Genomic DNA, 55706 nt, shown 5'->3' on the forward strand with positions numbered 1-55706 from the left:
TTGATCGTGGTGCCGCCCAGTTCCTTCTGGATCAGACCCTCCTGCAGACCGACCAGCGCGGTCGCGTGCGTCAGGTTCGGGAAGTACCCGATCCGGACCTCGGAGGCCGACAGCTTCTTGCCGCCGGTCGCGGCCGCGTTCGTCTGCTTGTCCACGGCCTGGGACCCGTAGCCGCAGGAGGCGAGGACGCCGATCAGCAGCGGCAGGGCGGCAGCGGCGGCGACGCCGCGGCGCAGGGTCTTGCTGGTGTTGCGGATGGCAGGCACGGGAGGACTTCCTCTCGTGACGTGGTCAACTCATGACGCACGTCTTCGTTCATGGAGCAAAGGCGGGTACGGCTGGTGGGGGGTGAGGGCGCGCATGCGGTGCACGTACGTCATCGCGCACATCGCGCCACCCCTCCCTGGCCGCTGCCGAGGGCGCCGCTGCCTACGCGGCCGCCCTCCTTGGCGAAGGTGGAATACAGATCGGCGAGCATGATCTAGAAGTCCCAGCCTTCTTCGTCCGCCTCGGCGGCCTGGTCGCCGGCCTGGGCCTTGGAGGCGAAGGACTCGCCCGCCATGCCCGCCGCCAGAGTGGTGCCGTCGGCCGGGTCGATCAGCAGGAAGGACCCGGTGCGGCGCGAGTCGGCGTACGCGTCGAGCGCGAGCGGCTCGGCGGTGCGGACGACGACGCGGCCGATGTCGTTGGCCACCAGCTGCCCGGGGTTCGGGTGCTGGGACAGGTCGTCCAGGGTCAGCCGCGAGGGGATCTCCTTGACGATGGCCTTGACCGTACGGGTCGTGTGCTTGATCAGCACGCGCGCACCCACGGCCAGCGGCTGGTCCGCCACGTGGCAGACCGTCGCCTCGACGTCCTGCGTGGTGGCCGGGGCGCTCGCGGACGGCGCGATCAGGTCGCCGCGCGAGATGTCGATGTCGTCCGCCAGACGCAGCGTCACCGACTGCGGGGCCCAGGCGATGTCGACGCTCTCGCCGAGCGCGTCGATGCCCACGACGGTGCTCGTACGGCCCGAGGGCAGCACGGTCACGGCCTCGCCGACGCGCAGCACGCCGGAGGCGATCTGGCCCGCGTAGCCGCGGTAGTCGGGGTGCTCGGCGGACTGCGGACGGATCACGTACTGCACCGGGAAACGCGCCGGGCAGGCGGTGAGGTCATGGCTGACGGGCACGGTCTCCAGGTGCTCCAGCACCGTCGGGCCGCCGTACCAGTCCATGTTCGCGGACGGGTCCACCACGTTGTCACCGGCCAGGGCCGAGATCGGGATCGCGGTGATCTCCGGGACGCCCAGGTCCGAGGCGTACGCCGTGAACTCCTCGGCGATGGCCGCGAAGACCGACTCCTGGTAGCCGACGAGGTCCATCTTGTTGACGGCCAGGACCACGTGCGGGACGCGCAGCAGCGCCGCGACGGCGGCGTGCCGGCGGGTCTGCTCGATCACGCCGTTGCGGGCGTCGACCAGGACCACGGCCAGGTCGGCGGTGGAGGCGCCGGTGACCATGTTCCGGGTGTACTGCACGTGCCCCGGGGTGTCCGCGAGGATGAACCGGCGGCGCGCGGTGGCGAAGTAGCGGTACGCGACGTCGATGGTGATGCCCTGCTCACGCTCGGCCCGCAGGCCGTCGGTGAGCAGCGCCAGGTCGGGCGCTTCCTGGCCGCGGGCCTGGGAGACCGCCTCGACGGCCTCCATCTGGTCGGTCAGGACCGACTTGGAGTCGTGCAGCAGGCGGCCCACCAGGGTGGACTTGCCGTCGTCGACGGAACCGGCGGTCGCGAAGCGCAGCAGGGTGGTCGCCGAGACGTCGGCGAACTGCTCGGTGGTGCTGGTCATGTCTAGAAGTACCCTTCGCGCTTGCGGTCTTCCATCGCGGCCTCGGACATCTTGTCGTCGGCGCGGGTCGCGCCCCGCTCGGTGAGGCGGGAGACGGCGATTTCGGCGATCACGGCGTCCAGCGTGGCGGCGTCGGAGTCGACGGCGCCGGTGCAGGACATGTCACCGACGGTGCGGTAGCGGATGAGACGCGTCTCGGGCGTCTCGTCCTCCTTCGGGCCGCCCCACTCGCCGGCGGTCAGCCACATGCCGTTGCGCAGGAAGACCTCGCGCTCGTGGGCGAAGTAGATCTCGGGCAGTTCGATGCCCTCGCGGGCGATGTACTGCCAGACGTCCAGCTCGGTCCAGTTCGAGAGCGGGAAGACGCGCACGTGCTCGCCGGGAGCGTGGCGGCCGTTGTAGAGCTGCCACAGCTCGGGGCGCTGGCGGCGCGGGTCCCACTGGGAGAACTCGTCGCGCAGGGAGAAGACGCGCTCCTTGGCGCGGGCCTTCTCCTCGTCGCGGCGGCCGCCGCCGAAGACGGCGTCGAACTTCAGCTGCTGGATCGCCTCGGTCAGCGGGACGGTCTGCAGCGGGTTGCGGGTGCCGTCCGGACGCTCGCGCAGCTTGCCCGCGTCGATGTAGTCCTGGACGGACGCCACGTGCAGGCGCAGGCCGTGCTGGGCGACCGTGCGGTCGCGGTACTCGATGACCTCGGGGAAGTTGTGCCCGGTGTCGACGTGGAGCAGCGCGAAGGGCACCGGCGCGGGCGCGAACGCCTTGAGCGCCAGGTGCAGCATGACGATGGAGTCCTTGCCGCCGGAGAAAAGGATCACCGGCTTCTCGAACTCGCCCGCCACCTCGCGGAAGATGTGCACGGCCTCGGACTCGAGGGCGTCGAGGTGCGACAGCGCGTAGGGCGCGTCGGCGTCGGACTCGGCGTGCACGTGTGCGGCGGTGGTCATGCCAGACCCCTCTCGGTGAGCAGCGCGTGCAGGGCGGAAGCCGACTCCTGCACGGTCTGCGTGTGCGACTCGATACGGAGGTCCGGGGAAGCCGGAGCCTCGTACGGGTCGTCGACCCCGGTCAGACCGGAGATCTCGCCCGCCGCCTGCTTGGCGTACAGGCCCTTCACGTCACGCTCGGAGCACACCTCGACCGGGGTGGCCACGTGCACTTCGAGGTAGTTCGTCCCGGCACCCGCGTGGCGCCCCCGGACGGCCTCACGGCTGTCGGCGAACGGCGCGATCACCGGTACCAGCGCCTTGACGCCGTTGCTCGCGAGCAGCTCGGCGACGAAGCCGATCCGCTGCACGTTGGTGTGCCGGTCCTCGCGGCTGAAGCCCAGTCCGGCGGAGAGGAACTCGCGGATCTCGTCACCGTCGAGCACCTCCACGCGGTGGCCCTCGGCGCGCAGCCGCTCGGCCAGCGCGTAGGCGATGGTGGTCTTGCCCGCGCTCGGCAGCCCGGTCAGCCACACGGTGGCGCCCTGGTCGCTCACGCTCATCTGCTTTGTCTCCGTAAGTTCTTCGCTGGTCGTCATCAGCCGTGCAGTCCGCACTCGGTCTTGCCCCGCCCGGCCCAGCGGCCGGCGCGCGCGTCCTCGCCCTCCGCCACGCGGCGGGTGCAGGGAGCGCAGCCGACGGAGGCGTAACCGTCCATCAGCAGCGGGTTGGTGAGCACGCCGTGCTCGGCGACGTACGCGTCCACGTCGTCCTGGGTCCAGCGGGCGATCGGCGAGATCTTGACCTTCTGCCGCTTCTCGTCCCAGCCGACCACCGGGGTGTTCGCCCGGGTCGGGGACTCGTCGCGGCGCAGGCCCGTCGCCCACGCGGTGTACACGGTCAGGCCCTCTTCGAGCGGCTTGACCTTGCGCAGAGCGCAGCACAGGTCGGGGTCGCGGTCGTGCAGCTTCGGGCCGTACTCCGCGTCCTGCTCGGCGACCGTCTGGCGCGGGGTGAGGGTGATGACGTTGACGTCCATCACGGCCTCGACCGCGTCGCGGGTGCCGATGGTCTCCTCGAAGTGGTAGCCGGTGTCGAGGAAGACCACGTCCACGCCGGGCATCGCCCGGGAGGCCAGGTGGGCGACGACCGCGTCCTCCATGGAGGAGGTCACCGCGAACTTCTTGCCGAAGGTCTCGGCCGCCCAGGTGAGGATCTCCAGCGCGGAGGCGTCCTCCAGGTCCCGGCCCGCCTGCTCGGCCAGTGCCTTCAGATCGCCCGTCTTGAGATCGGCGTCTTGAGCCGTGGTCATATCTCGTCCCCTCCAGCGGTGTCGGACTGAACACCCCGGGCCAGCAGCCCGAGGTACTTCAGCTGGAAGGCTCGGTTGCAGGCCCTGCATTCCCAGGCGCCGTGGCCCGTCTCGTTCGGAAACAGGTCCTCGTCGCCGCAGTACGGGCAGTAGAACGGTGCGGCGCGCTCGCTCACGAGAGGTCCTCGTCCTTCGCGCGGGTCACCCAGGCGGCGAAGCGCTCGCCGTCCTCACGCTGCTCCTCGAAGCGCGTGACGACCCGCTCGACGTAGTCCGGCAGACCGGCCGAGGTGACCTTGAGGCCACGGACCTTGCGGCCGAAACCGGCCTCCAGGCCGAGGGCGCCGCCCAGGTGGACCTGGTAGCCCTCCACCTGGTTGCCGTCGTCGTCCAGGACCAGCTGGCCCTTGAGACCGATGTCCGCCACCTGGATACGGGCGCAGGCGTTCGGGCAGCCGTTGATGTTGATGGTGAGCGGCTCGGCGAAGTCCGGCAGGCGGCGCTCCAGCTCATCGATCAGCGAGGCGCCACGGCCCTTGGTCTCGACGATGGCCAGCTTGCAGAACTCGATGCCGGTGCAGGCCATCGTGCCGCGGCGGAACGGGGACGGCTTGACCCGCAGGTCCAGCGCCTCCAGCGCCTCGACGACCGAGTCGACCTTGTCGGCCTCGACGTCGAGGACGATCATCTTCTGCTCGGCGGTGGTGCGCAGGCGGCCGGAGCCGTGCTGCTCCGCGATGTCCGCGATCTTGGTCAGGGTGGCGCCGTCGACGCGGCCGACGCGGGGCGCGAAGCCGACGTAGAACTTGCCGTCGTTCTGCTGGTGCACGCCGACGTGGTCGCGCCACTGGCCGCTGGGCTGCTCGGGCGCGGGGCCGTCGGTCAGCTTGCGCTTGAGGTACTCGTCCTCCAGGACCTGGCGGAACTTGGCCGGGCCCCAGTCGGCGACGAGGAACTTCAGGCGGGCGCGGGTGCGCAGGCGCCGGTAGCCGTAGTCGCGGAAGATCGAGATGACGCCCTCGTACACGTCCGGGACCTCGTCGAGCGAGACCCAGGTGCCGAGGCGCACGCCCAGCTTGGGGTTGGTGGAGAGACCGCCGCCGACCCAGACGTCGAAGCCGGGGCCGTGCTCGGGGTGGTTCACGCCCACGAACGCGATGTCGTTGATCTCGTGCGCCACGTCGAGCAGCGGCGAGCCGGAGACCGCGGACTTGAACTTGCGGGGCAGGTTCGAGAAGTCCTTGTTGCCGACGATGCGGCGGTAGATCTCGTCGATGGCGGGGGTGCCGTCGATGATCTCGTCCTGGGCGATGCCGGCCACGGGCGAACCGAGGATGACGCGGGGCGTGTCACCGCAGGCCTCGGTGGTGGACAGGCCGACGGCCTCCAGGCGGCGCCAGATCTCCGGGACGTCCTCGATCCGGATCCAGTGGTACTGCACGTTCTGGCGGTCGGTGAGGTCGGCGGTACCGCGCGCGAACTCCTCCGAGATCTCGCCGATGACGCGGAGCTGCTCGGTGGTCAGCCGGCCGCCGTCGATGCGGACGCGCAGCATGAAGTACTTGTCGTCCAGCTCCTCCGGCTCCAGGATCGCGGTCTTGCCGCCGTCGATCCCGGGCTTGCGCTGGGTGTAGAGGCCCCACCAGCGCATACGGCCGCGCAGGTCGTTGGGGTCGATCGAGTCGAAGCCGGCCTTGGAGTAGATGTTCTCGATGCGCGTCCGCACATTGAGACCGTCGTCGTCCTTCTTGAACTGCTCGTTGCCGTTGAGGGGGGTGTGGTGTCCGACGGCCCACTGGCCCTCACCGCGGTGACGACCGGTCTTGCGGCGCGCGGCGGCTGCGGGAGCTGCGGCTGCGGGCGTTTCGGGGGTGGCGGCCATGGCGGTACGTCCTTCTTCGGCGGCTCAGGGCGGAGGGCAGTCAGAGCAGGGGGTAGTGGTGGAGAGGCCCGGCACAGACACTGACGACGCTGAGCGGGTGCGGCTGATCGCGGCGCCTTCGCCGGGGTTGCCGGCGGACAGGGCGGGGCGGTGTTCGGCCTTCAGGGGGCGGCGATGATCGACACTTCCACGGCGACGATGCCGGGATTGTGGCGATGTGCGGCGGTTGCTGGTTCCGTCAGCACGCCGGACAGATGGCGCTGGACATGCGGCCGAGGTCGACGTGCCGCCGACTCACCAAGGCAATTCCAGCTCCATTCATGACGGAAGCGTGTCATGGGGCGATTGGAGGAGTCCACTAGTGTCCATTATTCGGACGAACTCGTCCCGGATCGTGGGACGAGTGACGGGGGTCACTCCCCGAGGCGCTCCTGGTCGCGGAAAGGCGCCGGCCGGAAAAGCCGAACGAAAGGAATCCGCCCCAGGCTCCCTCATGGCTCAGGACACGGCAACGGCAGTGGTCGAGCTCACAAGGGAGACGCCGTGGCGCAGGAGGTGCGGATCCCCGTACCGCCGGCCCTCGGGACGGCGGTACTCCAGCTGATCGGCGAGGCGATACGGCTCGCCGCCGCCCGCAGGCCTTCCCGGCCCCGCCGATCTCAGCCGCGCCTTGCCGACCAAGGTCCGGCCGAGTCCCCGGGGGGGGTGCCGACAGTCCTAGACCCCCGCGCCCGGCCACGGGCCGGGGGTCTGGGTGGGCGCCTTCTCGGAGGTTTCCGTACGGAAGACCTTGAAGCCGCGGCGCTGGTAGTTGTCCATCGCCGTCGGGCCGTCCTCGCTGCAGGTGTGGAGCCAGACCCGGCGCGTCGGCTCGCGGTCCGGCCAGCGGGACGCGAGGTCCCACGCCCGGGCGACACCCACCGTCAGCAGGTGCCCGCCTATCCGGCGGCCCCGGAAGTCGGGGAGCAGCCCGAAGTACACGATCTCCACCACCCCGTCCTCCTGCGGGTCGAGCTCCACGTACCCGGCCGGTGTGCCGCGGTCGTACGCCACCCAGGTCTCCACCCCCGGCCGCCCGAGGTGCTCCACCCACTGCGCTCGGGTCAGGCCCAGCCGGTCCGTCCAGTGGATGTCGCCGCCCACGGAGGCGTAGAGGAAGCGGCTGAACTCCGGGGAGGGGACTTCCGACCGTGAGACGGTGATCTCGGAACCCGGGACGGAAGCCGCGACCAGATCGTCCGGCGAGTTCATTTCGAGGGACCAGGTGGTGAGGGTGACGGTGCTCATGCACCTCAGGGAATCACATCCCCCAACCGTCGACGGAGGGTCCTTCGGCCCCCTTCCGCCCCAACCGGGCGCGGATCACCGACGGCGCCGTCGAGTGAGGGAGCAGGGCGGCGGGGTCCTGCGGACGGATCAGCTCCACCTCCACGTCCTGGGCGAAGCGGTACGGCCGGTGGGTCAGCACGCCCGCGAGGTGGCGACGTACGCGCGACATCTCCGCCCGTACCGTCACCGTACGGGTCGGATCCCCGAACAGCTCCGCGGCGAGCTCCGCCGCCGAGCGCCCGCGCTCCTCCTCCGCCAGCAGGAACAGCAGCTCCGCGTGGCGCGGGCTCAGCTCCTGCGCCCAGCTCCCGGCGGCCCCGTACACCGTCGCCGAGCAGGCTCCCGCGCGGCTGAGGTCGAGGACGACCCGGGTGACGGCCGTGCCCGTACGGTCCTCGGCGATCCGCAGCAGCCAGCCGCCCGGCAGCGGCTCCACCGTGCAGTCGCCGAGCTGCGGCACCCACACCCGGCCCGGCCCGAAGCCCTTCGGCAGCGGGATCCGCTCCGCGGGCACGATGCCGGTGACGGCGGCCGTCCAGCCGTTCGGGTCGAGGGCCAGCGCCCGCCCCGGCAGCCGTGCCAGCAGCGGGGCGGCCACCGCCCGCAGCCGCTCCAGCGACTCCAGGTGGCGCACCCGAAGCTCCCGCTCCGCGAGCCGGGCCACCGAGCTCACCCACGCCAGGGTCGCCGGGTGCATGGTGGCCAGCGGCCCGCTGACGTCGACCACGCCCAGCAGCCGCCCGTCGCGCGGGTCCCGTACGGGCGCGCCCGCGCAGGTCCAGTCGTGGTGGCTGGAGACGAAGTGCTCCGCCGAGAACACCTGGACCGGCCGCCGGGCCACGAGCGCCGTGCCCACCCCGTTGGTGCCGACCACGGCCTCGTCCCAGTCGGCCCCCACCGCGAAGCCGAGCCGGTCGGCCTTGCGCAGGATGGAGGAGTGGCCCTCCCGCCACAGCAGCCGCCCGTCCGCGTCGGCGACGACCATGATGTGCAGGGCCTCGTCCAGGGCCGGCAGCAGGCCCTCCCGGAGCACCGGCAGGATCTCCCGCAGCGGCGAGCCGTGCCGCCGCTCCTCGGTCTCGGCCGCCGAGAGCATCCGCGAGCGCGCGTCCCGGTCCGGGTGCACCCCGCCGGCCATCATCCGGCGCCAGGACTCCGCGATCTCCGGTCTCGGCGGGGCCGGCGGCCGGGCCCCGGCCAGCGCGGCCTCCCGCACCCCCTTGAGCAGACGTGCGGCCTCCCGCGCGTCCATGGCCGAGATGCGCGCCGCGTCGACCGCGCCGCCCGTGGTGTGCACCACCGGAACCTCCCCGTCGAACAGGTCGAACCGAGCGAGCCGCCCGCGGTCCTCGGCCGCCGCTTCCCCCGGCACCCGAAGGGCGACTGTCGCACCAAGGGTTGCAACCCCATGCAACTCTCGCCAAGTCCCGTTCGACCGACCGAAACTGTCCGGACGCCGCCAGACGGCGTGACAGCTCCTCCTCGGGGCTCTCCCGGACCAGAGGCGGTGCCGAGTCGGCGCGGCGCCACCTCTGGTCCCGGTCAACGGGCCCGGATCCCGGCTCGGAACGGTTTGGGGACCGTACGCGGGAGCCCGGCGGCTCCCTCCTAGCCCGCGATCCGCGCCCGTTCCACCACCGCGCCGAGGTCGAGGCTGTGCGGCAGCGTGCCGAAGGCCGCGCCCCAGTCGCCGCCCAGCCGGGAGGCGCAGAAGGCGTCCGCCACCGCGGGCGGAGCCCACCTCACCAGCAGCGACCCCTGGAGCACGAGCGCCATGCGCTCCACGACCCGGCGGGCCCGGGCCTCGATGCCCTCCAGGTCGGCGAGCTCCGTGAGGAGGTCCTTGATGGCCGAATCCAGCCGGTGGTCGGCGCCCCGGGCCAGGCCGACCTCCTGGAGGAAGGCGCCGAGGGCCTGCGGCTCGCGCTGGAGGGCGCGGAGTACGTCGAGGGCCTGGACGTTGCCCGAGCCCTCCCAGATGGAGTTCAGCGGGGACTCCCGCAGCAGCCGCGGGAGCCCGGACTCCTCGACGTAGCCGTTGCCGCCCAGACACTCCAGGGCCTCCGCCACCATCGGCGTACAGCGCTTGGTCACCCAGTACTTCGCGACGGGCACCGCGAGGCGCAGGAAGGCCTTCTCCTGCTCGGTACCGGCGTCGTAGGCGGCCGCGAGGCGCAGGGTGAGGGTGGTCGCCGCCTCCGACTCCAGAGCCAGGTCCGCCAGTACGTTGCGCATCAGCGGCTGCTTGATGAGCGGTGCTCCGAAAGCAGAGCGGTGCTCCGAATGGTGAACGGCCTGTGTCAGTGCCTGCCGCATCAGCGAGGCCGAACCGATCACACAGTCCAGCCGGGTCGCCGCGACCATCTCGATGATGGTCCGCACCCCCCGGCCCTCCTCGCCCACGCGCCGCGCCCAGGTCCCGTCGAACTCCACCTCGCTCGACGCGTTCGACTTGTTGCCCAGCTTGTCCTTCAGCCGCTGGATCGCGAACACGTTGCGCGTGCCGTCCGGCAGCACCCGCGGCACCAGGAAGCAGGTCAGGCTGTCCTTTCCGGAGGGGGATGCCTGCGCCAGTACGAGGAAGCCGTCGCTCATCGGCGCCGAGCAGAACCACTTGTGCCCGGTCAGCAGGTACTCGCCCGACGCGTCCAGGGCCTTCGCCGTCGTCGTGTTCGCCCGTACGTCGCTGCCGCCCTGCTTCTCCGTCATCCCCATGCCGAAGAGCACCCCGCCCTTCTCCGCGGCCGGCCGCAGCCCCTCCTCGTACACGTGCGAGGTCAGCCGGGGCTCCCACTCGGCGGCGAGCTCCGGGTCGGTCCGCAGCGCCGGAACGGCGGCGTGCGTCATCGAGACCGGGCAGCCGTGCCCCGCCTCGGCCTGCGACCAGACGAAGAACCCGGCGGCGCGCCGCAGATGCCCGGCCGGGCGCCCCCAGGCGTCGGTGAGCCCGGAGGTCACGGCGTGCCCGAGCAGCCGGTGCCAGGCCGGGTGGAACTCCACCTCGTCGATCCGGTTGCCGTACCGGTCGTGCGTGCGCAGCTTCGGAGGGTTCTCGTTCGCCTGCGCACCCCACTCCTGGGCCTGCGCCGAGCCGGCGGCCCGCCCGAGCGTCGTGAGCTCCTCCCTTACCTCGCCGAGGAGTTCGGGCTCCGCGGAGGCGAGGTGGCGCTCGACGCCCTCGGTGAGCGCCCGGTCGCCCCCGTAGACGTCGTGGCCCACGAGGGGCGGGGCCTGGTTCGTGACTGTGTGGGTGGTGGCTGCCATGCGGATACCGTAAGGACGTGCAGCCAGCAAAAGAAAGCTTCGAGCGGATCCCGGGACGCCCGGGACGGCTCCACCGGGCCCGCGCCCTCTACCGCAACGTGTCGAAGCGGAAGATGGGCTGGCTGCTGCTGAAGGACACCGTCAATTCGTGCATCGAGTACCGGATCCTCGGGCTCGCGGCCGAGGCGGCCTTCTTCACCCTCCTCTCGCTGCCGCCGCTCTTCCTCGGCCTGCTGGGCCTGCTCGGCTACGTGGACGGCTGGACGAACACCCAGTCGGTGCAGAGCATCGAGGAGAACATCCTGAACGCGGTCGGCACCGTCCTCTCCGACCGGGGCGTCAACGAGATCGCGAGACCGATGCTGGACGACGTCACCAGGAGCGGCCGACCGGACCTCATCTCCCTCGGCTTCGCCATCGCCCTGTGGTCGGGCTCGCGCGCGGTGAACGTCTTCATCGACACCATCACCGTCATGTACGGCCTCGACGGGCAGCGCGGCATCGTCAAGACCAGGCTGCTGGCCTTCCTGCTGTACGTGGTCGCGCTGCTGATCGGGGCCATCGTGCTGCCCCTGATGGTGGTCGGGCCCGACGCGGTGGTGCGGCTGGTGCCCTGGGGCACGGACGTGATCGCGATCCTGTACTGGCCGACCGTCACCCTGCTGTCCATCGTCTTCCTGACGACCCTCTACCACGTGTCGGTGCCGGTGCGCTCGCCGTGGATCGAGGACGTGCCGGGCGCGCTGGTCGCCCTGGCGATGTGGGTGCTGGGCTCGTTCCTGCTGCGGATCTACCTCACGAACACGGTGGAGGGCCCCACGATCTACGGCTCCCTGGCCGCCCCCGTGGCGGTGCTGCTGTGGATCGGCATCTCGGCCTTCGCGGTGCTGGTGGGCGCCGCGGTGAACGCCGCCATCGACCGGGTCTGGCCCTCGGTGGCGACGGCGGCGGCGCGCGAGGCGAACGAGCGGGCCCGGGAAGCGGAAGCCGCCCAGCTGATCGCGCGGGCCGCCGCGTGGCGGGCCCTGGCCGAGGGCGAATCGGAGGACGACGAGGACGGCGGCGCCATGCCGTCGGAGTTCCCCGAGCGCTGGTCGAAGTTCCTGCCGCCGGAGGACTACTCCTCGCGCCTGCGCAAGCACTGAGCCGCCGGCCCGGAGGGATGCTGGAGGGGTGTACGAGGAAGCGCCGTCGCAGGCCGTTCCCGGCGCCGTGCTGTGGCGGGCCGCGGGAGGGGGCGGCGTCGTGCTGCCCGACGGGTGCATGGACCTGCTCTGGGTGGACGGGCGGCTGCTGGTCGCCGGGCCCGACACCGGGCCGCACCCCGCCGGGGAGGTCCCGGGGCGCGCCTTCGCCGGGATCCGGCTCGCGCCCGGCACCGCGCCCGCGCTGCTCGGCGTACCGGCGCACGTGCTGCGGGACCGGCGCGTGGAGCTCGCCGACCTGTGGCCGGGGCGGGAGGCGCGGCGCCTCACGGGCCTGGTGGCGGGGTACGGGGACCCGTGCGCGGGACTCGAAGCGGTGGCCGCCGGCCGCGCGGCCGGGGCCGGGGCGCCCGACGGCTTCGCCGCGGAGGTGACGGCCAGGCTCCGCGCGGGGGAGACGGTGGCCGGGATCGCGGCCGCGCTCGGCCTTGGGGAGCGGCGGCTGCACCGGCGCTCCCTCGACGCCTTCGGGTACGGGCCCCGCACCCTCGGCCGGATCCTGCGGCTGCGGCGCGCCCTGGCGCTGGCCCGCTCGGGAATGGCGTACGCCGAGGTCGCGTACGCCACCGGCTACGCCGACCAGGCGCACCTCGCCCGGGAGGTGCGCGCGCTGGCCGGGACCACGCTGAGCGCCTACGCGGGACCGGCCGGCGCGAAGAGGGAGACCCCGCAACCGTCCGGGTCGAGGACCACGGCGTAGCGCTGGCCCCAGAAGGCGTCCCAGGGCTTCAGGTGCCCGGTGTACCCGGCGCCGGTCAACTCGGCGTACACCGCGTCCACCTCGGCGGGGGAGTCGCACAGGAAAGCCAGTCCGACCCGCCCGTCGCCCTCCGGCCGGGTCCACGACGGGTCGAAGGAGCGGATGGTCGCCTCCGTGTCCCAGCCGATCCGCAGCCCGCCGGGACCCGCGGCCTCGACGTGCGGCTGCCCGTCGGCATCGGCGGGGATCTCCAGTCCGAGGCGGCGGTAGAAGGCGAGCGAGGCGGCCATGTCGGAGACGACGATGCCGATCATGTCGAGTCGAGGAGTCATGCGGCCAGGCTAGGCACGGCCCGGCGGGGGCGTCTTGAACGAATCGGACACCGCGTGCGGGCCGCGCGGGGCCCGGTCGTGCGGACCACCGCGACCGGACGGGATCCGGTGCCCGCACTCGCACGGGGATTGACGGACCGTCAGTTCGACCCGCAGGTTGTACCGGGAAGCCGATGCGAGTCCGGGAGGACCCGTGGGCGGCACGTCCGCCCGGACGGTCGGGTTCGCCGAAGACGACCCGGCACCCGCCCCCACGGCATCCCCGACGCGGTCGTCGCGGAGGCCCCCGGAGCCCTACCGAAGGGACGCACGGAATGATCCCCACCGGCGAAGTCGACCTGCTCGAGGACACCTGGTCGCGCGAGGTCCCGCACGAGCAGTTCACCCGGCTGCGCCGGGAGGACCCCGTGCACTGGCACGAGATCCCCGGCCGCCACGAGGGCTTCTACGCCGTCACCCGGCACGCCGACGTCAAGGCGGTCAGCCGCGACCCGGAGCTCTGGTCCACGGAACTGGGCTCCTTCATGGTCCGCGACCAGAGCCCCGAATCCCTGGAGTCCCTGCGCCTGGTCCTCCTCGGCATGGACGCCCCCCGCCACTCCCGCTACCGCGCGCTGGTCAGCGCGGGTTTCACACCCCGGGTCGTGCGCCGGCTCGCAGCCCGCATCGGCGAACGGGCGGCCGCGCTGGTGGAGACGGCCGTCACCCCCGGCCGGGACATGGACTTCGTGGACGAGGTGGCGGCGTGGCTGCCGATCCAGACGATCTGCGAGATGGTCGGCGTACCGCCCGGCGACGAACGCCTGATCTTCGACTGGAGCAACCGGATGGCCGGCGGCCAGGACCCGGAACTCTCGGCGGGCAAGCACGACAGCGACCTCGCCGCCGCCGAGATCTACGCCTACTGCGACGCCCTGACCGCGCAGCGGCGGGCGCACCCGCGCGAGGACATCCTCTCGACCCTGGTCCATGCCGAGGTGGACGGCGACCGGCTCACGCAGCACGAGATCAACATGTTCTTCGTGCTGCTCTGCGTCGCGGGCAACGAGACCACCCGCAACCTGCTGTCCCACACCGTGCTGGCCCTCGCCGGACACCCCTCCGCCCGCGCCGAGCTCGCAGCGTCCCCACAGGACGAGGCGCTGTGGAACTCGGCCACCGAGGAGTTCCTCCGGTGGGGCGGATCGATCCACAACTTCCGGCGCACCGCCACCCGCGACACCGTCCTGCGCGGCCGCCCCATCGCCGCCGGTCAGAAGGTGGTCACCTACTACACCTCCGCCAACCGGGACGAGGACGTCTTCGAGGCCCCCTTCACCTTCGACATCCGCCGCACCCCGAACGAGCACCTCGCCTTCGGCGGCGGAGGCCCCCACTTCTGCCTCGGCGCGGGCCTGGCCCGTACGCAGATCAAGGCGCTCATCCGCGAACTGCTGCGGCGCCACCCGGACTTCGGCCTGGCCGGTGAGGTGCGCCGACTGCGCTCGGACTTCATCAACGGCATCAAGTACCTGCCGGTGCGGTTCGGTTAGCCGCGGGGCGCCCGGCGCGCGGCCACCACGGCGCACGCCGCCGCCAGCGGGAGTTCCGCTCCCACCGCGAGCAGTAAGGCCATCCCCTGCTCGGCGGTCCCGGCCGAGGTCGTCACGTCGAACCAGGCGTCCATCACCAGCAGCGCGGCCGTCGCGGCGGCCACCGGCGACGCCCGGGGGTCGCGCCTGCGCAGCAGGGTCCCGGTGCCGGTCAGCCCGGCGGCCAGCATCAGGTCCAGGCCGATCCACGCCGTGGACCAGTTGGAGACCTCCGTGGTCTGCGGCAGGGTCTTCGCCAGGACGAGCATCCACGGCACCAGCGCCACCCCCGCCCCGGTGAGCACCGTGGCGAGCCGGGGGGCGCGCCGGAGGTCGGGGAACGGCCGGGTGTCGAGCTGCCGGGTGCGGAACTGCGGGGCGACGATCGCCATGGCTTCGGGGTCTCCTCACGGTGGCCCGGCGGTCCGTCCCCCGGGCATGCCACCAGCCTCGTCCGCCGGGCCGCCGAGAGCAGTAGCCCCACCGTCCGAACCGGGGGTGGTGCCAGGTACACCCCTGCCCTGGTGCCGGCGTGATGGCACCCCTCCGACCAGTGCGATTACCGTACGGGGCATGGCACTTCGCGGCGCGCTGAGGCGTACGTACACCTGGACCGCGGCGCACGCACCGTGGTCGGCGTGGGCCCGGCGCAACACCGCCTTCAGCGCGGCCGCGATCCCGGTGGCGCTGCCCGCCCTCCTCGCCATTGCCTACGCGGTCCTGCCGCCCGGCCACAGCCCCGTCGCGGTGCTCCTGCTGTTCGCCCTCAGTCCGCTGCTCACCACCCTCCAGCGCAGCCGCTTCTGGGCCCTGCTCGGCCTCGACGTGCCCGCGGTCGTACGAGAGGAGCGCTGGTGGACTCCGCGCGGACTCCTCGAACGGGTGCGCTCCGAGGCGACCTGGCGGCAGTACGGCTACCACCTCGTCGTCAGCCCGTTCATCGCCGCGGCCGGGGTGCTGGTGGTGCTCGCCTGGGGCGCCGGGGGTGCGGGCGCCACCGTGTACGCGTGGGAGTGGGTCCTGCCGAGCCCGGTCCTCGACCCCGACCTGGCCACCACGGCCGGAGTCCTCCTCCTGCTCTGCGCGCCCTGGCTCGCCGCGCTCTCGACCCGCGTCGACGCGTTCGCGGCTGCGGCCCTCCTCGGCCCCAACCGCTCCCGCGAGCTGGAGCGCCGCGTCGAGGACCTCGCCGAGAGCCGGGCGGGCGTCCTCGACGCGGCCGACCTCGAACGCCGCCGCATCGAACGGGACCTGCACGACGGGGCCCAGCAGCGCCTCGTCGCGCTCGCCATGAACCTCGGCATCGCCCGCGCCACCCTCACCGACCTGCCGCCCGAGGCCAGGGCCGTCATCGACGAGGCCCACCGCGAGGCGAAGGAGGCCATCGAGGAGCTGAGCAACCTGGTACGGGGCCTGCATCCGGCCGTACTGGAGGACCGCGGGCTCGACGCGGCGCTCTCCGGGATCGCGGCCCGGGCCCCGTTCCCCGTCGAGCTGACCGTGGACCTGGGCACCCGGCCGGGGCCCACCGTGGAGGCCGTCGCCTACTTCGTGGTGTCCGAAGCCCTGGCCAACGTCTCCAAACACGCCCGCGCCGGCCACTGTTCGGTACGCGTCGAGCGCGTCGGGGGCCGTACCGGCGAGCGACTGCGCGTCACCGTCACCGACGACGGGGTCGGCGGAGCCGATCCGGCGCGGGGCACCGGCCTGGTGGGTCTGCGCAAGCGCGTAGGGTCGGTCGACGGAACCATCAAGATCACCAGTCCCATCGGGGGACCGACCGACATCACCGTGGAGCTGCCGTGCGCGCCGTGATCGCCGAGGACTCCGTCCTGCTGCGCGTGGGACTCGTCAAAGTCCTCGACATGGCCGGATTCGAGGTGGCCGCCGAGACCGGCGACGCCGAGGCGCTGCTCGCCGCCGTCGAGGAGCACCGACCCGGGCTCGCCCTCCTCGACGTGCGGATGCCACCCGGCTTCACCGACGAGGGGGTGCGTGCGGCCCTGGTGATCCGCCGGCAGTACCCCGACACGGCGGTGCTGCTGCTCTCCCAGTTCGTGGAGGAACGCTACGCCGCCGATCTGCTGTCCAGCCCCAGCGGCGCCGGCATCGGCTACCTGCTCAAGCAACGCGTCGCCGACGTGGAAGAGTTCGTCGACGCACTGCGCCGCGTCGCCTCCGGCGGCACCGCACTCGACCCCCAGGTCGTCTCCCAGCTCCTGCTGCGCCGCGGCGGCGGCCCGGACCCCCTGGAGCGGCTCACCCCGCGCGAGCGGGAGGTGCTGGCCCTGATGGCCGAGGGTCGCTCCAACGCGGGCATCGCCGCCGAACTCGTCGTCAGCGAGAGCGCGGTGGCCAAACACATCAACAGCATCTTCACCAAGCTCGACCTGCCGCAGGCCGACGGCGACCACCGCCGGGTCCTCGCGGTCCTGCGCTTCCTGGACGGCACACCGTGACGGCCGCCGAAGCGCCGCAGGCCGCCGCGCCGCAGGCCGGCCGGCAGCAGCGCAGGCGCCACCGGACCTGGATCGCCGTGGCGCTCCTCGGGGCGCTCCTCGTCCTGCTGCCGGCCGCCTGGCAGGCCTTGCCGCACGGGGCCGTGCGGCACGGACTACTCGCGGGAGGCGATGACGGCCGCCCGGTGAGCGCGCTGGAGATCGTGGGCGGCGACGCGGACATCACCGTCACCCCGCGCGGGGACCAGCAGGTCGGCTACCGGGCCGAGGTCAGCTGGTCGCTCGCGGCGCCCTCCGTCGAGACCAGCCGGCTCGGCGACTCCCTGCGGCTGACCCCGCGCTGCCCCGGCGGCGACTCCTGGCGGCCCGCTGCGCCCGGCTGCTCGGTCAAGCTGGCGGTGACCGTGCCCGCCGGGATCCCCGTGAAGGTGACGGTCCGCTCGGGCCGGGTGTCCCTGGCCGGCCTCGGCGGCACCGTCGACGCGGAGGTCGACTCCGGCCGGGTGGAGATCAGCGGCCTGCGCGGAGCCCTGCGAGCGAAGGTCGACTCCGGCCGCCTGAACGCCACCGACCTCAGCTCCCCCCAGATCGACGTCCGGGTCGGCTCCGGCAACGCCGCGGTGTCCTTCATCGCCCCGCCGGAGCAGGTCGTCGGGAGGGTCGGCTCCGGCCGGCTGGCCCTCTTCGTACCCGTGGCCACCACGTTCCGCACCACCTGCGAGGCCGGGAGCGGCCGCTGCGAGGTCCCGGACGGCCTGCGCGACGAGACCGCGCCGCGGACGCTGGACATGGAGGCGGGCTCGGGCCGCGCGCAGGCCCTGTACGGGCCGTGACCGCTCACGGCGCCGGAGGCGCGGCGGGCGGCAGGTGCCGGTAGACCGTGGCCCGGGAGACGCCCAGGGCGGCGGCGATCAGGGTGGCGCTGCTCCCGGCGGCGTGCATGCGGCAGGCGGTTTCGATCATGGCCGTGCTCATGGCGGCGGGCCGTCCCCGACGACTCCGGGGCGGCGGGGGCTCGGCGGCCCGCTCGGCGGCCGGCTCGGCCGTACCGTCCAGGAGGCGGTGTACGCCGTCCAGCACGGCCGCCCGCAGCGCCTCGACCGGGGCGTCCGCGAACAGCACCACCGGGTCCGACAGCATCGCCACCGCCTGCGCGGCCCGCACCCGCTCGGCCAGACCGGGCTCGGCCCCGGCCACCAGGGCATTGGCCCGCAGCATGGCGTCGCGGAAGCGGGCGAAGGCGGGCCCGGGGGTGGCCAGGGCCATGTCCTGGAGGTTCAGCCGGATCAGGTAGCGGTGCTCCAGCCAGACGTCGAGCATCCCCTCGATGGCCGCCCAGCGCGCCCGGCCGGGCCCGGCGGCGGCGGCGTTCGCCATCGCCGCCGCGAGGTCGCACAGCATCGGCTCCACGAGCGCGCCCAGGATGTCGGCCTTGCCGGGGAAGTGGTAGAGCACCGCGGCCTTGGTGACACCCACCCGCTCCGCGATCTCCCGCAGCGAGGTCTCGTGGAAGCCGCGGGCGCCGAACAGCTCCATCGAGGCACTCAGGATCCGCTGACGCGTCCGCGACGTCTCATTGATCGGTGTCTCGTAATCCATCTCGAAATTGCCTCTCTCGGCGCGCATCACACTGAACAACCTATCTTCTTGCCGGACTTGCGGACAGATGTCTACAGTCGTGACTGACCGCCGGTAAGCATGGAGGATGTCGTGGACGACAGGACCGTACTGATCTCCGGAGCCGGGATCGCCGGCCCCACGCTCGCCTACTGGCTGGCCCGGCACGGCTTCCGGCCGACCGTGGTGGAACTGGCGACGGGCGTCCGCTCCAGCGGCAGCCCCGTGGACGTCCGCGGGCCGGCGGTGGAGGTCGCCGAACGGATGGGCATCGCCGAGCGCCTGCGCGAGGCGGGCACGGACGTGACGGACCTCTGGTTCGTGGACGGCGGGGGCCGGCGCACGGGCGGGCTCTCCCTGAGCGCGGTCCCCGGTGCGGCCGCGGGCGCCCGCGACATCGAGATCGGCCGCGGCGACCTCGCCACGGCCCTCCATCAACTGGCCTCGGAGGAGGCCGAGTTCATCTTCGGCGACTCCATCACCGGCATCGAGCAGGACGAGCACGGGGTCGACGTCACCTTCCGGCACGCACCACCGCGCCGTTTCGGCCTCGTCATCGGCGCGGACGGCCAACACTCCGCCGTCCGCAGGCGGGTCTTCGGCCCCGAGCGCCGCTTCGTCACCCACGCCGGCCTCTACGTCGCCACCCTGCCCCTCGGCGCGCCCGCCCCCCGGCCCCGTACGGTCGTCGCCCACAACACCCCCGGCCGGATGGCCGCCGTACACCCCCGCCGCGGCGACTCCCTCGCCTTCTTCGCCTACCGGGCCGTCCCCGTACCGGACTTCGACCACCGCGACACCGCCGCCCACAAGCGGCTGCTCCTGGACGCGTACGAAGGGGGCGGCTGGCGGATCCCCGAACTGCTGGACCGCGTACGGGCCACGGAGGAGCTGTACTTCGACGCCGTCAGCCGGGTGCGCATGGACCGCTGGTCGCACGGCCGCACCGCGCTGCTCGGGGACGCCGCGTCGTCGGTGTCCCTGTTCGGGGACGGCAGCACCCTGGCCATGGCCGGCGCGTACACCCTGGCCGCGGAGCTGGCGGCGAGCCCCGAGGACCACGCGTCCGCCTTCCGGCGCTACGAGCGGCGCCACCGCGGCCTGGTGGAACCCAAGCAGCGCGGGGTGGGGCGGGCCGCCGCGATGCTGGTGCCGGCGACGCGCGGAGGGATCGTCGCGCGGGACCTGGCGAGCCGCGCGTGGTCGGCCGGGGCCGCCCTGTGGAAGCGGCCCGGAAAGGAACGGGCGACGGCGTGAGGGACCTCGTCGTCATGACCGTGGACGCGGCCATGCCGGCCCGGGGTCGTCTCCCGGGCCCGCATGGCCGCACCGGTGGTGTCGCCGCTCAGCGGGCGAGCTCCCACGACCTGCGCGCGGTGCCCGCCGAATGCCGCTGCACGACGAGGTCCATCAGGGCGACCAGGACCTCCTGGACCGAGTCGCGGTTCCGGGCGTCCAGGGTGAGCACCGGCACCTCGTCGCCGAGGCCGAGGGCCTCGCGCACCTCTTCCAGGTCGAAGTGGACCGCGCCGTCGAAGTGGTTGACGGCCAGCACGAACGGCGTGCCGCGCTCCTCGAAGAAGTCGAGCGCGGGGAAGGAATCCTCGATACGGCGGGTGTCGGCGATGACGATCGTGCCCAGGGCACCCTCGACGAGGTCGTCCCAAAGGAAGGAGAAGCGGTCCTGCCCGGGTGTGCCGAAGAGGTACAGCACGATCGACGCGTCGAGGGTGATCCGCCCGAAGTCGAGGGCGACCGTCGTCGTGGTCTTGTTCTCCACCCCGACGAGGGAGTCGACACCCACGGACACCTGGGTGATCGCGGCTTCCGTGTCCAGCGGCTCGATCTCCGAGATCGCGCCGATGAACGTGGTCTTCCCGACGCCGAGTCCGCCGCTGACGACGATCTTCACGGCGAGGGGCACAACCTTGTCAGAGCGACCGAACATGGTTCCTGATCCTCTCCAGGACATGGAGCGGTAGCTCCTTGGGTTGTTGGCAGGACAGCAGCCCACCGACCACCAGGTCGGCGATGAGCACCTTCGCCACGCCCAGCGGTACGCCGATCCGGGTGGCCACCTCGGCCACCGTCGTCGGCTCGGTGCACAGCACCACGATCCGTCGGCGCTCGAACTCCAGGGTCTCCGTCCGCGCACCGGGCGCGGCGACGACGAGCGTCTCCAGCCGCAGCCCGTCGTGCATCGGCTCCACCCTGCCGCCGGTCATGATGAACGGCCGTACGAAGAGCGCGTCGTCGTCGGCTTCCTCGTTCATCGAGGCAGGCCCTGGCGCAGGTCGGCGATGAGGGCCGGGTTGAGCAGGTCGCCGGCGCGCTCGGCGAGCACGGCCATCTCGTAGCCGACGAGGCCGAGTTCACCGCTGCTGTCGGCGAGCACGCCGAGGCAGCTGCCGTCGCGGATCGCCGAGACGAGCAGGAAGCCCCGCCCCATCTCGATCATGATGAGCTTGAACCGGTCGAAGTCGTAGCGTCGGGAGGCGCTGCGCGCGAGGCTCGAAAGTCCCGAGACGACCGCCGAGAGATGGTCGGCGTCCGTGCGGCCCAGGCCGTCGGAGACGGCGATGAGGAGGCCGTCGGACGAGACCGCCACCGCGTCGCGGACCCCGTCCGTCTTGCGGACGAAGTTCGCCAGCAGCCAGTTGAAGGTCTGCGTGTCGTTGTGCAGGTCGACGGTCACTTCTGATCACCCTTCCCGGCGCGCTGCTGCGGCTTCCGCGCGGTCTGCTTCTCCTTCTCGACGCTGATCGCGCCCCGCATGTGGGCGCTGCGGAGCGTCGAGAGCATCCCGGACACCTGGTCGGGCGTGCGGTCCGGGGTCGGCTCGGACTCCTGCTGCCAGCGTGGCTGTGCCGTCTCGCTGACGGCGGACGGGATGGTGCTGCGTTTGGGCCGTTTGACGAGGCCGTTGCGGGTGCGCGCGGCGCACGCGCCGCCGGGGGCGCCCCCGGCGGCAGGAGCGGCCGGGACGTCCCGGACCGGGGCGGCGACGGACCCTCCCGGGGCCGGTGCCGCCGCGGCGTCGTCCGCGGAGCCGGCAACGCGCCGGTCGACCTCCGGTGCGGCGAGGGGGGCGGAGCGGGGCGCGGGCAGGGGTACGGCTCGGGCCGGCGCGTCCGACACGGGGGCACCGGCCTCCTTCCTGCCCTTCTCCTTCGGGTCCGGCTGCGGGGCGGCGGGCGACGCCGGTTCCGTCAACAGGCCGTGGGGCAGGAGCACGCGGGCCACGGTTCCGGCCGCGGGCGCCTCGCCGAGCCGGACCTCGATGCCGCACTTGCGGGCGAGAGCGCCCACGACGAAGTGACCGAGGAAGCGGGTCGGCTCGGCCATGAAGGTGGCGGACCCGGAGAGCCGGACGTTGGCCTCGGCGATGGCGCGGGGCTCCATGCCCGTGCCGTGGTCGACGATGGCCACCAGGTAGCCGGCGCTGGTGCGGCGGCCCTCGATCTCGACGTCGGTCACCGGCGGCGAGTAGCTGAGCGCGTTCTCCACGAGCTCGGCGAGCAGGTGGGCGACCTCGGCGACCACGCTGCCGCTGATGTGGGCGGCGTCCACCCGGCGCAGCGTCACCCGCCGGTACTCCTCGACCTCGGACAGCGCGGCACGGATGACGTCGGTGACCGACAGGGGCGTGGACCACGGACGCGGGCTGGCCTCGCCGGCGAGGATGAGCAGGCTCTCCGCGTTGCGGCGCATCCGGGTGGCGAGCTGGTCGAGTTCGAAGAGGTTGCCCAGGGTGGCCGGGTCGGCGTCCTCGTGCTCCAGCTTGTTGATGAAGCTGATCTGGCGTCGTACGAGGTTCTGGTTGCGGCGGCCGAGGTTGACCAGTGACTCCGTGGCGTTGTGGCGCAGCACGGCCTGCTCGGTCGCGAGGTCGTAGGCCGCCTGCTGCAATTGTTCGAAGGCCTCGGCGACCAAGGCGATCTCGGTGCCGGTGTCCGGCGGCAGATGCAGCGAGGCGAGCGGTTCCGGCCGACGCCCGGAGGAAGCCTGTACGCGTGCGACGGCGGCGGGCAAGCGGTTCTCGGCGATGTCGCGCGCCTGGCGGGTGAGGTCGGCGAGCGGCCGGGACACGGCGCGGGCGCAGCCGACGGCAAGGCCGCCGAGGAGGGCGATCGAGCCGAGGGCGAGCAGCGCGAAGAGCGCGAGGGAGTGGGTGGCGTCCCGCTCCGTGCTGTCGGCGCGGGCCTGGATGTCGGCGCTGAGCGCGTTCTGCACGCTGCGCATGCCGTCGATCGTGGCAGTCGAGGCGTCCCACCACGCCGCGGGCGTGATCTTTTCCGCCGGCAGCAGGCCGACGCCGTCGGCGACGGTCTTCTCCAGCGCGAGGAAGCGGAGTGCCTGAGGCGTGCGCAGCGCCTCGTCGAGGCGGCGCTTCTCCTCGGGGGTGGCCCACTGGGGGTAGACCAGCAGTTCGTCGAGGCGGGCGGCGCGGGCGGCCAGGAAGCCGGGGTAGGCGTCGCCGCGGAAGCGGCCCGCGGGCGCCGATCCGAGGACGATCGCCTGCTCCTCGCCGGTGTACTCCTTGGTGAGGCCGAGGATCTGGAGTGCTTGGAAGGCGGAGCGGAGCTTGTCGTCGTGAACCTCGTGGAGCCCGAGTCCGAGCTGGTTGAGGGAGGTGATGGCGGTGGTGAAGTAGTCGATGGTCCGGTCGGCGTCGGCGGTGCCCCGATCGGCGGAGTCGCGCAGGGCCGCCAGCCCGTCGAGTTGCTTCAGCGCCGTGCGCACGGACGCGGCGGAGGCGCTGTCGCCGTCGAGCCGGTGGGTGGTGAGGCTGCGCCGGGCGGCGTCGGTGGCGGCGCGCTGGGCCGGCAGCATGGCGCGGAAGCGGTCGATGCCGACGGCGCGTCCGACGGTGAGGCCGCGTTCCTTCTGGAGTTCGTGGACGAAGTTCTGTACTTCGATGGCGAGTTCGGCGTTCGACGCGGTCCTGGCCGCGTTGCGGTAGTCGCCCACCTCCTGGGCGGCCGATAGCCCGAGCAGGGTCAGCAGCAGGGCGACGGCCACCACGAGGATGCGGACCAGTTTGGCGCGGATCGCCCGTGGGGCGACCGTCGTCGAGAGGGCGGCCCGTAAACGGCCGGACCTTAAACGGCCGGGCCGTGTGGACGGGTTGTCTGTGTCCATGGTTGAACTTTCGGAAGGGAATGGATCTGACGCTGGATCAGTCCAGCGTCAATTCCAACGATGCGCGGGACGCCCGGTCACGTGATGATGTGGTTGTGGTATTGACGGCGGGGGTCGGTTGCCGGACGTTTCCGCAGGTCCGGGTGCGAGGACCGGGTCGGGCTCGACGGAAGGACGTGCGTCCACATGCCGAGATGGCGTCGGGTTCGTGCCCTGAACCACCTTCACGATAAATCGGTGGTGCCCCGCCCATGGGCCGGCCTAGGGTTCTGCTCATCCGCTCCGGAGCGAGCGGTGTCGGTTCGTACGCTGTTGGTTCGTGGAGAAGAAACAGGAGGTGAGGAAAGTGATGACTGTCATGGTGACGGGCGCTGCCCCCATTCAGGAGTTCATCGTTTCCACCCCTGTGGTCTCCGGCTGACACCCACTGGAACTTCCGCGCGCCGAGCGCGCCGCCGGGGCCACCCTTCGAAGGGTTCCCCTTGTTCAACGCTTCGCTCAACACGTCTTCCCCTTCCGGTGATCGGCACGTCCTCGCCGCCTACGGCTGGGACGAGGACTGGGCAGCCGAGTTCGCTCCGTACGCCGCGCAAGGTCTGCTTCCCGGCCGGGTCGTACGGGTCGACCGCGGCCAGTGCGACGTCATGACCGCGGACGGCGTCGTCCGCGCCGACACCGCCTTCGTCACCCCGCACGACCCGCTCCGGGTCATCTGCACCGGTGACTGGGCGGCGGTGGAGGCGGGCGGCAACCCGCGCTACGTGAAGGCGTACCTGCCGCGCCGGACCGCCTTCGTACGCTCCACCTCCTCGAAGCGGTCCGAGGGGCAGATCCTCGCCGCCAACGTCGACCACGCGATCATCGCCGTATCGCTGGCCGTGGAACTCGACCTCGGGCGCGTCGAGCGCTTCCTGGCACTGGCCTGGGAGTCGGGGGCGCAGCCGCTCGTCGTCCTCACCAAGGCGGACCTGGTCCCCGACCCGGTGACGCTCGGACACCTCGTCCAGGACGTGGAATCCACCGCGCCCGGGGTCCAGGTGTTGACGGTCTCCTCCTTGACGGGGGAGGGCATGGACGTCCTGGCCGCGGTCGTCGGCAGCGGCACGAGCGTGCTCCTGGGCATCTCGGGCGCCGGGAAGTCCACGCTGGCCAACGCGCTGCTCGGCGAGGAGGTCATGGAGGTCCAGGCGGCCCGCGAGGTCGACGGCAAGGGCCGCCACACGACGACCACCCGCAACCTGCTCGCCCTGCCGGGCGGCGGCGTACTGATCGACACCCCCGGACTGCGGGGCGTCGGGCTGTGGGACGCCGAGGCGGGGGTCGGTCAGGTCTTCTCGGAGATCGAGGAGTACGCGGCACGCTGCCGCTTCCAGGACTGCGCGCACGAGGCGGAGCCGGGGTGCGGGGTGCTGGCCGCGGTGGACGCGGGCGCGCTGTCGGAACGCCGGCTGGAGAGCTACCGCAAGCTGCTGCGGGAGAACCAGCGGATCGTGGCGAAGACGGACGCGCGGCTGCGGGCGGAGATCCGCCGTGACTGGCGCCTCAAGTCGGCGCAGGGCCGAGCGAACTACGCGGCGAAGCGGGGCGGGCGGGTCTAGCCCTCACGGGTGCGGGGTGCGGGGTGCCGGGTGCGGGGTGCCGGGTGCCGCTGCGCGGAGCCTCTCCCCGCCCCACCCCGCCCTTCCCCGTTCCCCGGGCGCTGCCCGGACCTGGTCCTCAAACGCCGGACGGGCTGGAAAGTCAGCCCCGCCGGCGTTTGGGCCCCGGGGAACGGCGGAAGGGCGGGTAGGGGACGGCCCCGCGCAGCGGCCCCCGCCACGCTCAGCCGCAGCCGCAGCCGCCGCCCACCGCAGCCGCAGGCCGCCGCACCCGCCCGGGAGGGGGCGGGGTCACAGCCCCCACGTGTGCACCCGCTCCGGGTGGATGCGGATCACCTCCGGGCTGAAGTGGGGGCCGAGCGTGTGCGGGCCCACCTCCAGATCCGCGTACCCGCGGATCTCGATGCCGCGCACCTGCCACGGACGGGTGCTCACCAGGTCGTCGACCACCAGCGCCAACCGCGGATTGCCCCGCAGATTGCGCCACTTCTTGGACGCGCCCATGGCCATCCCGCCGACGAGGATCGTCCCGTCCTCCTGCGGGAAGAAGCCCACCGGGTTCACCTGCGGCTGACCCGCCGCGTCCACCGTGGCCAGCCGGCCCAGGTGCTGGGAGCGGAGGTATGCCCGTTCCGCCTCGCTGAAACCGTCGAAGTCCCTCATGTCCGCAAGCCTCGCAGGCGCCGCCGCACCCCGCATCGGGCCACGGTCCTAGGCCGTTTCCTTCGGATCATCTGATCGTTGGTTGATGTGTGTCGTTGACTGATGCTCAGTGGGCGCGGATCGAGCCGTTGCTGCCGGATCGGGCGCCGAGGCGGGGTGGGCGGTGGCGTGATCACCGTCAGGTTATCGATGCGATCGCGTTCAAGTACCGGACCGGGACGCCGTGGATGGACCTGCCCGAGTCCTTCGGATCGTGGAAGGGCGCCCACAACCGGCTGCGGAAGTGGGCCGCCAACGGGACCTGGGAGAAGGTCTTCACCGCCCTCCTCGCTCAGGCCGACGCCGAAGGCGACCTCGACTGGGTCGTCGCGGTCGACTCCACCATCGTCCGTGCCCACCAGCACGCCGCCGGGGCCCGTCAAAGGGGGCCCCGGACGGCGAGCCGGCTGACCACGCCCTCGGACGGTCCCGCGGCGGACTGACCACGAAGATCCACCTGGCCGCTGTCAACTGCTGCCGACCCCTGGCCTTCGTCATCACACCTGGCCAAGCCGGTGACGCACCCGCGTTCCCCCAGGTCATGGGCCGGTTACGGGTTCCGAGGCCGGTCGGCAGACCGAGAGCCAGGCCGGACGTGGTCCTGGCCGACAAGGCGTACCCCTCCCGCGCGATCCGTTCCCACCTGCGCCGGCGCGGGATCCGGGCGGTGATCCCGCAGCGCGCCGACCAGGCGGCCAACCGCAAGCGCCTCGGTAAGCGTGGCGGCCGCCCGCCGGCCTTCGACCGCGAGGCCTACAAGCAACGGAACACCGTCGAGCGGTGCATCAACCCAAACTCAAGCAGTGGCGCGGCCTGGCTACTCGCTACGACAAGACGGCCACCATCTACCTCGCCGGACTCCACCTCGCCGCCATCTTCATCTGGTCAGCGAGGTGATCCGAAAGGAACGGCCCGGCGCCGCTTCAGGCGCACGGCAGGGTTCCGGCGACCATGAAGGTTCAGGAGGCCGCCATCGTCAGCCTGCGGCGCGATAGAACTTCGATCCCACCACACCGCCATACCGATCGATCTCGTACGGCGCCGCGCCGGCAGACGTCTGTCGGTCCTGTCCCGTCGTGCCGTCCAGGACGATCGGCTCGTCGCCGACCTCCCCGTACACGGCACCGTGCCAGAATCCGCTGACCTTCGGCACCTTCCGTCCGGAGCCCCCGGGCAACGTCCATCGCTGCTGCACAGAAGAGGCGTCGAACACGGTGATCCCGCGGTCGGCCTCCCCGTACCCGTACTTGGAGCACAAGACCAGGGACTGTCCGTCGTGGCGGCACCGCCAGCCCCTGCCGTCGAGTGCCGCTCGCTGCTTACCGGTGACCGCATCCACGACGAGTGTCTTGTCCTTGAGGGTTGCGCTCAGCAGCCGGGGCGCGGCTCCGGCCGGCTCCTGCGCCTCTGCCACGGTCCACCGCTGTTCGCCCGTGGCCGCGGCAAGTCCCAGCAGCCTGCCTTCACCGAACCCCGTACTCTCGCCACCGGCAACGACACCGTCGGCCAGGGTCACCGCGCTGAACTTGGACTTCTTCCAGCGGACGGTGCCCGTGGAGGGGTCAACGGCATACGTGGTGCCGGCCCCGGTGACGAGCACTGTGGTGGCATCGACTCCGATGATCCGCGGTGCGCTGACCGAGGTGGCATCGACAGCGACCTCAGCCGACCACGCCGTCTTGCCGGTAGCCGTCTCGACGGCCAGCACCTCGATCAAGACCCGGTCGGGCGTTGTGCCTTCACCCTTCACATTCCTGCCCCAAGCCGCGTGCACGGTTTTGCCGTCCGCCGACACGAGGGGAGCGGTGCGGTTGCTTCCGAAACCGCCCTTTTCCGCGGGGTGCTTCGTCGTCGCCTCCCACCTCGGGTCACCGGTCTCGGTGTCGATCGCCTCCAGTCCCTCCTCGGCGGTGACGTAGGCAACCCCGTCGGCAAGGGTGACCGCGGGCCGTGTCGCGTCCCCGCTCGCCGTACTTGGCTGCTTGGCATCAGGGAATTCGACCGCGGGCCCTTCGAAGCGCACGGGCGGGTCGAACACCGGACGGCTCGGCTTCCCGGAAGCCGCCTGGGACTGTTCCGGGGACTTGCCAGGCGCCTGCGCATCCGATGAGCCGCCGCCTCCACAGGCTGCCAACGCCGTTGTCGCCAGCGTCAGTCCCACCGCAGTAGCGGCCCATCGTCTCGTTCTGCCTGTCCGGCCCATCGCTCCCCCTGCTCATGGTCTTCGTGATCATGACGACCCTAGCGACTGGGCTCCCCCGAGACAGGACAAATTCGCCAAGCACCCGACAGCGGACCTGTACGAGAGAACCAGGCCGTCTCGAAGCCACCACACAGGCCTCATAGTCTGGTCAGTGGTGATCCGAAAGAAGCGCCCTAGGTCCGAGGGGCGTAGTCCTCCAGCCCGAAGAGCGTGACCGCGTCGGTCAAGGCGGCCGCGAGGGCCCGGAGGCGGTCCGGCTCGGCCTCGACGTGGCGCAGCCGTACCGGGCCGGCCAGCGGGGCGGCGCTGAGGACGGCCGCGCCCTCCCGGGTCACCCGGACCACACGGCGGCGCCGGTCGCCCGGATCCGGCGTCACGGAGATCAGACGGCGGTCGGCGAGCCGGTCCAGCAGCTGGCCGATGGTCGCGGGGTGCATGAAGAGCCGCTCCCGCAGCGCCGCCAGCGGCACGGGCCGGTCCGGGCCGGATTCCTCGGCGACGAGCCGCAGCAGTGCCAACTGCTGTCCCGTCAGGCCGTGTTCGCGTTCCTGCCGGCGCCCGTGCGGACCACGCTCGTGGACGTGGTTCCCGGGGTGGGCTACAGCGACGACGTGGACGTCGACGGTGTGCCCGGCCGGTTCACCCACCGCATCGAGCCCGACGGCGACGGCGGATCCCGGGTCACCTTCGTCATCTCCATGCCGACGGCCTCGGCCGAAGCCGTCGCCGCGGGCTTCCCCGCCCAGCTCGCCGCCCTGGCCGACTACGCCCGCAACCTCGGCGCGTGAGCCTTCGATCCCCACGGCGTGCCGCTCGGCTCAGTGGGTGACCCGGCCGCCGGCGACGTCGATGGTGATCCCGGTCAGCCAGGCCGCCGCATCGGAGGCGAGGAACAGGGCGGTCTGGGCGACGTCGTCCGGGGTTCCGAGCCGGCCCAAGGGGTGGGCGGCGGCGACCTTGGCCCGCACGTCGTCCGGCATGTTGGCCTTCACCTTCTCGGTGAGGATGGACGACGGCGCGATGCAGTTGACGCGGATTCCGCGCGGCCCGACCTCGTTGGCCAGCTGCCGCGTGAGCATGACCACCCCCGCGTTGGCGACGCCGTAGGCGAGGTTCGCCTGACTGGGCTGACGCCCGGCGGCCGAGGACATGGTGATGACGGAGCCGTTGCCGCGTTCGAGCATCCCGGGCAGAAACGTCCGGATGGTGAGGAACACCGAGGTCAGGTCCGAGTCGATGACCTGACGCCAGCGCTCTTCGGTCAGGTCTACGGACGGTATGGGGCGGCCCTGTCCTCCGGCGAAGGCGGCGAGGACGTCGACCGGACCGAGCCGGGATTCGACGCGTCGGCGTGCTTCTTCGAGTGCCGCGGAGTCGGTGACATCGGCGACGGCGGCGATGCAGGTGCCGCCCGCGCCCGAGATGTCTGTGACGACCGCATCGAGGGCGTCCTCGTCGCGGCCGACCACGCAGACCTTGGCGCCTTCGGTGGCGAAGGCCCGAGCGGTCTGCGCGCCGATGCCGCGAGATCCGCCGGTGATGAGGACGACCTTGCCGTTCAAGCCGGTGTGGGTGTTGGACATCCGAGAAGTCACTCCTCGCGCTGGGGATCGCCGTCAGGCGGCGGTGGTCCGGGGACGGGTGCGGGGCAGCAGGGCGGCGACGAAGACGAGCCACAGGGTGCCGCCGAAGCGGACGACCGGCAGCAGGTATCCGAATCCAGGGGCCACAAGGGTCAGGAGGGCGACCATGCCGACGGCGGCGAGGAGCAGTCCGGTCCAGGTGACGCCACGCGGCAGCAGGCCGGCCATCAGGCCCGTCACCGAGATTCCGGCGACGAACAGGGCGTACATCACCACGTAGCCGGGACCGCCCGAGAGGAACGACAGGTCCGCGAGCGCGCGGGCGAGGGTCGGCGAGGTGTCCGCCGGCAGGCGACCGCCAGTCCAGGCGAACGTCGCGGAGAGGGTCAAGGCGCCGGCTGCCAACACACCCCCGACGAGGGTGATCGCGGATCCGGGCGCGGTGATGCCCAGCGCGCGCAGCCGTCGGTAGAACACCGCGGCACACAGCACCAGCGGGACGGCGGAGCTCAACAGCAGCAGAGAGCCGACCTTGATCGCGGTGCCGTGGGTCTGCGCGTAGTCCAGAACCGCGGCTCCGGAGGCGTCGGGGTGCGGGGTGGAGCGGTTGACGACGACGTAGGCCACGGTCAGCGCGGCGAAGGCGAGCACGGGGGCGAGCAGGGGCGGCCCGGACTGGGGACGGCGGGTGCCGGTCTCCCGAGGGGCGGTGGCTATGGCCATGGTTCCTCCTGGGTAGGTCGTACACGAAGAATAATGATTACAACTTGGAATGATTGTCAACTGTGTATTATGCCGTCATGAGTGTGAATCGTGAGAGCGAGAGTCCTGCGCCCCGGATGGGCGCCGCCTTCCTGCTGGCGCAGCTGGGAGCTCACGGTGCCGAGTTGTTCGCCCGGCGGATCGCCGAACTCGAGTTGACCCCCGCGCAGGCAGGGCTGCTGCGTTTGCTGGCCGGCGCCCCCGGTCGAAGTCAGCGTGAACTCGCGGACGACCTCGGAATGCCGGCCAGCCGCTTCGTGCCGTTCGCCGACGAGCTGGAGGGGCGCGGGCTGATCGAGCGCCGCAGGAACGCGAGTGACCGGCGCCAGTACGCCCTGCATCTGACGGATCAGGGGCTGGGCCTGCTCGCCGAGCTCCGAAAAGCAGGCGCCGCCCACGAGCAGGAGATGTGCCAGGCGCTCTCCCCTGAGGAGCGCCGGCAATTGATGGGCCTGCTCGGCCGCATGGCCGAGCAGCAGCAGCTCACTCTGGGCGTGCACCCGGGCTACCGGTCACTTCGCGCTCATCGCCCTGGCCGCGCCCAGTAGGCACCTGCCATTGGTGTGTCCACGCCGGGCCCGGGGCGCTCCGGATCGGCCCCGGCGGTCTGCTCTTGTCCGGCGGCCGCACGCGGGGGCGCGCGGGAGTCCCGGCGGCGGATCCGCATCGGCGCCGGATTCGCCCGCCCCTCCGGTCGAGAGGCGCGCGGGGCGGAACCGTCCGGCCGTCGACTACGCCCGCAGCCTCGCCGCGTGAGCCTTCTCGTCGGCATCCGCCAGCCAGAAGTAGAGCGGCGGCATCACCAGTTCGATGACCGTGAGCACCACCTGGAACCAGTGCGGCCACCCGTGCACCGCGAGCGAGATCAGCCGGCCGGCCGCACCCAGCAGGAAGACGGCGGCGAGCAGGCGTACGGTGCTCGCCGGGATCGGCGACTGGCGGGCCGCCCAGAGCCAGGCGAGGCCGTAGCCCGCGAAGATCGCGCCGAGGAAGCGGTTCAGGCTGTCGAGCGTCGCGTCGGCCCCGCCCCCGCCGGGTACCGCCGCATTGCCCAGGGCCACGTGTGCCAGCCCGATCGCCACGCATGCGACGCCCATCGTCAGTGCGAGCCATTTGAGAGTCCTGGCCATGGTCCGACCTCCCACCCCTGGTAAGTAGACGTGTGTCCACTAGTAGGCGGCACTAGTAGACGCGTGTCAAGTAAGGTGGCTCCATGCCTCCCCGTCGACGAATGACCCCCGACGACCGCCGTTCCCAGCTCCTCGCCGTCGGCGCGCAGCTCTTCGCCCAGCACCCCTACGAGGACGTGCTGATGGAACACGTCGCCGAGCGGGCCGGTGTCTCGCGGGCCCTGCTCTACCGTCACTTCGCCGGGAAGCAGGAGCTCTTCGCCGCCGTGTACCGGCAGGCCACCGACCGGCTGCTCGAACGGGTCCCGTTCGACCGGCCCGGCGATCTGCTCGCGCAGCTGGAGGACGGGCTCGACGTCCACCTCGACTACTTCATCGCGCACCGCAACACGGTCCTCGCGGCGAACCGCGTGCTCGTGGGCGACCCCGTGGTCCAGACGATCATCGACGGCGAACTGGACGAGCTGCGGACCCGGCTGCTCGACGTCGTCCCGCTCGCGGACGAATCCGTCCGGGCCGCCGTGGCCGGGGTCCTCAAGAGCTGGCTCGTCTTCGTCCGCGTGCTCTGCCTGGACTGGCTCACCGAGGAGACCTGCACGCGCACGGAACTGCGCGACACCTGCGTCGGCGCCCTGCTCGGCGCCCTGCGCCCGTTCCTCGGGGACGACCTCCGGTAGGGGAACGTGCGGACGCCGTCTACTCCGCCACCACCGCCCCCACCCACGCCCCCACCACCAGCAGGCACGCGAAGAGCTCCACCAGCACGCTCGTCCCCACCGCCCGCATCACCGCCCGCGCCGAGGCCCACGCCTCGCCGTGCGTGCCGAGACGGAGCCGTTCGCAGAGGTAGACGCCGCCCACGAAGCCGGGGACCGACCCCAGCACGGGAACCAGTACGAAACCCAGCAGTGCGCCCGCGCCCGCGAACACCGCCATCCGCCGGGTGACCCCCACCCCCCGCAGCCTGCGCGGCGGGAGCTGCCGCTTCACCACCTGGACCACCAGCAGCAGGGCCGTCGCCGCGACCAGCAGGGACCACGCCAGCGCCGAGCGCTCGTGCAGCGCCCACCACATCACCCCCGCCCACACCAGCAGGGTCCCCGGGACGCCGGGCACCATCACCCCGGCCACCCCGAGCAGCAGCACCAGCCCCACCAGGAGCAGCTGAGGCAGATCCATGCTGCTCAGCCTGACCGACCGGCGACTATCGGGCCACCCAGCCCCGCTCGTAGGCGTGCCAGCCGAGCTGCATGCGCGTCGTGACCCCCGCCAGCTCCATGAGGCCCTTCACCCGGCGCTGCACCGTCCGCAGGCCCAGCTCCAGGTGTTTCGCCACGCTCGCGTCCGTCAGGCCCGCCAGCAGCAGGGAGAGGATCTCCAGGTCCGTGGCGTCGGGGGAGCCGCCGCCCTCCTCCGCCGAGCCCGACGTGCCCAGCCGCAGCGGCAGGGACTCCCGCCAGACCGCCTCGAACAGACCCATCAGCGATTCCAGCAGCCCCGACGCGTGGACGACGAGGGCCGCCGGTTCGGAACCGCGCGAGGTCAGCGGCACCATCGCCAGGGTGCGGTCCGCGATCACCAGCTTCGTCGGGACCTGCCCCGTCACCCGGACTCGCTCGCCCCGTGCCAGCGCCGTCGACGCCTCCCGGATGCCCCGCGGCAGGGTCAGCACCTCCCGTTCGATGACCACCCGGTAGTCGACCCCGCGCACGGAGGCCCGGTCCTCGGCCTCGTTGTCGGTGCCCGTCACCACCTGGGGCCGGCCGCTGACCAGCGCGCACACCTCCTCGACGGCGCCCAGCTGGAGCTGGTGGAAACGGTGCGCCACCGCGCTCGCGCCCTGCACCACCTCCACCAGGTCGTGCACCGCGGGCTCGGCCGCCTCCGCCCGGTACTCCTCCGCCAGCAGCGCCGCCGCCAGCTCCGCCTGCTCCAGCTCGTGCCGCTGCTGCGTGAGCAGGGCCCCCAGGGCGACCCCGGGCGGGGCGGCCACCCAGCGGCCCGGGCGGGCCGAGGACTGCGCGGCCAGGCCGTGGCGCTCCAGATGGCGCAGCGTCCGTTCCGTCTGGGGCACCGGAAGGGTCAGCCGGTGCGCGAGATCGGGAGCCTCGGCCGCGCCCATCGCCACCAGGGCGCGGTACGCCGACTCCTGGCCCTCGTCCAGGCCTATGGCACCCAGCAACCCGCCCACCCACCTTTCGACACTGCGCCTGGCGGGAAGCGGCCACGGCGCAAACCCGCCGCGGACATCATCGCCGTACCCCCCGCCCCTCTGTAAAGGTCATGCCACCGCAGCACCAACATCCGCCGGCCCGAAGCCACTTGTGCGGCAGCTTTGCCGTGCAATGCAGCAGTTGGCCGGAATTGACCTGGGGAGAGCGATGCGCCCGATATCGCGTACGGCACTGGGAGCGGCCACCGCTGCCGTCCTTGCCGTCACCGCCATCGGCCCGTCCACGGCACAGCCGAGCGACGGGGCGCCTGGAGCGGGGAAGAGACCACTCGTCGGCAGCGAGGCGGCCGGAAAGCAGCCCACGGCCCCCGTCACCGTCACCCTCGTCACGGGTGACCGGATCCTGGTCTCCACCGACGCGGGCGGCCGCACGGCCGCCACCGCGATGCCGCGCGAGGACGGCTCGCAGCCGCTCGTCCAGACCCGGCAGTCGGGCAAGGACCTCTACGTCTACCCCGAGGGCGCCGTCAAGGCGCTCGCCGCCGGCAAGGTCGACCACGAACTCTTCAACGTCACCGGCCTCGTCCGGCAGGGCTACGACGACGCGCACACCAAGAAGCTCCCGCTCATCGCGGTCTACGACGCCTCCGTGAACGTGGCGCGCAGCGCCCCGCCGGCCCCGCGCGGCGCCGACCGGTCCCTCGTCCTCGGTTCCATCGGCGCCGTCGCACTCGCCGCGGACAAGGGCAAGGCCGCCGACTTCTGGGCCGACGTCACCGCCGACGTCACCGCCGACAGCCGCTCCCGCGCGGCGGGCGGCGGACTGCAGAAGCTGTGGCTCGACGGCAAGGTCCGGGCGAACCTGGAGCGGTCGACGAAGCAGGTGAACGCCACGGCGGCCTGGGCGGCCGGGTACGACGGCAAGGGCACCAAGGTCGCCGTCCTCGACACGGGCACCGACCTCGAACACCCCGACCTGGCGGGCCGCGTCACCGCCTCGAAGAACTTCACCGACTCCGACACCGACGCCGACCGGCAGGGCCACGGCACCCACACCATCTCCACCGTCGGTGGCTCCGGAGCGGCGAGCGGCGGAGCCAAGAAGGGCGTGGCCCCCGGCACCGAACTGCTCAGCGGCAAAGTGCTCAACGACGGCGGCTACGGCCTCGACTCGTGGATCATCGCCGGCATGGAGTGGGCCGTGGAGAACAAGGCAGACGTGGTCTCCATGAGCCTGGGCGACCCCTCCCAGACCGCCTGCGACGACCCGCTCGCCGCCGCCGCGGAGAAACTCTCCCGGCAGGGCCCGCTGTTCGTGATCGCCGCCGGCAACTCCGGACCCGGCAACAACACCGTCTCCTCGCCCGGTTGCGCCCCCAGCGTGCTGACCGTCGGCGCCGTCGACCGCGACGACACCACGGCCCCCTTCTCCAGCCGGGGCCCCGCCGGACTCCAGCACACCCTCAAGCCCGAGATCGCCGCCCCCGGCGTGGGCATCTCCGCCGCGAACATGGGCGGCCGCGGGGTGTACGCCTACCAGTCCATGTCCGGCACCTCGATGGCCACCCCGCACGTCGCCGGCGCCGCCGCCGTCGTCAAGCAGCGCCACCCCGACTGGACCGGGCAGCAGATCAAGGCCGCCCTCGTCGGATCCGCCGACACCGCGATCCCCGGGGACGTACGGGAGACCGGCGGCGGCCGCCTCGACGTCAAGGCCGCCATCGACACCACCGTCACCAGCGCCCCCGCCGTCCAGGGCGGCGCCCACGACTGGCCGCAGGACAAGAGCGACCGCCGGACCGTCGAAGTCCCGTACACCAACCTCGGCACGAGCCCCGTCACGCTGGACCTCGCCGTCGAGAAGGTCACCGGCAACGACGGCTCGAAGGTCCGCGGCCAGATCGCCCGCCTCGCGCAGCGCACCGTGACCGTCCCCGCCGGCGCCACCGTCAAGGTGCCCCTCGCGCTCGACCCGGCCGCGAAGCTCGAACGCTCCCAGTACGGGGACGTCACCGGCCGCGTCGTCGCCACGGCGAACGGCGTGCACGTCTCCACCCCCTTCTCCCTGTACGTGGAGCCGCAGACGGTCACCCTGCGGGTCAAGCTCGTCGACCGCGCGGGGAACCCGGCCGCCGGACCGTCCTCCCTGGACGTGATCGGCACCGACGACGCCACCGGCGAGCGCCGCTTCAACGACGGCTCCGCGGACCAGGTCTACCGGGTCCGGCCGGGCGCGTACTTCCTCTCCGCCTTCGTCGCCACCCCCGACGCGGGCGAGGGCGCCACGCTGATCGACTCCCTCACCTACCTCGGCCGCCCCCAGGTCGAGGTGAAGAAGGACACGACCGTCGTGCTCGACGCCCGCAAGGCCGGCCGCCTCGACATCGAGGCCGACAAGCCGGTCGAGAGCCGCAACACCACCCTCGCCTTCGCCCGCAGCTGGGACGACGTCTGGCTGCACGCGGGCACGGCGGCCGGCGGGCGCACCATCCGCGGCTTCTACGCCTCGGTCGAAGGCCGCGCCACGGACGGCGAGTTCGAGTTCGGCAGCTACTGGCGGGCGGGCGCGCCGATCCTCTCCGAGCTGAAGGCCGTCGGCGGTCCGGCGCTGCACCCGATCACCGCGACCACGGGCAGCGACAACCTGGACGGAACCGGCAGCGCCCCGCTCGTCGACGCGGGCACCGGCACCCCCGAGGAGCTCGCCGCGGCGGGCGCCAAGGACGCGATCGTCCTGGTCAAGACCGTCGACGGGGCGCTGTACGAGGTGGCCCGGGACGCGAAGGCCGCCGGCGCCAAGGCCGTGCTCGCCTACCGCGAGGCACCGGGCCGCTGGGTCGGTTCGACCGGCTTCGCGGGCGGTGTGCTGCCCACGCTGTCGATCGAGGCCGCCGAGGGCCGTGCGCTGCTCGCGCGGCTGGAGGCGGGCAAGGTCACGCTGGCCTGGAAGGGCACGGCGAGGAGCCCGTACTCCTACTCTCTCGCCTTCCCGGAGCAGGGGCAGGTCCAGGGCGGCCACACCTACCGGGTCCGCGACCGCGACCTCGGCCGGGTCGAGTCCTCCTACAACTCCATGGGCGTGGCGGGCGACTTCATCGACCTGTCGGGCGCGTACCGGCCGATCGGCACGGCGGTGTACTTCGGCTCGATCGAGACCGTCGCGGTGCCGGGCACGCGGACCGAGTACCACTCGGCCGGGGACACCGCCTGGGACCAGTTGCTCTCCAGCAGCTTCCCGTGGGGCGAGTTCATGGTCGGCGAGCAGCGCACTTACGCCAAGGGCCAGACGGTCAAGGCGACTTGGTACGACGGGATCACCGGCCCGGTCGCCCCGCGCGACGCCTCGGGCAAGGAGACCCTGGCCGCCGAACGGCAGGGCGACCTGATCGGCTTCGCCCCCGCGATGTGGGGCGACAGCGGCCACGCCGCGCAGCCGGGCTCCTTCGGTGACATCGGCGGGCTCCAGCTCAAGCGGAACGGCGAGGTCATCGGGGACAGCTGGTACCCGTTCGGGGTGTTCGAGGTCCCGGCCGAAGAGAGCCGCTACGAACTGACGCAGGCCATCGAGAAGATCGGCGCGCCGGCCCGCGTCTGGCAGCGGTCCACCGCGGTGACGACCACCTGGGCCTTCACCTCGAAGCTCGACCCGGCCGCCTACTCGCAGGGCCTGCCGATCCTCTTCCCGAGGTACGCGGCCCCGCTGGACGGGCTGAAGACGGTCGCGGCGGCGGGCGGCCAGAGCATCGGGCTGAGTGTCACCGGGCACGCGGGGTACGCGCCGGGGGCACTGAAGTCGGCGAAGCTGTCGTACTCGTACGACGGCGAGCACTGGACGGAGGCGAAGGTGAGCGAGCACGGCGGAGCGTGGACCGCGGTCGTGGACCACGCCGGGGCCTCCGGCAAGCAGGTTTCGCTGAAGGTCGAACTGACCGACGCGAAGGGTGCCTCCGTGACCCAGACGGTCGGACGGGCGTATGACGTCCGCTAGTTCGTACAGGTGAGGGGGGAAGGGTCCACCGGGCGGCGGCCCGGTGGACCCTTTTCGCGCATTCGGCGTTTTCCGCTCGTGCGGTAGGCCGAGAATGAGGTCATGAGTCAGCAGGGCGCGGGCGCGGACGACTGGTGGCAGAAACTGTACGAGGACCCGGACGCGGTCCCGGACCCCGACCCCGGGGACACCCTGGACAACCGCTTCCACACGGCCTCCTCCCTGACGGAACCGCCGGAGCCGCCGGGCCCGCCGGGCCCGCCGCCCGCCGACCCCTCCGGCGGGGGACGGGCGGGTGCCGGGGCGTCCCCGCAGGGCGCCGAGGACACCCCCGCCCGGCCCTCCGACCCCTCGCCGCTTTCGGCGCCCGGGGAGACGCCCCGGCGCCCGCCCGTCCCCGGCGAAGCCGGCCCGGCCGCGCCGGAGACCCCCGCGCCGGTCCACCCGGTCCGGCCGTGGGAGTCGGCCGCCTCTCCCGCGCCGGAGACCCCCGCGCCGGTCCACCCGGTCCGGCCGTGGGAGTCGGCCGCACTGCCCGCACCCGAACAGCCCCCGCTCCCGGGCCCCCGCCCGCAGCCGGCCCAGGACTCCGCGCCGCCCGCGCGGCCGGACTCCGAGCCGCCCGCGCCAGGGCGGCCGGCGCGTCCGGCCGTCCCCGCCGGGCCGGACCCCGGCCCGGGCCGGCAGGCAGGTCCGCCACCGCCACCGCCACCGCCCCCGGCCGAGCCCCCGGCGCCCCCGTGGGGACCCGGCCCCGCCGAGCCCGGACAGCCCCCGCGCCCGGCGCCGCCGGAGCCGGTCGCCCTGCCGTGGGAGGCGGCCACTCCGGAGCCGCCCCGAGCCCAGGCACCCCACCCGGGCTCGCCCGCGTACGCGCCGCCGCCGGAGGCGACCCCCGTCGGCGCGCAGCAGCAGGGGCCGCCCCCGGCGCCGTCCCCGGCGTCGTCCCCGGACGGCGGGTTGCCCGTCCGGCCGCCCGTGCCGGCCACCGGCGGCGCACCGGCGCCCGCGCCCGCCCCGGAAGCCGTACCCCCGGCTCCGCCGGCGCCCCCCGCGCACGGGCTCGTGCCGGGGCCGCGCCCGGCACCCGCCCCGCCGAGCCCGCCCGCGCCCCCGGCGCCACCACTGCCGGACCCGCGGGCCGGCGGGGTCACCGGGTACGTGCTCGGGAACGTGGCCGTACCGGCCTGGCGCGAGGACGACCGCACCGCGGAAGTCCCGGTACCCGAGGCGGAGGAGGCGCGGCCCGAGGTACGGCACCTCGGCGACCGCGCGCCCACCTACGCCGCGGAGCCCGGCGCGCTGCCCGCCGCCGACCCGGCCGCGCTCGACGACCTGACCCCCGACACCGTCCTGGAGGGGGCCCGCTACGGCACGTACACCCTGCGCGCCGCCTCCCTGCGCGGGGACTCCGCCCGCTACCGGGGCGAAGCCCGCCGGGACTGCCTGCTCACCGCCCGCTTCGGCACCGGCGAAGACGCCCTGGTGATGGTGGTCCTCGCCGGAGGCGACCGCGCCGCCCCCGGGGGCCCGGCGGCCGCCGCGGAGCTCTGCCGCACCGTCGCGTCGGCCGTCGGCCGGAGCCAGGAGCGGCTCTCCGAGGACATCCGGGCCGGCCGCCGCGACGCGCTCCGCTCGGGCCTCCAACGGCTCACCGACCGGGGCTACGGCCGCCTGCGCGCCCACGCCGCCGAGCTCGGCCTCGCCGAGGAGGCGTACACCGCCGGGCTGCGCGCCCTGTTGCTCCCCGTGGACCCGCAGTGCCGGACCCGGGTGTGCTTCGGCTCCGGCGCGGGCGGACTGTTCCGGCTCCGGTCGGGGGAGTGGCAGGACCTGGAGCCCGGTGAAGGCGCGTCGGAAGGGGACTTCCGCTTCCGGGCCTCCGTGGCCCGGCCGGGTGACACCCTGCTGGTCTGCTCCGTCGGCCTGGCCGGCCCCATGCGGGAGGAGGCCCCGCTCCCGGCCGAGCTCGCCGCGCGCTGGTCCGATCCGCAGCCCCCCGGCCTGGCGGCCTTCCTCGCCGACACCCAGCTCCGCCTCAAGGGCTACGCCGACGACCGGACGGCCGCCGCGGTCTGGGAGGAGTGACCGGCACGACGGCCGCAACAGGCGCGATCCCGCGGGACGTGCATGGATGGAAGGCGCACCCGGCAGAGCCGAACCCGAGAGGGGCGCCCCATCCATGGCGAAACAGAACGTGGCGGAGCAGTTCGTGGACATCCTCGTGCGCGCGGGCGTGCGCAGGATGTACGGAGTCGTCGGCGACAGCCTGAACCCGATCGTGGACGCGATCCGCCGAACGGGTGATATCGAGTGGATCCAGGTCCGCCACGAGGAAACGGCGGCCTTCGCGGCCGGCGCCGAGGCCCAGATCACCGGTCGCCTCGCCGCCTGCGCGGGTTCCTGCGGCCCGGGCAACCTGCACCTGATCAACGGGCTGTACGACGCGCACCGCTCGATGGCCCCGGTGCTCGCGCTCGCCTCGCACATCCCCTCCGGCGAGATCGGCCTCGGATACTTCCAGGAGACCCACCCGGTGGAGGTCTTCCGCGAGTGCAGCCACTACAGCGAACTGATCTCGAACCCGCGGCAGATGCCCCGCCTGCTGCAGACCGCCGTGCAGCACGCCATCGGCCGCAGCGGCGTCAGCGTCGTCGCGCTGCCCGGGGACATCGCGTCCCTGCCGGCCCCCGAGAAGGCGGTGGAGCACGCGCTCGTCACCGCCCGCCCGACCGTGCGCCCCGGTGACGGCGAGATCGAGAAGCTGGTCCGGCTGATCGACGAGGCGGACAAGGTCACCCTCTTCTGCGGCAGCGGCACCGCCGGGGCGCACGCCGAGGTGATGGAGTTCGCCGGCCGGATCAAGGCGCCGATCGGGCACGCCCTGCGCGGCAAGGAGTGGATCCAGTACGAGAACCCGTACGACGTCGGCATGAGCGGACTGCTCGGCTACGGCGCCGCCTACGAGGCCACCCACGAGTGCGATCTGCTGGTCCTGCTCGGGACGGACTTCCCGTACAACGCCTTCCTCCCCGACGACGTGAAGATCGTCCAGGTGGACATCCGGCCCGAACACCTCGGCCGCCGCTCCCAACTGGACCTCGCCGTCTGGGGGGACGTACGGGAGACCCTGCGCGCGCTGAACACCAGGGTGAAGCCCAAGACGGACCGTCGCTTCCTGGACCGCATGTTGAAGAAGCACGCGGACGCACTGGAAGGCGTGGTCAAGGCCTACACGCGCAAGGTGGAGAAGCACACCCCGATCCACCCCGAGTACGTGGCCTCGGTGCTCGACGAACTGGCCGACGAGGACGCCGTCTTCACCGTCGACACCGGCATGTGCAATGTGTGGGCCGCGCGCTATCTTTCCCCGAACGGCAAGCGCCGCATCATCGGTTCCTTCAGCCACGGCTCCATGGCGAACGCGTTGCCGCAGGCCATCGGCGCACAGTTCACCGACCGCTCCCGTCAAGTGGTGTCGATGTCGGGTGACGGCGGTTTCTCGATGCTGATGGGAGATTTCCTCACCCTCGTGCAGTACGACCTGCCCGTCAAAGTGGTCCTCTTCAACAACTCATCCCTCGGCATGGTCGAGTTGGAGATGCTTGTTTCCGGCCTCCCCTCGTACGGAACTACGAACAGGAATCCCGACTTCGCCGCCATCGCCCGCGCGGCGGGGGCGTACGGGGTCCGCGTGGAGAAACCCAAGCAGCTCACAGGGGCTTTGAAGGACGCCTTCCGGCACCGGGGACCGGCCCTCGTGGACGTGGTCACCGACCCCAACGCGCTGTCGATTCCGCCCAGGATCAGCGCCGAGATGGTGACCGGATTTGCACTTTCCGCCAGCAAGATCGTGCTCGACGGAGGGGTCGGCAGGATGATCCAGATGGCTCGATCCAACCTCCGCAACGTGCCCCGCCCGTAAGCCCGCAGGAGTGCGGACCGGCCCGGGGGGCATGCATCCCGTAGACCTGTTCGACCAGTTGCTCAGTTGGGGACACACGACGAGGGAGGCACATCGCCGTGCGTGTGGGGGCGAAGACCGGGAAGCCGTGGCGCAGAGGCAGGCCGGTGCCGCGCGAGCCGTCCGGTCCGGACGGGGCGGCCGCGGTGGACGGGCCGGTGATCAACCGGAGCGTGCGTCGGGCGGATCTGAAAGCGGTGGGCGAAGTCCGGCGGGCGCTGCGGGAGTTGATGCGCCACCGGTGCGCGGCCGATGCCGCCGAAGTGGCCGAGCTGCTCATCACCGAGCTCGTCACCAATGCCCTCGTCCACACGGACCAGGGGGCGGAGGTGTCCGCGACTCTCGGGGCCGGCCGGTTACGGGTGGAGGTCCGGGACTACGCCGGCCGCCGGCCCCGACCGTACGTACCGACCGCCGACGACGGTACGCACGGCCGGGGCCTGGTGCTGGTGCAGGCGCTCGCCGACGACTGGGGCGTGGATGCCCCGGACCTCGGCGGCGGCAAGGTGGTGTGGTTCGAGCTGGAGCGGGGATACGACGTGGGGCCCGCCTGACGGCGGACCCCACGGGACCGGTAGGACCGTACGAGAAGAACCCGCCGGTCAGCCGAACTGCTGTTCCAGGTCCTTCAGTTTGCGCTCCAGGGAGTCGAGCCGGGGGATGGTCTGGGTGTCGTCCTCGGCGGTGAGATCCACCGTCCGGGGACCGGTCACGTCAGCGGACCCGGTCCGACTGACGGCCTGCAGGGATGGCCGGCGTCGCAGTGGCAGTTGTCCTGATTCCGGTATGGCCGGCTCCGCGCCGACCGGCGCGGAGCCAGCTCCCTGCGTGAGCTCCGGGAGTTCGACCTGGCGGCCGCGAGACCGCCCGAACGCCCGGTTCTGCCGGCCCAGCGCCTTGATGCGCGCCCGGTCCAGCCGGTTCTGATCGCGCCTGCGGTGCCGGTCCTGCTCCCTCTCCCGCTTGTCCTCGCGCACCTCGTCCACGGCCTCGTCGAGGGTGCGCACCCCCTCCAGCAGCATGAGCGACCACGCGCCGAAGGTCTCCCGGGGTGCCCGCAGCCAGCGGACCATCCGGATCTGCGGCAACGGACGCGGGATCAGCCCCTGTTCGCGCAGTGCCGCGCGGCGGGTCTGCTTGAGGGCCCGGTCGAAGAGGACCGCCGCCGAGAGCGACATCCCGGCGAAGAACTGCGGTGCGCCGTCGTGGCCCATGCCGCGCGGGGCGTGCACCCAGTTGAACCAGGCGGCCGCGCCGGCGAACAGCCAGACCAGCATGCGCGAGCCGAGGGCCGCGTCGCCGTGGCTGGCCTCGCGGACGGCGAGCACCGAGCAGAACATGGCGGCGCCGTCGAGCCCGAAGGGGACCAGGTACTCCCAGCCGCCGGAAAGGTTGAGGTTCTGCCGACCGAAGCCGACCAGCCCGTGGAAGGAGAGCGCGGCGGCGACCGCCGCGCAGCAGAAGAGCAGGACGTAGGAGGCGGTCCCGTAGACGGCTTCCTTGCGCCGCCGCCGTTCCTCGCTGCGCTCCCAGCTGTCGTCGGCCGCGGCCTTCTCGCCCTCGCGCTTGCCCCGGGCCACCACCGCAACTGCCGCAAGCACGCCCAGGATCAGCAGGCTGCCGGGCAGCAGCCAGTCCAGCGATATGTCGGTCAGTCTCATGCGGATGTCCTTGCCTCGGTACGTGCGGCCGTACGGCTTTCCGGGCGCCATAGTGGCGCAGCCGGTCCGCCGTGCACGCGGGTTTCGGGGCAAGTGGACGCCATCGGGGGGCGGGGCCCGCCGGATAGGGTGTTGTGGCTCGAACTGGTGCTCGTTCGGGCCCAGTTGAGTTCGATTACGGTCAGTCGTACGGGTGGGTTCAGGCGGCGGCCGCCGTGAGCCGGGCGACCCGGTCGGCGTCACGGGTGCGCGGGCAGGTGACACAGGTGTCGTCCGGGCGGATGGTGTAGAAGAAACAGCACCCGGCCCGGTCCCGGGTGGGCAGCTCCTCGCCGGCCGGCCCGGAGAGGGTGCGGAACCCGGCGCTCCCGGAGTACGGGTCGGTGCCGCCGGGCAGGAGGGCCTCCAACTCGGCCATGGCGCGCCGCTCCTCGCCGGGCCCGAGCAGGCTCGCGACGTACCAGAGGCCCTCGACGACCTCGTCGGTGACCAGACCCCACAGGGCGCGGCGGCCGCGGCGCATGCGCGGGCCGAAACCTTCCAGCAGCGGGCCCAGGTGCTCGGCCACCGCGGCCCGCACCTCGTCGCGCAGCGCCTCCTCGCCGGGCGCGACCCGCGCGCCGGGGAGGACCGCCGCGGGGTCGTCGGGGAGGCAGGCGAACGTTTCGACGCGTACGGCCATCCGGGCGTCGGTGCGGTGGAACGCCACCCGGTCGGCGGGCAGCCGGGGGACGCGCCGGTGCAGGAACCACGGCAGGGTGATCAGCAGGCAGGCCGGCCACGCGTACCGGTGCAGCCCGAAGCCCGCCACCACGTCCGGGCGGGCCGGGCGGCCGTGGTCCCGGGCGATCTGGGCCTCGTCCCAGGCGAGGAAGGCCTCCAGGGCGGCCCCGCCCGCCGCGAGCTCGTCCGCGCCGACCCACCCGGCGCCGCGCGGGGTCGGGTCGAGCGCGGACAGCTCGGTGACGCGGAGTCCGGCGTAGGCCTCGGACAGCCGCGCGTACGCGGCCGCCACCGGGGAGCCGGTCGGGGTGGTGACGGTCATGGGGACCACCGAATCGCACGATCGTTATCAGGTAAGCCTCACCTTAGCTGATCTCGGTGGCCGTATCACCTTGTGGGACGTCGCATATTCTCGGGCGAGGTCGAGACCAGTGAGGAGGGCCGCCGCATGCAGCCGATGCCATCGATCCCGTCGATCCCGGAGCAGAAGACCGCCGGGAAGGTGCTGCGCCATTCGGTGCGCGGGCAGATCCTCGACGCCCTGCGCGCGGCGCTGGTCGAGGGGGAGCTGGCTCCGGGGGAGATCTACTCCGGCCCGGCACTCGGGGAGCGCTTCGGGGTCTCGGCGACCCCGGTGCGCGAGGCGATGCAGCAGCTGGCCCTGGAAGGGGCGGTGGAATGCCTCCCGAACCGGGGCTTCCGGGTCCTGTCACGGACCCCGAGGGATCTCGCCGAGCTGGCGGAGGTACGGGGCCTGCTGGAGGTCCCGGTCATGCTCCGGCTCGCCCGGGCCGTGCCCGCCGAGGCCTGGGAGGCCCTGCGCCCGGCCGCGGCCGCCACGGCGGAGGCGGCGGCCGAGGGCGACCTGCCGGCATACGCGGAAGCGGACCGGGCCTTCCACCGCGAGGTGCTCTCCCTGGCGGGCAACGCCCAGCTGGTGGCGGTGGCCGAGGCGCTGCACCGGCGCGCCCAGTGGCCCCTGCCGGGCGCCCCGCGGGTCCGCCGCGCCGAACTCGTCGCCGACGCGGCCGAACACTCGGCGCTCCTGGCGGCCCTGATCGCCGGTGACCTCCCGGCGGTGGAGTCCCTCGTACGGCGGCACTTCGCCGGGGCTGTGGCCTGACGGCAGCGGCGCCGCTGCCGGGGGCTCCGCCCCCGGACCCCCGCGCCTCAAACGCCGGCGGGGCTGATTTTGGCTGATGCCGCCCGTGCGGTGCGGCCCGGCGTTTGAGGGCCCTTGCGGGCTCAGCCGCCGAGGCACGATCCAGCCCCTCCGGCGTTTGAGGAGCGGGGTCCGGGGCGGCGCCCCGGCAGCGGCGCCGCACCGGAATCCCGGGAGCTACCCCGCAGGGGACGCGGCGGCCGGGTGGAGCTGGTCCGCCAGCCAGGTCGGGATGCCACCCAGCAGGTGGAACAGCCGCCGCGCCTCCGCGCGCAGCCGCGTCGCCTCCGGCTCCGGCTCGGCCTCGGCCAAGGCGGCCAGCGCCGGGGCCGTGCCGACCAGGAAGCCCAGCTCCTCCCGGATGCGCAGGGACTCCAGGAAGCCCTTGCGGGCCTCCGCCACCTCCCCGTCCCGCAGGGCCAGCGCCGCGAGGTGGCGCCAGGTGAAGGACAGCAGCAGTACGTCCCCGTGCGCCTCGGCCCCCGCGTGGGCGCGCCGGTACGCGGGTCGGGCCGACTGCGGGGCGTCCGCCAGGTGCTCGGCGACCAGCCCCCGGCGGAAGTCCAGCAGCGGGCGGGTACGGGACCCCGGGGACAGCAGCGCCGCCGCCCGGCCCAGCGCGGAACGGGCCTCGTCGGCCCGGTCGCGTACGCCCAGCACGGTCGCCGCGTAGGCCAGCTGGCCCCGCTCGCAGGCCGCCGCACCCCGGTCGTCGTCGTCCTGCGAGACCGCCTCGGCGACCCGCAGCGCGTCCTCGGCCTCGGCCCAGCCCTGCCCCGTGAACAGGCACCGCTCGACCAGTAGCGCGGTCCGCTGCACGGCCGCCCCCGCGGTCGCGGTCTCGCCGGCGTGGGGCGTCAGCAGCGCCGCCGCGTCGGTCCAACAGCCGCGCGAACGCAGTCGCCATATCGCCCGCTGGAGGGGGTCTTCTCCCCCCGTAGATCCGGCACCGGACATGGCGATATCCGCCACATTGCCCTCCCCAAAGCAATCAAGCAGCACGTCGTCGAGCCCTGGGGCGAAATGAGAGCACGGATCGACGGCTCCGGCCAAGGGGTCGGGTGAACTCTTTCACAAAGTCCGGACACCTCGTCAGCCGCCCCCGGCCGGCGGACCGGGCGGGGGCGGATGGGATACGGCCTGGCCACGGCCGGGATCGCTCAGCTCATGCGCAGGGCGAGGAAGAAGTCCAGCTTGTCCTCCAGCCGCGACAGGTCGCGCGCCGTCAACTGCTCGATTCGCCCGACCCGGTAACGCAGCGTGTTGACGTGCAGGTGCAGCCGCGTCGCGCAGCGGGTCCAGGAACCGTCGCAGTCCAGGAACGCCTCCAGCGTCGGGATGAGCTCCGCCCGGTGGCGCCGGTCGTAGTCCCGCAGCGGGTCCAGCAGTCGCGCCGTGAACGCGCGCCGCACGTCGTCCGGTACGAACGGCAGCAGCAGCACGTGCGAAGCCAGCTCGTGGTGGCCTGCCGCGCAGACCCGGCCCGGACGGGCCGCGGCGACCCGGCGGGCGTGCCGGGCCTCCTCCAGCGCCCCGCGCAGGCCCTCTGCGGAGTGCACGGCCGCGCTGACGCCCAGCGTGAGCCGGCCGTCGTCCGACAGACCCGCCTGCAGCGGGTCGCGCACGGCCGCCAGCAGCTCGTCGGCGTGCAGGGCCGAGTCCGGGCCCCGGTCCTCGGAGGTGTCCCCGGGCAGCGAGGGCAGCGGCACCAGCGCGATGGCCTCGTCACCCGCATGGGCCACCGCGATCCGGTCGGAAGGCTCCGGCCCCGAGACGGACGGGTCGACGAGGATCTCCTCCAGCAGCGACTGGGCCACCGGGCCGCCGGGGATGTCCCCGCCGTCCCAGTCCACCCGGGCCACCACGACCTGCCAGTGCGGGGCGCCGCCCACGCCGGGCAGCAGCACGGGGGCCGCCACCCGCAGGCGGGCGGCGATCTCGGCGGGCGGAGCACCCGTCTGGACCAGTTCGAGGACTTCCTGTGCGAGGCGGCGGCGCACGGTGCGCGCGGCGTCCCGCCGGTCCCGCTCGACGGCGATCAGCTGGGTGACGCCCTGGAGCAGGTCGAGGCGCTCCGCGGGCCAGTCGCCCGCGTCCGCCTCCACGGCCAGCAGCCAGTCCGACAGCACGCTCTCGCGCACGTCCTTCGGGGCGGGGCCGGTGGCGCCGCGCCCGGCTCCCCTGATCGGGAAGAGCGAGTAGGTAATACCCTGGATGGAGATCCGGTGCGGTCCCCTGCGGCCCGTCCGGACCGCCGCGAGGTGCTCGCTCGCCAGTGCAGCGCACACCCCCGGCGCCAGCGGTTCGCCGGCCCCGGCGATCTGCCGGCCCGTGGGGGACAGCACCCAGGCCCGGAGATCGAGGTCCGTGGTGAGCAGATCCAGCACCACATCGGGCCCGCCGCCCGCGGGACCCGAGGTCATCAGACGGCGGTGCCGGTCGACCACGGCCGCCAGGTCACCGGCACGTTCCCCCGAAACCTGCCGCACCACGTATTCCGTGATCGTGGCGAATGCAACGTCCTCGTTCACTGCGAACAGTGGCAGGCGGTTGCGGACGCAGGCGGTGACCAGGTCGTCCGGGATGTCTCCCAGCTCGGCCTCGCCCGCCGCGAGCCCTGCGACGCCCGCGCCGGCGAGCAGTCTCACGAATGGCTCGGAATCGGCCGAATTTCGTCTCCATGCCAGGCCGGTGAGGACGAGCTCACCTCCGGACAGGTATCGGCTGGGATCGCGGAGGTCGGTCGTCATGACCCCGCGGACGGTACGGTCGAGCTCTTCCTCGCCGCCCAGCAGCCGCAGCCCCAGCGCCTCGGTTTCCAGCAGTGCGCGCAGCCGCATGATGTCGCCGCCGATCTGTCTCGTTGTTGCCGTTGGAAATCGGGCAGGTTGTCGCGGCCTGCCGTTCATACGAATCTACAAGACTAGGGAGCCCCTCAGCCAACTCCTTCATGGTTTCGGTGACTGCACTCGGGGGACGCGCGGCTTGTGTACTGACTCCACACCGCATTAACAACACGTGAACGACCAGTCGAGAGGCGTCGGCTTCCTGGCTTGAAGTAAACGCCCCGATGACGTAGAAGAGAGCCGCTCATGGACTTCCTTCGCCCCGCTGGCCGGGAGGAGGCACTCGCCGACAAGGCGCAGAGCCCACCGGTCGCGACGATCGCGGGTGGCCGTCCGGAAATCCTCACCGGGATTCTCCAGGACGGAGCGGTGCGGGAGCCGTAAGGCCCCCGAGACCCCCTGAGAACTTCCGGGCGGTGTGACACGGGAACGTCACACTTGCCGGCCGCACCGCCCGGAGAACCACGAAGTGCCGCACCGCTCGCGGTCCCTTCACCTGGCAGTACCCCTGCAAAAAACACGTAGTACCAGCGGGTCACCCCCGCACTACCCGCAGTACACGCAATGAAATCTCGCGTCGCCTCGGGCCGTCACCCCGGGTCGTGCAGCCAACGCAGTTTCCCAAATCCCGCGTCTTCAATCTTCTTGCGGGTGCCCCTTTGAACCTTGGGAGTTAGGCACCATGACCCAGTCGTCTGTGGAGCCCAAGACCAGTGCGGATGAAGCCGGTGACGGCTCTCTGAACCCCGCCGGGCGTTCTTGGCTCGACCGGTACTTTCACATAACCCACAGAGGGTCCAACGTCGGCAATGAAGTTCGTGGCGGTATCACGACCTTCATGGCGATGGCGTACATCCTCCTGCTCAACCCGCTCATCCTCTCCGGCAAGGACGTCGCCGGAGACACCATGAGCCAGAAGGCCCTGATCACGGCCACGGCTTTCGCCGCCGCCCTGACCACGCTCCTCATGGGCTTCGTCGGCAAGGTGCCGCTCGCGCTCGCCGCCGGTCTCTCCGTGTCCGGTGTGCTGTCCTCGCAGGTCGCTCCGCAGATGACCTGGCCGCAGGCCATGGGCATGTGCGTGATGTACGGCGTCGTGATCTGTCTCCTGGTCGTCACCGGCCTCCGCGAGATGATCATGAACGCCATCCCGCTCGCGCTCAAGCACGCCATCACGATGGGCATCGGCCTCTTCGTGGCGCTGATCGGCCTGGTCAAGGCCGGCTTCGTCGGCAACGGCGGCGAGTTCGCTCCGCCCGTCTCGCTGGGTGCCACGGGTGAGCTCGCGGGCTGGCCCGTGTTCCTCTTCTGCATCACCCTGCTGGCGATCTTCATGCTGCAGGCCCGCAAGGTCCGCGGTGCGATCCTCATCGGCATCGTCGGCGGCACGGTCCTCGCCGCGATCCTGAACGCGATCGTCGACATCGACGAGAAGGCCTGGAAGAACGGTCCCCCGACCCTCTCCGGCTCCGCCGTCTCGATGCCCGACTTCTCGCTCTTCGGCAAGGTCGAGTTCGGCGGCTGGGGCGACGTCGGCGTCATGACCGTCGGCATGATCGTCTTCACCCTGGTCCTCGCCGGCTTCTTCGACGCGATGGCCACCATCATCGGTGTCGGTACCGAGGCCAAGCTGGCCGACGAGCAGGGCCGCATGCCGGGTCTGTCCAAGGCGCTCTTCATCGACGGTGCCGGTGGCGCCATCGGTGGCATCGCGGGTGGCTCCGGCCAGACCGTCTTCGTCGAGTCCGCCACCGGCGTCGGTGAGGGAGCCCGCACAGGCCTCGCCTCCGTCGTCACCGGCCTCTTCTTCGCCGCCTGCCTCTTCTTCACCCCGATCACCCAGCTCGTCCCGGGTGAGGTCGCCTCCGCCGCCCTGGTGGTCATCGGTGCGATGATGATGCAGAACGCCCGCCACGTGGACTGGGCCGACAGCGCGACCGCGATCCCGGTCTTCCTGACCGTCGTGATCATGCCGTTCACCTACCAGATCACCGCCGGTGTCGCCGCGGGTGTCATCTCCTACGTCGCCATCAAGGTCGCGCAGGGCAAGGCCCGCGAGGTCGGTGCCTTCATGTGGGTGCTCACCGGTATCTTCCTGGTCTACTTCGCCCTGCACCCGATCGAGGGCTGGCTCGGCGTCAAGTAAGCCGGGGGAGTGATCACCACCTGACCCTCCACGCATCCGAATACCGGAAGCTGAACCCCTCCCAGGAGGACGCCGTGCTGGACATCGCCGAGGAACTGAACCGGTGGGTCCAGCAGGGACGTGACTTCGCCGTCGCCACGGTCGTGGCGGTCGGCGGAAGCGCCCCGAGGCAGCCCGGGGCCGCCCTCGCCGTCGACGGCGAGGGAACGGCGATCGGCTCGGTTTCCGGTGGATGTGTGGAGGGCGCGGTGTATGACCTGTGCCTTCAGGCGCTGGAGGACGGCGAGACCGTCCTGGAGCGCTTCGGGTACAGCGACGACGATGCCTTCGCCGTGGGCCTGACCTGCGGCGGAATCATCGACATCCTCGTCGCCCCGGTCCGCGTGGGTTCTCCCGCGCGGGCCGTTTTCGCGTCCGCCGCCAAGGCGGCGTCCCGCGGCGAGGCCGCGGCCGTGGCGCGGGTCGCCGAGGGCCCCGCCGGTCTGATGGGCGGAGTGGTCCTGGTCCGCGCGGACGGCTCGTACGAGGGCACGCTCACCGCCCGGCCGCATGCCGACGCCACGCTCGGCGGACACCCGGAGCTGGACCGCGCCGTGGCCGAAGAGGCCCGTTCCATGCTGGAAGCCGGCGCGACCGGCGTGCTGGAGATCGGCGCCGACGGCCGGCTCTGCGGAGAGCCGCTCAAGGTGCTGGTCGAGTCCAGCGTCCCGCCCCCGCGAATGATCGTCTTCGGGGCCATCGACTTCGCCTCCGCCCTGGTGCGGATCGGGAAGTTCCTCGGCTACCGCGTGACCGTGTGCGACGCCCGGCCCGTGTTCGCGACGAGGACCCGCTTCCCCGAGGCGGACGAGATCGTCGTCGACTGGCCGCACCGCTACCTGGAGGCGCAGATCTCGGCGGGCGACCTGGACGGGCGCACCGTCCTGTGCGTGCTCACCCACGACGCCAAGTTCGACGTCCCGCTCCTCGAAACGGCCCTCCGGCTTCCCGTCGCGTACGTGGGCGCCATGGGCTCCCGCCGCACCCACGAGGACCGCAACAGGCGGCTGCGCGAGGTCGGCGTCACCGAGCTGGAACTGGCCCGGCTGCGTTCCCCGATAGGCCTGGACCTCGGTGGCCGCACCCCGGAGGAGACCGCGCTGTCCATCGCCGCGGAGATCGTCGCCAACCGGCGCGGCGGCAGCGGCGTGTCCCTGGCGGGCGCGCACACCCCGATCCACCCCGACCCGAAGAAGAAGGTGACCGGCCGGATAGGTTCCGTCGCCTGACGGACCGGCCTTCACGGACGGCAGGGCGCAACTCCCAAGGGGTTGCGCCCTTTTGACGTTCCGTCTATTTTACCGGCCGGTAACAGGAGGCACTCTCTCCATCCCTTCCCCCACACCGGAGCCGAGCGGATGATACGTACCCTGCGAACCCTGGGCGTGCTGGCCGCGGCCACCCTCCTCACCGCCGCCGTGCCGGCAGCCGCCGCTGCTCCGGCCGCCGCCGCTCCCGGCGGCGGACTGCGAGAGGTCCTCTTCGTCGGGAACAACTGGGAGGGCACCGCCGACGTCCTGGCCTCCACCGGAGACCTCGCGAAGATCGGCCGGATCAACGTGATCCCCGACAAGGCGGAGCGGCTGCGGGAGATCTACCTCAACCCCGTCAAGCTCGCCTTCTTCCTCGGCGTGCGGCAGACCGCCGGCGAGGGCCACGACCAGTTCGTGGACGACATGTACACCACCCCCGACGGCACGGCCGTGGTCGCCTCCCGGCCCAGCTTCGCCGACGTCGTCTCCATCGACGTGCGCACCGGCCGCGTCAACTGGCGGTTCCCCGTCGCCGGCTACCGCGCCGATCACATGGCGGTCTCGCCCGACGGGACGAAGGTCGCGGTCTCCGCCTCCACCGCCAACACCGTGCACGTCCTCGACATCGCCACCGGCAGGCAGGTGGGCTCCTTCGCCACCGGGGACAAGCCGCACGAGAACGTCTTCAGCCGCGACGGCCGCTTCCTGTGGAACAGCGCCATCGGGGACGTGACCTCCGCCCTCGACGCACCCTGGCTGGACTGGACGAAGGGCGACCGGAAGATCACGATCGTCGACGCGCAGACCTTCCGCACGGTCCGGGTGATCGACATGCGGGAGCGGCTCGACGCCTTCGGCCGCCCCGACCTCTCCGACGCCGTGCGCCCCGTCTCCTTCAGCCCCGACGAGTCGAAGTTCTACTTCCAGGTGTCGTTCCTGAACGGCTTCCTGGAGTACGACGTCGCCTCCGACCGGATCACCCGCCTCAAGATGCTCCCCGCGAACCCCGCCACCACCACCGACCGCACCAAGTGGGTCAACGACTCCCGCCACCACGGCATGTCCATGAGCCCGGACGGGTCCAAGCTGTGCATCGCGGGCACCATGGACGACTACGCGACCGTCGTGGACCGGGCCACCCTCACCGAGGGGCCGCTCGTACCCGCCGACAAGCCGTACTGGGCCACCGTCGATGGCGACGGCACCTCCTGCGTGATCTCCGAGAGCGGCGCCGACCGGATCACGGCCATCGACTTCGCCACCGGAACCAAGCGGGTGTCCGTCCCGGTGGGCGACCACCCGCAGCGCGTCCGCCTCGGCCACGTCCCGGACGGTTGGGCCGGACCGACGGCCCGGTGAGGCCGGCGCGCGCGGCTGCCGGGCGAGGCGCTCGAATTGGCCAAACGCGCACATCAGGCCATTTTGGTGTGACCGGTCCGGGATGACCGATTAGTCTCCCGATCATGGTGGACATCCGTGAGGTACCCGAGGCAGACATCGACCGTGCTCTGGAGCTCGCGTACCTGGTCTTCCACGATCGTCCCGAGAAGGAAGCCCGGGAGCGGCACCGCGCACTGCTGGCGCGCTGCCGCCGGACCGGCGCCTACGACGGGGACGCCCTGGTCGGCTTCATGGCCGCGCACGACTTCCGGCTCTCGGTGCCCGGGGCGGACCTGCCCTGCCCCGGGCTCACCTTCGTCTCCGTCGCCCCCACCCACCGCCGGCGCGGCGTGCTCACCGGACTGATGGCGGAGACGCTGGGGTACGCCGCGGCGACGGGCAGCCCGATCGCCGCGCTCTGGGCCTCCGAGGCCGCCATCTACGGCCGCTTCGGCTACGGCAGCGCCACCACCGCGATCACCGTCGAGATCGACTCCACCCGCCCGCTGGCCCTGCGCTTGGCGCCCGACGCGCGCCCGCTGCGGCTCGTGGACCCGGCCGGGGCCCTCGCGGAGATCGCCCCCTTCCACGAGGCGGCCCGCGCCGTGCGGGCCGGCCGCCCCACCCGCAGCCCGGCCCGCTGGCGCGAGGAATGGCTGTGCGAGCAGGCCGAGGACGACGACGAGTTGAGCCCGCCCCGGATCATCGTCCTCGGTGACCCGGGCGAGCCGATCGCCGGCTACGTGGTCTACCGCACCAAGGCCGAGGACGGCTCCCGGCCCCTCCGCGCGCCGGGGCTGGTCCGAGTGGAGGAGCTGGAGGCCGAGACCCCCGCCGTGGCCGCGGCCCTGTGGGAGTGCATGGCCGCCCTCGACCTCACCGGCAAGGTGACCGCCTGGGGGCGGCCGGTGGACGACCCGCTGCTGCACTTCGCCGCCGATCGCGACCAGGTCCGGGTCACCGCCCAGTTCCCCGCGCTCTGGCTGCGCCTGGTCGACGTGGGGGCGGCGCTGACCGCGCGGTCCTGGGCCGCGCCCGTGGAACTCGTACTGGAAGTGCACGACGCACGGCTGCCCGCCAACGCCGGGCGGTTCCGGCTGAAGGCGGGGCCGGGCGGGGCGGCGTACGAGCACGCGGACACCGGCCCCGACCTGGCCCTGGACGTACGCGAGCTGGCAGCCTGCTACCTGGGCGGGACCCGGGTCGTCGAACTCGTCGCGGCCGGACTCGTACGGGAGCACACGCCCGGAGCCGCGGCGGCGCTGGACGCGGCCCTCGCGACCGGGAACGGGCTGCTGCCGCACACGGCGGACGAGTTCTGAGCGGACGAGTTCTGAAAGGACCTTCCGGGGGCTACGCGGGCAGGGAGATCCGGGCGGCCGACATGCCGAATGTGGAACTCCGGATCAGCGTGGACAGGGTGTCGGGCAGCGGGTGCAGGTCCTCCGCGCGGTAACGGCGGGCCTTTTGATGCCAGTTGAGGATTCCGGCGTGCCAGTCCTTCAGCTCGTCCACGTACGTGTCCAGCGCGGACCGTGCCTCGGCGTCGAGCTTCCAGTCGTCGCAGAGGACCGGCAGCTGGTTCGCCACGATGTGCTCGAACTCCTCGGTGCGCCGGGTCATCAGCGCATGGCAGATGTTCAAGGCCTCCGGGTAGCCGATGTCGAAGAAGTTCCTGGTCACGAGGATGTGGTTGTGCAGCTCGCCCTCGACCTCCAGCTCCTTCTGGTAGGAGAAGAGGTCGTTGATCAGGCAGGCGGCGTCCGAAACGGCGTTCTCCAGTGAGCGGATGGTCCCCGACGCGTAGACCTCGTCGGGGATGCCCCGGCCCTCGTGCTCCAGCCGGCACAGGTGCATGGTGAGGCGCGAGCCGAAGGTGAGGCGGCGCATCTCGGCGTAGTCCACCGGGTCCGGGATGCGGTTCTGGATCTGGTTGTCCACCTCCCACACCCAGCTCTCCAGCATCTCCACCAACGTCGCGCGGAACGCGGCCCGTTGGTCCGGCGCCATGCCGAGCGTGGTGCGGACCCACAGATCGCACAGCCCCCGCTCCAGCGCCGTCACCGGCGCGGGCTGCTCGGTGTGGTCGACGGGAGCCATCGCGATCAGGCGCGCCGTGGCCGCCTTGGCCGCCGCGAGATCCCGGCCGTGCCCGAACACCAGCGGGTAGTAGTCGTCCGCGTACGTCCCCCAGCTCAGCCAGCACGCGTTCAGGGACAGGGCCTCGGGGGAGGCGTCCGGATCGATGCCGGCCGAGCAGAGCGCGAAGTCGTAGCCACGCAGCTTCTGTTCGTCCCAGATGACGGAACCGGGGTCGCCGGGCTGCGGCTCCAGCAGGCCCACGCTCCGGCACCAGGCCACCGACTCCTCGCGGGCACGGGCCAGGTGCGGGCTGAGGGTGAGCCGGTGCGGCATGTAGATGTCGGGGACGACGGAGGGCCCGGTCCGCTCGAAGGGGACGTGCGTGAAGGAGCGGCGGCGCAGCTCCATCGAACGCTTCACGAAGACGGACCGCAGGTCGAGGGCGCTGGTGCCGAGCCCGCTCGGGAGGAAGGGCAGGGTGACGGGGGCGGTGCGCTTCGCCCCTTCGTTCATGTAGCGGCTGGAGACCATGTGCCATTCGTGGCCACCGGACTGCCAGTCCTGCAGGCCCTTGACGTAGCCGAGGACGGCCGCGATCTCGGCCGGGTCCATGGCGTGGTCGGCGAAGAGCTGGGGCAGCTCGGTGAACACCGTCTGCTCGAACTGGTGGAGGCGGGAGGTCAGCAGGTCGTTCGCGGCCTCGGCGGCCTCCTGGGTGGTGCAGTCCAGGAAGGTCTCCAACAC

General features: G+C 72.4%; 51 protein-coding genes and 2 pseudogenes (1 of these 53 running past the window's edge). 22 read left to right on the forward strand and 31 right to left on the reverse strand.

Translation table 11 applies throughout. From position 1 onward, the window contains the following. From ACIQ5Y_RS36105 to ACIQ5Y_RS36155, 11 genes and pseudogenes are all read right to left on the reverse strand, one after another. Window positions 1-266: pseudogene (locus ACIQ5Y_RS36105) on the reverse strand (sulfate ABC transporter substrate-binding protein); the annotation flags it as partial. Window positions 267-481: 215 nt separating this feature from the next. Further along, window positions 482-1831, reverse strand: coding sequence for a sulfate adenylyltransferase subunit 1 (locus ACIQ5Y_RS36110; protein ID WP_403890521.1), 1350 nt, complete (start codon window positions 1829-1831; stop codon window positions 482-484). A gap of 2 nt (window positions 1832-1833) precedes the next feature. Further along, window positions 1834-2775 (reverse strand): sulfate adenylyltransferase subunit CysD, encoded by a 942-nt coding sequence (gene cysD / locus ACIQ5Y_RS36115; RefSeq protein WP_403890524.1) that lies wholly within the window; start codon window positions 2773-2775, stop codon window positions 1834-1836. Beyond that, window positions 2772-3317: an adenylyl-sulfate kinase gene (gene cysC / locus ACIQ5Y_RS36120; protein WP_403890527.1), complete on the reverse strand. Its 546-nt coding sequence runs from the start codon at window positions 3315-3317 to the stop codon at window positions 2772-2774. Before cysC ends, cysD begins: the two co-directional genes overlap by 4 nt. A 35-nt stretch (window positions 3318-3352) precedes the next feature. After that, entirely contained in the window at window positions 3353-4066 is a 714-nt protein-coding gene (locus ACIQ5Y_RS36125) for a phosphoadenylyl-sulfate reductase (protein WP_403890530.1), read from the reverse strand. Then, entirely contained in the window at window positions 4063-4242 is a 180-nt protein-coding gene (locus tag ACIQ5Y_RS36130) for a hypothetical protein (protein WP_007267254.1), read from the reverse strand. The genes ACIQ5Y_RS36125 and ACIQ5Y_RS36130 overlap by 4 nt, the downstream gene beginning before the upstream one ends. After that, window positions 4239-5948 carry a nitrite/sulfite reductase gene (locus ACIQ5Y_RS36135; RefSeq protein ID WP_403890534.1) on the reverse strand — a complete coding sequence of 570 codons (1710 nt, stop codon included), beginning with the start codon at window positions 5946-5948 and terminating at the stop codon, window positions 4239-4241. Before ACIQ5Y_RS36135 ends, ACIQ5Y_RS36130 begins: the two co-directional genes overlap by 4 nt. Window positions 5949-6186: 238 nt before the next feature. Continuing rightward, window positions 6187-6270, reverse strand: coding sequence for a putative leader peptide (locus ACIQ5Y_RS36140; RefSeq protein ID WP_310942095.1), 84 nt, complete (start codon window positions 6268-6270; stop codon window positions 6187-6189). A 395-nt stretch (window positions 6271-6665) separates the two neighbouring features. Then, the gene (locus ACIQ5Y_RS36145; RefSeq protein ID WP_403890537.1) at window positions 6666-7235 is read right to left on the reverse strand and encodes a GNAT family N-acetyltransferase; all 570 of its coding nucleotides are present in this window, start codon (window positions 7233-7235) and stop codon (window positions 6666-6668) included. Window positions 7236-7248: 13 nt separating this feature from the next. Further along, a complete protein-coding gene (locus ACIQ5Y_RS36150; RefSeq protein ID WP_403890661.1) occupies window positions 7249-8529 on the reverse strand; it encodes a GAF domain-containing protein in 1281 nt (426 codons plus the stop codon). A gap of 356 nt (window positions 8530-8885) precedes the next feature. Next, window positions 8886-10541 (reverse strand): acyl-CoA dehydrogenase family protein, encoded by a 1656-nt coding sequence (locus ACIQ5Y_RS36155; RefSeq protein ID WP_403890540.1) that lies wholly within the window; start codon window positions 10539-10541, stop codon window positions 8886-8888. A 17-nt stretch (window positions 10542-10558) separates the two neighbouring features. On the opposite strand from ACIQ5Y_RS36155, the gene ACIQ5Y_RS36160 reads away from it, so the two are divergent. Both ACIQ5Y_RS36160 and ACIQ5Y_RS36165 read left to right on the forward strand, forming a co-directional pair. Next, complete coding sequence (locus tag ACIQ5Y_RS36160) at window positions 10559-11686, forward strand: YihY/virulence factor BrkB family protein (protein ID WP_385121227.1); 1128 nt, start codon at window positions 10559-10561, stop codon at window positions 11684-11686. Between the two features lie 28 nt (window positions 11687-11714). Next, on the forward strand, window positions 11715-12446 hold the full coding sequence (locus ACIQ5Y_RS36165; RefSeq protein WP_403890544.1) for a helix-turn-helix domain-containing protein: 732 nt from the start codon (window positions 11715-11717) through the stop codon (window positions 12444-12446). Here ACIQ5Y_RS36165 and ACIQ5Y_RS36170 read toward each other — a convergent pair. Next, window positions 12380-12778 carry a VOC family protein gene (locus ACIQ5Y_RS36170; RefSeq protein ID WP_403890547.1) on the reverse strand — a complete coding sequence of 133 codons (399 nt, stop codon included), beginning with the start codon at window positions 12776-12778 and terminating at the stop codon, window positions 12380-12382. The two genes, ACIQ5Y_RS36165 and ACIQ5Y_RS36170, sit on opposite strands and share 67 nt — an antisense overlap. Before the next feature lie 314 nt (window positions 12779-13092). Between ACIQ5Y_RS36170 and ACIQ5Y_RS36175 the strand changes: the two genes are divergently transcribed. Then, entirely contained in the window at window positions 13093-14310 is a 1218-nt protein-coding gene (locus tag ACIQ5Y_RS36175; protein ID WP_403890550.1) for a cytochrome P450, read from the forward strand. Here the strand turns inward: ACIQ5Y_RS36175 and ACIQ5Y_RS36180 are convergent. Then, window positions 14307-14741, reverse strand: coding sequence for a hypothetical protein (locus tag ACIQ5Y_RS36180; protein ID WP_403890553.1), 435 nt, complete (start codon window positions 14739-14741; stop codon window positions 14307-14309). The two genes, ACIQ5Y_RS36175 and ACIQ5Y_RS36180, sit on opposite strands and share 4 nt — an antisense overlap. Window positions 14742-14922: 181 nt before the next feature. Between ACIQ5Y_RS36180 and ACIQ5Y_RS36185 the strand changes: the two genes are divergently transcribed. The 3 genes from ACIQ5Y_RS36185 to ACIQ5Y_RS36195 are packed head-to-tail and all read left to right on the forward strand — an operon-like array spanning window position 14923 to window position 17641. Further along, a complete protein-coding gene (locus ACIQ5Y_RS36185; protein ID WP_403890556.1) occupies window positions 14923-16164 on the forward strand; it encodes a histidine kinase in 1242 nt (413 codons plus the stop codon). Continuing rightward, a complete protein-coding gene (locus tag ACIQ5Y_RS36190; protein WP_403890559.1) occupies window positions 16152-16808 on the forward strand; it encodes a response regulator in 657 nt (218 codons plus the stop codon). Before ACIQ5Y_RS36185 ends, ACIQ5Y_RS36190 begins: the two co-directional genes overlap by 13 nt. Beyond that, the gene (locus ACIQ5Y_RS36195) at window positions 16805-17641 is read left to right on the forward strand and encodes a hypothetical protein (RefSeq protein WP_403890562.1); all 837 of its coding nucleotides are present in this window, start codon (window positions 16805-16807) and stop codon (window positions 17639-17641) included. Before ACIQ5Y_RS36190 ends, ACIQ5Y_RS36195 begins: the two co-directional genes overlap by 4 nt. 4 nt (window positions 17642-17645) lie before the next feature. Here the strand turns inward: ACIQ5Y_RS36195 and ACIQ5Y_RS36200 are convergent, their stop codons facing one another. Further along, the gene (locus ACIQ5Y_RS36200) at window positions 17646-18407 is read right to left on the reverse strand and encodes a TetR family transcriptional regulator (protein ID WP_403890565.1); all 762 of its coding nucleotides are present in this window, start codon (window positions 18405-18407) and stop codon (window positions 17646-17648) included. A gap of 111 nt (window positions 18408-18518) precedes the next feature. On the opposite strand from ACIQ5Y_RS36200, the gene ACIQ5Y_RS36205 reads away from it, so the two are divergent. After that, window positions 18519-19682 carry an FAD-dependent monooxygenase gene (locus ACIQ5Y_RS36205; protein WP_403890569.1) on the forward strand — a complete coding sequence of 388 codons (1164 nt, stop codon included), beginning with the start codon at window positions 18519-18521 and terminating at the stop codon, window positions 19680-19682. A gap of 88 nt (window positions 19683-19770) precedes the next feature. On the opposite strand, the gene ACIQ5Y_RS36210 is transcribed toward ACIQ5Y_RS36205, so the two are convergent. The 4 genes from ACIQ5Y_RS36210 to ACIQ5Y_RS36225 are packed head-to-tail and all read right to left on the reverse strand — an operon-like array spanning window position 19771 to window position 23567. Next, on the reverse strand, window positions 19771-20373 hold the full coding sequence (locus ACIQ5Y_RS36210; RefSeq protein WP_403890572.1) for a GTP-binding protein: 603 nt from the start codon (window positions 20371-20373) through the stop codon (window positions 19771-19773). Continuing rightward, window positions 20357-20698 carry a DUF742 domain-containing protein gene (locus tag ACIQ5Y_RS36215; protein ID WP_403890575.1) on the reverse strand — a complete coding sequence of 114 codons (342 nt, stop codon included), beginning with the start codon at window positions 20696-20698 and terminating at the stop codon, window positions 20357-20359. Before ACIQ5Y_RS36215 ends, ACIQ5Y_RS36210 begins: the two co-directional genes overlap by 17 nt. Further along, the gene (locus ACIQ5Y_RS36220) at window positions 20695-21120 is read right to left on the reverse strand and encodes a roadblock/LC7 domain-containing protein (protein ID WP_403890578.1); all 426 of its coding nucleotides are present in this window, start codon (window positions 21118-21120) and stop codon (window positions 20695-20697) included. Before ACIQ5Y_RS36220 ends, ACIQ5Y_RS36215 begins: the two co-directional genes overlap by 4 nt. Beyond that, entirely contained in the window at window positions 21117-23567 is a 2451-nt protein-coding gene (locus ACIQ5Y_RS36225) for a nitrate- and nitrite sensing domain-containing protein (RefSeq protein ID WP_403890581.1), read from the reverse strand. The genes ACIQ5Y_RS36220 and ACIQ5Y_RS36225 overlap by 4 nt, the downstream gene beginning before the upstream one ends. A 482-nt stretch (window positions 23568-24049) precedes the next feature. Between ACIQ5Y_RS36225 and rsgA the strand changes: the two genes are divergently transcribed. Continuing rightward, window positions 24050-25165 carry a ribosome small subunit-dependent GTPase A gene (rsgA, locus tag ACIQ5Y_RS36230; RefSeq protein ID WP_403890584.1) on the forward strand — a complete coding sequence of 372 codons (1116 nt, stop codon included), beginning with the start codon at window positions 24050-24052 and terminating at the stop codon, window positions 25163-25165. Window positions 25166-25456: 291 nt separating this feature from the next. Here rsgA and ACIQ5Y_RS36235 read toward each other — a convergent pair whose 3' ends face one another. Next, a complete protein-coding gene (locus ACIQ5Y_RS36235) occupies window positions 25457-25828 on the reverse strand; it encodes a PPOX class F420-dependent oxidoreductase (RefSeq protein WP_403890587.1) in 372 nt (123 codons plus the stop codon). Between the two features lie 89 nt (window positions 25829-25917). Here ACIQ5Y_RS36235 and ACIQ5Y_RS36240 point away from each other — a divergent pair. Further along, a pseudogene (locus ACIQ5Y_RS36240) lies at window positions 25918-26764 on the forward strand (IS5 family transposase). A 79-nt stretch (window positions 26765-26843) separates the two neighbouring features. Here ACIQ5Y_RS36240 and ACIQ5Y_RS36245 read toward each other — a convergent pair. Together ACIQ5Y_RS36245 and ACIQ5Y_RS36250 are read right to left on the reverse strand one after the other, a co-directional pair. Further along, window positions 26844-28028 carry a PQQ-binding-like beta-propeller repeat protein gene (locus ACIQ5Y_RS36245; RefSeq protein WP_403890590.1) on the reverse strand — a complete coding sequence of 395 codons (1185 nt, stop codon included), beginning with the start codon at window positions 28026-28028 and terminating at the stop codon, window positions 26844-26846. Between the two features lie 215 nt (window positions 28029-28243). After that, window positions 28244-28588 carry a MarR family transcriptional regulator gene (locus ACIQ5Y_RS36250; RefSeq protein ID WP_403890593.1) on the reverse strand — a complete coding sequence of 115 codons (345 nt, stop codon included), beginning with the start codon at window positions 28586-28588 and terminating at the stop codon, window positions 28244-28246. Here ACIQ5Y_RS36250 and ACIQ5Y_RS36255 point away from each other — a divergent pair. Continuing rightward, the gene (locus ACIQ5Y_RS36255; protein ID WP_403890667.1) at window positions 28502-28858 is read left to right on the forward strand and encodes a hypothetical protein; all 357 of its coding nucleotides are present in this window, start codon (window positions 28502-28504) and stop codon (window positions 28856-28858) included. The two genes, ACIQ5Y_RS36250 and ACIQ5Y_RS36255, sit on opposite strands and share 87 nt — an antisense overlap. A 30-nt stretch (window positions 28859-28888) precedes the next feature. Here the strand turns inward: ACIQ5Y_RS36255 and ACIQ5Y_RS36260 are convergent, their stop codons facing one another. Beyond that, window positions 28889-29653, reverse strand: coding sequence for an SDR family NAD(P)-dependent oxidoreductase (locus ACIQ5Y_RS36260; protein ID WP_403890596.1), 765 nt, complete (start codon window positions 29651-29653; stop codon window positions 28889-28891). Window positions 29654-29686: 33 nt separating this feature from the next. Next, window positions 29687-30376, reverse strand: a complete 690-nt coding sequence (locus ACIQ5Y_RS36265) for a DUF4386 domain-containing protein (protein WP_403890599.1) — start codon at window positions 30374-30376, stop codon at window positions 29687-29689. A gap of 77 nt (window positions 30377-30453) precedes the next feature. Between ACIQ5Y_RS36265 and ACIQ5Y_RS36270 the strand changes: the two genes are divergently transcribed. Further along, window positions 30454-30963: a MarR family winged helix-turn-helix transcriptional regulator gene (locus ACIQ5Y_RS36270; RefSeq protein ID WP_403890601.1), complete on the forward strand. Its 510-nt coding sequence runs from the start codon at window positions 30454-30456 to the stop codon at window positions 30961-30963. Between the two features lie 183 nt (window positions 30964-31146). Here the strand turns inward: ACIQ5Y_RS36270 and ACIQ5Y_RS36275 are convergent, their stop codons facing one another. Next, the gene (locus tag ACIQ5Y_RS36275) at window positions 31147-31545 is read right to left on the reverse strand and encodes a DUF4345 domain-containing protein (RefSeq protein WP_403890604.1); all 399 of its coding nucleotides are present in this window, start codon (window positions 31543-31545) and stop codon (window positions 31147-31149) included. A gap of 83 nt (window positions 31546-31628) precedes the next feature. On the opposite strand from ACIQ5Y_RS36275, the gene ACIQ5Y_RS36280 reads away from it, so the two are divergent. Next, on the forward strand, window positions 31629-32222 hold the full coding sequence (locus ACIQ5Y_RS36280; protein ID WP_403890606.1) for a TetR/AcrR family transcriptional regulator: 594 nt from the start codon (window positions 31629-31631) through the stop codon (window positions 32220-32222). A gap of 19 nt (window positions 32223-32241) precedes the next feature. On the opposite strand, the gene ACIQ5Y_RS36285 is transcribed toward ACIQ5Y_RS36280, so the two are convergent. Next, window positions 32242-32724 (reverse strand): DUF456 domain-containing protein, encoded by a 483-nt coding sequence (locus tag ACIQ5Y_RS36285; protein ID WP_403890609.1) that lies wholly within the window; start codon window positions 32722-32724, stop codon window positions 32242-32244. Window positions 32725-32749: 25 nt separating this feature from the next. Next, entirely contained in the window at window positions 32750-33727 is a 978-nt protein-coding gene (locus tag ACIQ5Y_RS36290) for a helix-turn-helix domain-containing protein (RefSeq protein WP_403890612.1), read from the reverse strand. Window positions 33728-33926: 199 nt separating this feature from the next. Here ACIQ5Y_RS36290 and ACIQ5Y_RS36295 point away from each other — a divergent pair, with 199 nt between their 5' ends. From ACIQ5Y_RS36295 to ACIQ5Y_RS36310, 4 genes are all read left to right on the forward strand, one after another. Further along, a complete protein-coding gene (locus ACIQ5Y_RS36295; protein ID WP_403890615.1) occupies window positions 33927-37706 on the forward strand; it encodes a S8 family peptidase in 3780 nt (1259 codons plus the stop codon). A gap of 102 nt (window positions 37707-37808) precedes the next feature. Then, entirely contained in the window at window positions 37809-39794 is a 1986-nt protein-coding gene (locus tag ACIQ5Y_RS36300) for a protein phosphatase 2C domain-containing protein (RefSeq protein WP_403890618.1), read from the forward strand. Window positions 39795-39888: 94 nt separating this feature from the next. Beyond that, a complete protein-coding gene (locus ACIQ5Y_RS36305) occupies window positions 39889-41631 on the forward strand; it encodes a pyruvate dehydrogenase (protein WP_403890620.1) in 1743 nt (580 codons plus the stop codon). Between the two features lie 104 nt (window positions 41632-41735). Next, complete coding sequence (locus ACIQ5Y_RS36310; protein WP_403890664.1) at window positions 41736-42224, forward strand: ATP-binding protein; 489 nt, start codon at window positions 41736-41738, stop codon at window positions 42222-42224. 48 nt (window positions 42225-42272) lie between these two features. Here the strand turns inward: ACIQ5Y_RS36310 and ACIQ5Y_RS36315 are convergent, their stop codons facing one another. Together ACIQ5Y_RS36315 and ACIQ5Y_RS36320 are read right to left on the reverse strand one after the other, a co-directional pair. Beyond that, on the reverse strand, window positions 42273-43331 hold the full coding sequence (locus tag ACIQ5Y_RS36315) for a DUF2637 domain-containing protein (protein ID WP_403890623.1): 1059 nt from the start codon (window positions 43329-43331) through the stop codon (window positions 42273-42275). A gap of 199 nt (window positions 43332-43530) precedes the next feature. Then, window positions 43531-44376 carry a (2Fe-2S)-binding protein gene (locus ACIQ5Y_RS36320; RefSeq protein WP_403890626.1) on the reverse strand — a complete coding sequence of 282 codons (846 nt, stop codon included), beginning with the start codon at window positions 44374-44376 and terminating at the stop codon, window positions 43531-43533. A gap of 126 nt (window positions 44377-44502) precedes the next feature. Here ACIQ5Y_RS36320 and ACIQ5Y_RS36325 point away from each other — a divergent pair, with 126 nt between their 5' ends. Then, the gene (locus tag ACIQ5Y_RS36325; RefSeq protein ID WP_403890629.1) at window positions 44503-45177 is read left to right on the forward strand and encodes a GntR family transcriptional regulator; all 675 of its coding nucleotides are present in this window, start codon (window positions 44503-44505) and stop codon (window positions 45175-45177) included. Window positions 45178-45393: 216 nt separating this feature from the next. Here ACIQ5Y_RS36325 and ACIQ5Y_RS36330 read toward each other — a convergent pair whose 3' ends face one another. Both ACIQ5Y_RS36330 and ACIQ5Y_RS36335 read right to left on the reverse strand, forming a co-directional pair. Further along, window positions 45394-46188, reverse strand: coding sequence for a hypothetical protein (locus ACIQ5Y_RS36330; protein WP_403890631.1), 795 nt, complete (start codon window positions 46186-46188; stop codon window positions 45394-45396). 188 nt (window positions 46189-46376) lie between these two features. Beyond that, the gene (locus tag ACIQ5Y_RS36335) at window positions 46377-48056 is read right to left on the reverse strand and encodes a PucR family transcriptional regulator (RefSeq protein WP_403890634.1); all 1680 of its coding nucleotides are present in this window, start codon (window positions 48054-48056) and stop codon (window positions 46377-46379) included. 252 nt (window positions 48057-48308) lie between these two features. Between ACIQ5Y_RS36335 and ACIQ5Y_RS36340 the strand changes: the two genes are divergently transcribed. The 5 genes from ACIQ5Y_RS36340 (at window position 48309) to ACIQ5Y_RS36360 (ending at window position 54202) form a co-directional block, all read left to right on the forward strand. Continuing rightward, entirely contained in the window at window positions 48309-48446 is a 138-nt protein-coding gene (locus tag ACIQ5Y_RS36340) for a hypothetical protein (RefSeq protein WP_403890637.1), read from the forward strand. 298 nt (window positions 48447-48744) lie between these two features. Then, window positions 48745-50208, forward strand: a complete 1464-nt coding sequence (locus ACIQ5Y_RS36345; protein ID WP_403890640.1) for an NCS2 family permease — start codon at window positions 48745-48747, stop codon at window positions 50206-50208. A gap of 74 nt (window positions 50209-50282) precedes the next feature. Beyond that, the gene (locus ACIQ5Y_RS36350) at window positions 50283-51476 is read left to right on the forward strand and encodes an XdhC family protein (protein ID WP_403890643.1); all 1194 of its coding nucleotides are present in this window, start codon (window positions 50283-50285) and stop codon (window positions 51474-51476) included. 129 nt (window positions 51477-51605) lie between these two features. Then, entirely contained in the window at window positions 51606-52859 is a 1254-nt protein-coding gene (locus ACIQ5Y_RS36355) for a YncE family protein (protein ID WP_403890645.1), read from the forward strand. A 104-nt stretch (window positions 52860-52963) separates the two neighbouring features. Beyond that, the gene (locus tag ACIQ5Y_RS36360; RefSeq protein ID WP_403890648.1) at window positions 52964-54202 is read left to right on the forward strand and encodes a GNAT family N-acetyltransferase; all 1239 of its coding nucleotides are present in this window, start codon (window positions 52964-52966) and stop codon (window positions 54200-54202) included. Window positions 54203-54233: 31 nt separating this feature from the next. Here ACIQ5Y_RS36360 and ACIQ5Y_RS36365 read toward each other — a convergent pair whose 3' ends face one another. After that, on the reverse strand, window positions 54234-55706 hold the 3' portion of the coding sequence (locus tag ACIQ5Y_RS36365) for a germacradienol/geosmin synthase (RefSeq protein WP_403890651.1). 744 nt of this gene lie beyond the right edge of the window; 1473 of the gene's 2217 nt are visible here — the last part of the coding sequence; its start codon lies beyond the right edge, outside the window — the gene reads right to left on this strand; the stop codon is at window positions 54234-54236.

It is taken from the genome of Streptomyces sp. NPDC096339, assembly GCF_044762985.1.
Taxonomy (GTDB): domain Bacteria; phylum Actinomycetota; class Actinomycetes; order Streptomycetales; family Streptomycetaceae; genus Streptomyces.

What these genes read in the sequence shown, in the direction of transcription:
- ACIQ5Y_RS36110 (WP_403890521.1), bottom strand. Translation starts at nt 1,831, where the DNA reads ATGACCAGCACCACCGAGCAGTTCGCCGACGTCTCGGCGACCACCCTG.
- cysD (WP_403890524.1), bottom strand. Translation starts at nt 2,775, where the DNA reads ATGACCACCGCCGCACACGTGCACGCCGAGTCCGACGCCGACGCGCCC.
- cysC (WP_403890527.1), bottom strand. Translation starts at nt 3,317, where the DNA reads ATGAGCGTGAGCGACCAGGGCGCCACCGTGTGGCTGACCGGGCTGCCG.
- ACIQ5Y_RS36125 (WP_403890530.1), bottom strand. Translation starts at nt 4,066, where the DNA reads ATGACCACGGCTCAAGACGCCGATCTCAAGACGGGCGATCTGAAGGCA.
- ACIQ5Y_RS36135 (WP_403890534.1), bottom strand. Translation starts at nt 5,948, where the DNA reads ATGGCCGCCACCCCCGAAACGCCCGCAGCCGCAGCTCCCGCAGCCGCC.
- ACIQ5Y_RS36140 (WP_310942095.1), bottom strand. Translation starts at nt 6,270, where the DNA reads ATGAATGGAGCTGGAATTGCCTTGGTGAGTCGGCGGCACGTCGACCTC.
- ACIQ5Y_RS36145 (WP_403890537.1), bottom strand. Translation starts at nt 7,235, where the DNA reads ATGAGCACCGTCACCCTCACCACCTGGTCCCTCGAAATGAACTCGCCG.
- ACIQ5Y_RS36150 (WP_403890661.1), bottom strand. Translation starts at nt 8,529, where the DNA reads ATGGACGCGCGGGAGGCCGCACGTCTGCTCAAGGGGGTGCGGGAGGCC.
- ACIQ5Y_RS36155 (WP_403890540.1), bottom strand. Translation starts at nt 10,541, where the DNA reads ATGGCAGCCACCACCCACACAGTCACGAACCAGGCCCCGCCCCTCGTG.
- ACIQ5Y_RS36170 (WP_403890547.1), bottom strand. Translation starts at nt 12,778, where the DNA reads ATGACTCCTCGACTCGACATGATCGGCATCGTCGTCTCCGACATGGCC.
- ACIQ5Y_RS36175 (WP_403890550.1), top strand. Translation starts at nt 13,093, where the DNA reads ATGATCCCCACCGGCGAAGTCGACCTGCTCGAGGACACCTGGTCGCGC.
- ACIQ5Y_RS36180 (WP_403890553.1), bottom strand. Translation starts at nt 14,741, where the DNA reads ATGGCGATCGTCGCCCCGCAGTTCCGCACCCGGCAGCTCGACACCCGG.
- ACIQ5Y_RS36185 (WP_403890556.1), top strand. Translation starts at nt 14,923, where the DNA reads ATGGCACTTCGCGGCGCGCTGAGGCGTACGTACACCTGGACCGCGGCG.
- ACIQ5Y_RS36200 (WP_403890565.1), bottom strand. Translation starts at nt 18,407, where the DNA reads ATGGATTACGAGACACCGATCAATGAGACGTCGCGGACGCGTCAGCGG.
- ACIQ5Y_RS36210 (WP_403890572.1), bottom strand. Translation starts at nt 20,373, where the DNA reads ATGTTCGGTCGCTCTGACAAGGTTGTGCCCCTCGCCGTGAAGATCGTC.
- ACIQ5Y_RS36215 (WP_403890575.1), bottom strand. Translation starts at nt 20,698, where the DNA reads ATGAACGAGGAAGCCGACGACGACGCGCTCTTCGTACGGCCGTTCATC.
- ACIQ5Y_RS36225 (WP_403890581.1), bottom strand. Translation starts at nt 23,567, where the DNA reads ATGGACACAGACAACCCGTCCACACGGCCCGGCCGTTTAAGGTCCGGC.
- ACIQ5Y_RS36235 (WP_403890587.1), bottom strand. Translation starts at nt 25,828, where the DNA reads ATGAGGGACTTCGACGGTTTCAGCGAGGCGGAACGGGCATACCTCCGC.
- ACIQ5Y_RS36260 (WP_403890596.1), bottom strand. Translation starts at nt 29,653, where the DNA reads ATGTCCAACACCCACACCGGCTTGAACGGCAAGGTCGTCCTCATCACC.
- ACIQ5Y_RS36265 (WP_403890599.1), bottom strand. Translation starts at nt 30,376, where the DNA reads ATGGCCATAGCCACCGCCCCTCGGGAGACCGGCACCCGCCGTCCCCAG.
- ACIQ5Y_RS36270 (WP_403890601.1), top strand. Translation starts at nt 30,454, where the DNA reads ATGAGTGTGAATCGTGAGAGCGAGAGTCCTGCGCCCCGGATGGGCGCC.
- ACIQ5Y_RS36275 (WP_403890604.1), bottom strand. Translation starts at nt 31,545, where the DNA reads ATGGCCAGGACTCTCAAATGGCTCGCACTGACGATGGGCGTCGCATGC.
- ACIQ5Y_RS36280 (WP_403890606.1), top strand. Translation starts at nt 31,629, where the DNA reads ATGCCTCCCCGTCGACGAATGACCCCCGACGACCGCCGTTCCCAGCTC.
- ACIQ5Y_RS36285 (WP_403890609.1), bottom strand. Translation starts at nt 32,724, where the DNA reads ATGGATCTGCCTCAGCTGCTCCTGGTGGGGCTGGTGCTGCTGCTCGGG.
- ACIQ5Y_RS36295 (WP_403890615.1), top strand. Translation starts at nt 33,927, where the DNA reads ATGCGCCCGATATCGCGTACGGCACTGGGAGCGGCCACCGCTGCCGTC.
- ACIQ5Y_RS36300 (WP_403890618.1), top strand. Translation starts at nt 37,809, where the DNA reads ATGAGTCAGCAGGGCGCGGGCGCGGACGACTGGTGGCAGAAACTGTAC.
- ACIQ5Y_RS36305 (WP_403890620.1), top strand. Translation starts at nt 39,889, where the DNA reads ATGGCGAAACAGAACGTGGCGGAGCAGTTCGTGGACATCCTCGTGCGC.
- ACIQ5Y_RS36315 (WP_403890623.1), bottom strand. Translation starts at nt 43,331, where the DNA reads ATGAGACTGACCGACATATCGCTGGACTGGCTGCTGCCCGGCAGCCTG.
- ACIQ5Y_RS36320 (WP_403890626.1), bottom strand. Translation starts at nt 44,376, where the DNA reads ATGACCGTCACCACCCCGACCGGCTCCCCGGTGGCGGCCGCGTACGCG.
- ACIQ5Y_RS36325 (WP_403890629.1), top strand. Translation starts at nt 44,503, where the DNA reads ATGCAGCCGATGCCATCGATCCCGTCGATCCCGGAGCAGAAGACCGCC.
- ACIQ5Y_RS36335 (WP_403890634.1), bottom strand. Translation starts at nt 48,056, where the DNA reads ATGCGGCTGCGCGCACTGCTGGAAACCGAGGCGCTGGGGCTGCGGCTG.
- ACIQ5Y_RS36340 (WP_403890637.1), top strand. Translation starts at nt 48,309, where the DNA reads ATGGACTTCCTTCGCCCCGCTGGCCGGGAGGAGGCACTCGCCGACAAG.
- ACIQ5Y_RS36345 (WP_403890640.1), top strand. Translation starts at nt 48,745, where the DNA reads ATGACCCAGTCGTCTGTGGAGCCCAAGACCAGTGCGGATGAAGCCGGT.
- ACIQ5Y_RS36355 (WP_403890645.1), top strand. Translation starts at nt 51,606, where the DNA reads ATGATACGTACCCTGCGAACCCTGGGCGTGCTGGCCGCGGCCACCCTC.
- ACIQ5Y_RS36360 (WP_403890648.1), top strand. Translation starts at nt 52,964, where the DNA reads ATGGTGGACATCCGTGAGGTACCCGAGGCAGACATCGACCGTGCTCTG.